This is a genomic window from Pseudomonas sp. UBA6323, from assembly GCF_002439135.1.
In the GTDB taxonomy this organism is placed as follows: Bacteria; Pseudomonadota; Gammaproteobacteria; order Pseudomonadales; family Pseudomonadaceae; genus Aquipseudomonas.
In genome coordinates this window covers 1-53,412 of the sequence record NZ_DJSX01000053.1, presented here as the reverse complement: position 1 = coordinate 53,412, position 53,412 = coordinate 1, and the positions used below count along the sequence as shown (strand labels likewise).

At 64.4% G+C, this 53,412-nt stretch carries 47 protein-coding genes and 1 pseudogene; 27 read left to right on the top strand and 21 right to left on the bottom strand.

What is annotated here, in order from left to right; all coding sequences use genetic code 11:
• Window positions 1–1,077: group II intron reverse transcriptase/maturase (gene ltrA, locus B3P22_RS12405; protein ID WP_296271166.1), on the bottom strand; the 1,077-nt coding region annotated here is incomplete at its 3' end.
• Window positions 1,078–2,212: 1,135 nt separating this feature from the next.
• Between ltrA and B3P22_RS12400 the strand changes: the two genes are divergently transcribed.
• From B3P22_RS12400 to B3P22_RS12380, 5 genes are all read left to right on the top strand, one after another.
• Window positions 2,213–3,580 (top strand): M16 family metallopeptidase, encoded by a 1,368-nt coding sequence (locus B3P22_RS12400; RefSeq protein WP_296271165.1) that lies wholly within the window; start codon window positions 2,213–2,215, stop codon window positions 3,578–3,580.
• The gene (locus B3P22_RS12395; RefSeq protein WP_296271164.1) at window positions 3,577–5,037 is read left to right on the top strand and encodes a M16 family metallopeptidase; all 1,461 of its coding nucleotides are present in this window, start codon (window positions 3,577–3,579) and stop codon (window positions 5,035–5,037) included. Before B3P22_RS12400 ends, B3P22_RS12395 begins: the two co-directional genes overlap by 4 nt.
• Entirely contained in the window at window positions 5,037–5,639 is a 603-nt protein-coding gene (rsmD, locus tag B3P22_RS12390) for a 16S rRNA (guanine(966)-N(2))-methyltransferase RsmD (RefSeq protein ID WP_296271163.1), read from the top strand. Before B3P22_RS12395 ends, rsmD begins: the two co-directional genes overlap by 1 nt.
• A complete protein-coding gene (locus B3P22_RS12385; RefSeq protein ID WP_041769597.1) occupies window positions 5,636–5,854 on the top strand; it encodes a hypothetical protein in 219 nt (72 codons plus the stop codon). The genes rsmD and B3P22_RS12385 overlap by 4 nt, the downstream gene beginning before the upstream one ends.
• An 84-nt stretch (window positions 5,855–5,938) precedes the next feature.
• Window positions 5,939–6,922, top strand: a complete 984-nt coding sequence (locus B3P22_RS12380) for a hydrolase (protein WP_296271162.1) — start codon at window positions 5,939–5,941, stop codon at window positions 6,920–6,922.
• Window positions 6,923–7,177: 255 nt separating this feature from the next.
• Here the strand turns inward: B3P22_RS12380 and B3P22_RS12375 are convergent, their stop codons facing one another.
• Complete coding sequence (locus B3P22_RS12375) at window positions 7,178–7,837, bottom strand: TetR/AcrR family transcriptional regulator (protein ID WP_296271161.1); 660 nt, start codon at window positions 7,835–7,837, stop codon at window positions 7,178–7,180.
• Between the two features lie 368 nt (window positions 7,838–8,205).
• Between B3P22_RS12375 and B3P22_RS12370 the strand changes: the two genes are divergently transcribed.
• From B3P22_RS12370 to ggt, 6 genes are all read left to right on the top strand, one after another.
• Window positions 8,206–9,636 carry a coniferyl aldehyde dehydrogenase gene (locus B3P22_RS12370; RefSeq protein WP_296271160.1) on the top strand — a complete coding sequence of 477 codons (1,431 nt, stop codon included), beginning with the start codon at window positions 8,206–8,208 and terminating at the stop codon, window positions 9,634–9,636.
• A gap of 42 nt (window positions 9,637–9,678) precedes the next feature.
• Window positions 9,679–10,224: a twin-arginine translocation pathway signal protein gene (locus B3P22_RS12365; protein ID WP_296271159.1), complete on the top strand. Its 546-nt coding sequence runs from the start codon at window positions 9,679–9,681 to the stop codon at window positions 10,222–10,224.
• A 158-nt stretch (window positions 10,225–10,382) separates the two neighbouring features.
• Window positions 10,383–11,975, top strand: a complete 1,593-nt coding sequence (locus B3P22_RS12360; RefSeq protein ID WP_296271158.1) for a GMC family oxidoreductase — start codon at window positions 10,383–10,385, stop codon at window positions 11,973–11,975.
• Window positions 11,976–12,169: 194 nt separating this feature from the next.
• The gene (coaD, locus tag B3P22_RS12355; RefSeq protein WP_197856792.1) at window positions 12,170–12,652 is read left to right on the top strand and encodes a pantetheine-phosphate adenylyltransferase; all 483 of its coding nucleotides are present in this window, start codon (window positions 12,170–12,172) and stop codon (window positions 12,650–12,652) included.
• A 223-nt stretch (window positions 12,653–12,875) separates the two neighbouring features.
• The gene (locus B3P22_RS12350; protein WP_003464019.1) at window positions 12,876–13,127 is read left to right on the top strand and encodes a YfhL family 4Fe-4S dicluster ferredoxin; all 252 of its coding nucleotides are present in this window, start codon (window positions 12,876–12,878) and stop codon (window positions 13,125–13,127) included.
• Window positions 13,128–13,236: 109 nt separating this feature from the next.
• Window positions 13,237–14,895, top strand: a complete 1,659-nt coding sequence (gene ggt, locus B3P22_RS12345) for a gamma-glutamyltransferase (protein WP_296271157.1) — start codon at window positions 13,237–13,239, stop codon at window positions 14,893–14,895.
• A gap of 86 nt (window positions 14,896–14,981) precedes the next feature.
• On the opposite strand, the gene B3P22_RS12340 is transcribed toward ggt, so the two are convergent.
• From B3P22_RS12340 to B3P22_RS12320, 5 genes are all read right to left on the bottom strand, one after another.
• Window positions 14,982–16,817 carry a Na/Pi cotransporter family protein gene (locus B3P22_RS12340; protein WP_296271156.1) on the bottom strand — a complete coding sequence of 612 codons (1,836 nt, stop codon included), beginning with the start codon at window positions 16,815–16,817 and terminating at the stop codon, window positions 14,982–14,984.
• Window positions 16,818–16,910: 93 nt separating this feature from the next.
• Window positions 16,911–17,249 (bottom strand): multidrug transporter, encoded by a 339-nt coding sequence (locus B3P22_RS12335; RefSeq protein ID WP_197856789.1) that lies wholly within the window; start codon window positions 17,247–17,249, stop codon window positions 16,911–16,913.
• A 76-nt stretch (window positions 17,250–17,325) separates the two neighbouring features.
• A complete protein-coding gene (locus B3P22_RS12330) occupies window positions 17,326–17,904 on the bottom strand; it encodes a lysophospholipid acyltransferase family protein (protein WP_197856788.1) in 579 nt (192 codons plus the stop codon).
• A gap of 109 nt (window positions 17,905–18,013) precedes the next feature.
• Window positions 18,014–18,826 carry a bifunctional DNA-formamidopyrimidine glycosylase/DNA-(apurinic or apyrimidinic site) lyase gene (mutM, locus tag B3P22_RS12325; protein ID WP_197856787.1) on the bottom strand — a complete coding sequence of 271 codons (813 nt, stop codon included), beginning with the start codon at window positions 18,824–18,826 and terminating at the stop codon, window positions 18,014–18,016.
• Between the two features lie 101 nt (window positions 18,827–18,927).
• Entirely contained in the window at window positions 18,928–19,794 is an 867-nt protein-coding gene (locus B3P22_RS12320) for an HDOD domain-containing protein (RefSeq protein ID WP_197856786.1), read from the bottom strand.
• Between the two features lie 137 nt (window positions 19,795–19,931).
• Between B3P22_RS12320 and B3P22_RS12315 the strand changes: the two genes are divergently transcribed.
• The 8 genes from B3P22_RS12315 (at window position 19,932) to gloA (ending at window position 29,784) form a co-directional block, all read left to right on the top strand.
• Window positions 19,932–21,131, top strand: a complete 1,200-nt coding sequence (locus B3P22_RS12315) for a class I SAM-dependent rRNA methyltransferase (protein WP_296271155.1) — start codon at window positions 19,932–19,934, stop codon at window positions 21,129–21,131.
• Between the two features lie 268 nt (window positions 21,132–21,399).
• Window positions 21,400–22,518, top strand: a complete 1,119-nt coding sequence (locus B3P22_RS12310) for an ABC transporter ATP-binding protein (protein ID WP_296271154.1) — start codon at window positions 21,400–21,402, stop codon at window positions 22,516–22,518.
• Between the two features lie 35 nt (window positions 22,519–22,553).
• Entirely contained in the window at window positions 22,554–23,627 is a 1,074-nt protein-coding gene (locus B3P22_RS12305; protein ID WP_296271153.1) for an ABC transporter substrate-binding protein, read from the top strand.
• A gap of 120 nt (window positions 23,628–23,747) precedes the next feature.
• Window positions 23,748–24,983 carry an ABC transporter permease gene (locus B3P22_RS12300; RefSeq protein ID WP_296271152.1) on the top strand — a complete coding sequence of 412 codons (1,236 nt, stop codon included), beginning with the start codon at window positions 23,748–23,750 and terminating at the stop codon, window positions 24,981–24,983.
• 133 nt (window positions 24,984–25,116) lie between these two features.
• Window positions 25,117–25,971 (top strand): ABC transporter permease, encoded by an 855-nt coding sequence (locus B3P22_RS12295; protein WP_296271151.1) that lies wholly within the window; start codon window positions 25,117–25,119, stop codon window positions 25,969–25,971.
• A gap of 219 nt (window positions 25,972–26,190) precedes the next feature.
• Entirely contained in the window at window positions 26,191–28,029 is a 1,839-nt protein-coding gene (ilvD, locus tag B3P22_RS12290) for a dihydroxy-acid dehydratase (RefSeq protein WP_296271150.1), read from the top strand.
• 529 nt (window positions 28,030–28,558) lie between these two features.
• A complete protein-coding gene (locus B3P22_RS12285; RefSeq protein ID WP_296271149.1) occupies window positions 28,559–29,017 on the top strand; it encodes a metallophosphoesterase family protein in 459 nt (152 codons plus the stop codon).
• A gap of 239 nt (window positions 29,018–29,256) precedes the next feature.
• Window positions 29,257–29,784 (top strand): lactoylglutathione lyase, encoded by a 528-nt coding sequence (gene gloA, locus B3P22_RS12280; RefSeq protein ID WP_296271148.1) that lies wholly within the window; start codon window positions 29,257–29,259, stop codon window positions 29,782–29,784.
• Between the two features lie 66 nt (window positions 29,785–29,850).
• Here gloA and B3P22_RS12275 read toward each other — a convergent pair whose 3' ends face one another.
• Window positions 29,851–30,498: a YitT family protein gene (locus B3P22_RS12275; RefSeq protein ID WP_296271147.1), complete on the bottom strand. Its 648-nt coding sequence runs from the start codon at window positions 30,496–30,498 to the stop codon at window positions 29,851–29,853.
• 107 nt (window positions 30,499–30,605) lie between these two features.
• Complete coding sequence (locus tag B3P22_RS12270; RefSeq protein WP_296271146.1) at window positions 30,606–31,136, bottom strand: dihydrofolate reductase; 531 nt, start codon at window positions 31,134–31,136, stop codon at window positions 30,606–30,608.
• Window positions 31,137–31,279: 143 nt separating this feature from the next.
• Here B3P22_RS12270 and B3P22_RS12265 point away from each other — a divergent pair, with 143 nt between their 5' ends.
• The 3 genes from B3P22_RS12265 to B3P22_RS12255 all read left to right on the top strand — a co-directional run bounded on the left by B3P22_RS12265 (window position 31,280) and on the right by B3P22_RS12255 (window position 35,398).
• Window positions 31,280–32,431, top strand: coding sequence for a glycerophosphodiester phosphodiesterase (locus B3P22_RS12265; protein WP_296271145.1), 1,152 nt, complete (start codon window positions 31,280–31,282; stop codon window positions 32,429–32,431).
• Window positions 32,432–32,491: 60 nt separating this feature from the next.
• The gene (locus B3P22_RS12260; protein ID WP_296271144.1) at window positions 32,492–33,883 is read left to right on the top strand and encodes a DUF2868 domain-containing protein; all 1,392 of its coding nucleotides are present in this window, start codon (window positions 32,492–32,494) and stop codon (window positions 33,881–33,883) included.
• Window positions 33,884–34,024: 141 nt separating this feature from the next.
• The gene (locus B3P22_RS12255; RefSeq protein ID WP_296271143.1) at window positions 34,025–35,398 is read left to right on the top strand and encodes a GTPase/DUF3482 domain-containing protein; all 1,374 of its coding nucleotides are present in this window, start codon (window positions 34,025–34,027) and stop codon (window positions 35,396–35,398) included.
• 58 nt (window positions 35,399–35,456) lie between these two features.
• Here the strand turns inward: B3P22_RS12255 and B3P22_RS12250 are convergent, their stop codons facing one another.
• The 4 genes from B3P22_RS12250 to B3P22_RS12235 all read right to left on the bottom strand — a co-directional run bounded on the left by B3P22_RS12250 (window position 35,457) and on the right by B3P22_RS12235 (window position 38,978).
• On the bottom strand, window positions 35,457–36,518 hold the full coding sequence (locus tag B3P22_RS12250; protein WP_296271142.1) for a transporter substrate-binding domain-containing protein: 1,062 nt from the start codon (window positions 36,516–36,518) through the stop codon (window positions 35,457–35,459).
• 72 nt (window positions 36,519–36,590) lie between these two features.
• Entirely contained in the window at window positions 36,591–37,385 is a 795-nt protein-coding gene (locus tag B3P22_RS12245; RefSeq protein ID WP_296271141.1) for a thymidylate synthase, read from the bottom strand.
• The gene (gene lgt, locus B3P22_RS12240) at window positions 37,385–38,185 is read right to left on the bottom strand and encodes a prolipoprotein diacylglyceryl transferase (RefSeq protein ID WP_296271140.1); all 801 of its coding nucleotides are present in this window, start codon (window positions 38,183–38,185) and stop codon (window positions 37,385–37,387) included. The genes B3P22_RS12245 and lgt overlap by 1 nt, the downstream gene beginning before the upstream one ends.
• A 10-nt stretch (window positions 38,186–38,195) precedes the next feature.
• Complete coding sequence (locus tag B3P22_RS12235; protein ID WP_296271139.1) at window positions 38,196–38,978, bottom strand: sulfite exporter TauE/SafE family protein; 783 nt, start codon at window positions 38,976–38,978, stop codon at window positions 38,196–38,198.
• Window positions 38,979–39,107: 129 nt separating this feature from the next.
• Here B3P22_RS12235 and B3P22_RS12230 point away from each other — a divergent pair, with 129 nt between their 5' ends.
• Window positions 39,108–39,851: an NRDE family protein gene (locus B3P22_RS12230; RefSeq protein ID WP_296271138.1), complete on the top strand. Its 744-nt coding sequence runs from the start codon at window positions 39,108–39,110 to the stop codon at window positions 39,849–39,851.
• 415 nt (window positions 39,852–40,266) lie between these two features.
• Here B3P22_RS12230 and ptsP read toward each other — a convergent pair whose 3' ends face one another.
• Window positions 40,267–42,546 (bottom strand): phosphoenolpyruvate--protein phosphotransferase, encoded by a 2,280-nt coding sequence (gene ptsP, locus B3P22_RS12225; RefSeq protein WP_197856763.1) that lies wholly within the window; start codon window positions 42,544–42,546, stop codon window positions 40,267–40,269.
• 18 nt (window positions 42,547–42,564) lie between these two features.
• Window positions 42,565–43,044, bottom strand: coding sequence for an RNA pyrophosphohydrolase (locus tag B3P22_RS12220; RefSeq protein ID WP_275546837.1), 480 nt, complete (start codon window positions 43,042–43,044; stop codon window positions 42,565–42,567).
• Window positions 43,045–43,188: 144 nt separating this feature from the next.
• Here B3P22_RS12220 and B3P22_RS12215 point away from each other — a divergent pair, with 144 nt between their 5' ends.
• On the top strand, window positions 43,189–43,842 hold the full coding sequence (locus B3P22_RS12215) for an HAD family hydrolase (RefSeq protein ID WP_275546836.1): 654 nt from the start codon (window positions 43,189–43,191) through the stop codon (window positions 43,840–43,842).
• 152 nt (window positions 43,843–43,994) lie between these two features.
• On the opposite strand, the gene B3P22_RS12210 is transcribed toward B3P22_RS12215, so the two are convergent.
• A complete protein-coding gene (locus tag B3P22_RS12210; protein WP_275546835.1) occupies window positions 43,995–44,435 on the bottom strand; it encodes a DUF2269 family protein in 441 nt (146 codons plus the stop codon).
• Window positions 44,436–44,519: 84 nt separating this feature from the next.
• Window positions 44,520–46,103, bottom strand: a complete 1,584-nt coding sequence (gene ilvA / locus B3P22_RS12205) for a threonine ammonia-lyase, biosynthetic (protein ID WP_275546834.1) — start codon at window positions 46,101–46,103, stop codon at window positions 44,520–44,522.
• Window positions 46,104–46,191: 88 nt separating this feature from the next.
• Here ilvA and rpiA point away from each other — a divergent pair, with 88 nt between their 5' ends.
• Together rpiA and B3P22_RS12195 are read left to right on the top strand one after the other, a co-directional pair.
• The gene (rpiA, locus tag B3P22_RS12200) at window positions 46,192–46,863 is read left to right on the top strand and encodes a ribose-5-phosphate isomerase RpiA (protein WP_296271137.1); all 672 of its coding nucleotides are present in this window, start codon (window positions 46,192–46,194) and stop codon (window positions 46,861–46,863) included.
• A gap of 233 nt (window positions 46,864–47,096) precedes the next feature.
• Window positions 47,097–49,049, top strand: coding sequence for an autotransporter outer membrane beta-barrel domain-containing protein (locus B3P22_RS12195; protein WP_296271136.1), 1,953 nt, complete (start codon window positions 47,097–47,099; stop codon window positions 49,047–49,049).
• A 24-nt stretch (window positions 49,050–49,073) separates the two neighbouring features.
• Here B3P22_RS12195 and B3P22_RS12190 read toward each other — a convergent pair whose 3' ends face one another.
• Window positions 49,074–49,433 (bottom strand): DUF3703 domain-containing protein, encoded by a 360-nt coding sequence (locus tag B3P22_RS12190; protein ID WP_296271135.1) that lies wholly within the window; start codon window positions 49,431–49,433, stop codon window positions 49,074–49,076.
• Window positions 49,434–49,443: 10 nt separating this feature from the next.
• Window positions 49,444–51,645, bottom strand: coding sequence for a heavy metal translocating P-type ATPase (locus B3P22_RS12185; RefSeq protein ID WP_296271134.1), 2,202 nt, complete (start codon window positions 51,643–51,645; stop codon window positions 49,444–49,446).
• An 80-nt stretch (window positions 51,646–51,725) separates the two neighbouring features.
• Here B3P22_RS12185 and cadR point away from each other — a divergent pair, with 80 nt between their 5' ends.
• Complete coding sequence (gene cadR, locus B3P22_RS12180; RefSeq protein WP_197856754.1) at window positions 51,726–52,178, top strand: Cd(II)/Pb(II)-responsive transcriptional regulator; 453 nt, start codon at window positions 51,726–51,728, stop codon at window positions 52,176–52,178.
• 6 nt (window positions 52,179–52,184) lie between these two features.
• On the opposite strand, the gene B3P22_RS12175 is transcribed toward cadR, so the two are convergent.
• Both B3P22_RS12175 and B3P22_RS12170 read right to left on the bottom strand, forming a co-directional pair.
• Window positions 52,185–53,096 carry an SdiA-regulated domain-containing protein gene (locus B3P22_RS12175; RefSeq protein ID WP_296271133.1) on the bottom strand — a complete coding sequence of 304 codons (912 nt, stop codon included), beginning with the start codon at window positions 53,094–53,096 and terminating at the stop codon, window positions 52,185–52,187.
• Between the two features lie 72 nt (window positions 53,097–53,168).
• A pseudogene (locus tag B3P22_RS12170) lies at window positions 53,169–53,351 on the bottom strand (NirD/YgiW/YdeI family stress tolerance protein); the annotation flags it as partial.
• Between the last annotated feature and the right edge of the window lie 61 nt (window positions 53,352–53,412).

Here is a 53,412-nt window from a genome sequence, read left to right as displayed (position 1 = left end):
CGAGGCGTTCTTCTTCGAGGGCTTGATCAGCAGCTTGGCCTTCCTGCGTGGTGACTTCGGCACGTACTTCCTGAAATTCCACCCCAAGAAATCGAATCCCTGGTGAATGTGCGTGATGCGCGTTTTCTCCCGAGATAACTCAACCCCTCGTACTGACAGGAATTGCTCTACCCAGGGCTTGACCTCTTCCTCCAGCAGCTCTTTCGAGGCTGCCAGGATCACGAAGTCGTCCGCATACCGTACACACTGCACCTTGGTCTTCTTGGCCTTCTTGATGCCTAGCTTCTTCGCCAGATGACGTTTCAGCTGAGTTTCCAGACCGTTCAGAGTGGCATTGGCCAGACAGGGCGAAATAATTCCACCCTGCGGCGTCCCGGCTTCCGTTGCCATGAGTTGTCGCCGGTCGATAACCCCGGCTTTTAACCACTTGCGCAGTACCTTCGTGTCCATCGGGACATTCCGACACAGCCATTCGTGGTTGATGTTGTCGAAGAAGCCCTTGATGTCGCCTTCCAGAATCCAGACCGGCGCCGTTTGCGGCGACAGCAGGTGGAAAAGCTCAACCATTGCGTCAGCAGTCGAACGATCCGGGCGAAATCCATAGGACTTCGGATCGCTGGTGCTTTCGATTACAGGCTCCAACGCTTGCAGATGCAGCGCCTGCATGGCCCGATCCAACATCGTCGGGATACCCAGCGGGCGCCTCTCATGCTTACCGGGTTTCGGTATCCAGACCCGCCGTAGCGGTTTGGGCCGATAACCCCGTTGTTTCGACAGACTTCCCACAGCACGGAGCTTGGCCTGGGGCGATCCCCAGGTTTCTCCATCGACGCCCGGAGTCTTACGACCCCGGTTCTCCGTGACTCGTCGTACAGCCAAACAGCGGCCGTAAAACGAATAGGTCAGCATCCGTTGCAGGCGTTTAACCCTGCGCCAGTTACCTTCCTGTGTTGCCTGCGCAATCTTTAGCTGCGTTTTCCGAACGGCTTGCTGAATGGTGGCCCAATCAAGATCGTGCCAATTCATCACTCCGCCGGAGGGCGCAGACGCGACCGGTGTTGCTGGTTGCGTTTTCATACAGTCCTCCTGAGATGAACGACATTCAGGACGGACTACTCCCCTATGGGCAGTAGTCGCCCATAGGGTCGTTTGGTTATCGCTGGAATCAGCGGCTCTTCTTGCGCTCGTAAACCAGATGCACGTCAGCCAGGGTTGCCCCTGCCGGTGATGTTTCAACCGGTATACCACCCATTACAGGCAGCCATTCGCTTCTTGCATCCTCCCATTCCCCACACCCATCAGCGCCCCTTGCGGTTTGCCTGCCTGACCATGTTATTGCTGGTCAGGCGAGTGGTCGGGATTGCCACGTTCCCCGAGTCGCATCTATTCCCCGTTTAGGCTTCGTCTTTCCCCCGGCAGCCGTATTGGTACCGCAGCGCATCATCCTACTGCGCTGCCCGACTACATGCCGATTTTGGCTGGGGCCAATAATTGCCGTAGGCCCGTCGATAATGACGAGGGTTCGGTCGACGATTCACATGCGTTAGCCATGCGGGTTAGGTCATTAGCCTCGTTACGTCCGTGCAATTCGGACGTAAAGCGTTCTCCGTCACCGGATAACACCCTCATAAGAGCGAGACATTGTTAATCGGGCTTCACACCCCAGGGTTGGCCCCTGACGCATGCCGATCTAATGAACTGGCAGGTACATGCCAGGCTCGGTACTTCCTATACAAGCGAAGTTGAGCAATGCGATTCGGAGCTTTTCGCTCCGTGCTTGGTTCAACACCCTACAACGTCTCACGACGGTGAGTTGGCTCACTGCCAGACGTTCGAGGGTGAGTTCTGCCCGGAGGGCAAATTCACCCTCGGGTCAGACATTTTTAGTAACAATTCGATGATAGCTGAACGTTACTATCCTGTTTCTGTAACCGCTCATTGACCCATTTTAGGGTTTGAACAGATACAGCTTTTGTTATCCATCCCCGCCAAAACGAAGCGTTTCCAGGGTGTGGATTAACCAGGCTGAGCCGGTTTGTTGAATGCTTTTTCGGGCTTCAAACCCCCTGATAGCAAGGGATTAAGGTGCCTAGGCGCATTAACCAAACCAAGCACGACACGATCATACGTGTCGCACAGGATGGGGTATCCTAGCACCTCTTCGCCCGCCGGCGGTACGACCGCCCAGGCTATCCGACAGGTCAGACTTTTAATGAATGCCATCGCCCGCCGTTCCCTCGGCCTGCTGTTCGGCGCCCTTTGCGTGCCACTTGCAGCCTCCGCGTCTCCCGCTCAACCCACCCACGAATTCGAACTGGACAACGGCCTCAAGGTCATCGTCCGCGAGGACCACCGCGCGCCGGTGGTGGTTTCGCAGATCTGGTACAAGGTCGGCTCCAGCTACGAGACGCCCGGTTCCACCGGCCTGTCCCACGCCCTGGAACACATGATGTTCAAGGGCAGCCGCAATTTCGGCCCCGGCGAAGCGTCACGCATCCTGCGTGAGCTGGGCGCCGAGGAAAATGCCTTCACCAGTGACGACTACACCGCCTACTACCAGGTGCTGGCCCGCGACCGCCTGGGCGTGGCGCTGGAGCTGGAAGCCGACCGTCTCGCCAGCCTGAAACTGCCGGCAGATGAGTTCGCCAAGGAAATCGAGGTGATCAAGGAGGAGCGCCGTCTGCGCACCGACGACCGTCCCTCGTCCCTAGCATTCGAGCGCTTCAAACCCATGGCCTACCCGGCCAGCGGCTACAGCATCCCGACCATCGGCTGGATGGCCGACCTCGAGCGCATGCACATCGACGAACTGCGCGCCTGGTACAAGAAGTGGTACGCGCCGAACAACGCCACCCTGGTGGTGGTCGGAGACGTCAGCGTTGACGAGGTCAAGACCCAGGCGCAACGTTACTTCGGTGACATTCCGCGTCGCGACGTTCCGAGCGCCAAGCTGCCGCTGGAACTGGCCGCGCCCGGCGAGCGGCGCACCACCCTGTATCTCAAGACCCAACTGCCCAATCTGGTCATGGGCTTCAACGTGCCGGGCCTGGCCACTGCGCAAACGCCGCGCCAGGTCTATGCCCTGCGCCTGGCCGCCGCACTGCTCGATGGCGGCTACAGCGCGCGTCTGCCGACCCGCCTGGAGCGCGGCGAGGAGCTCGTTTCCGGTGCCAGCGTCTGGTACAACGCCTTCACCCGCGGCGACAGCCTGTTCATCCTCTCGGCTATGCCCAACGTGCAGAAGGGCAAGACCCTGGAGCAGGCCGAAGCCGGCCTGTGGCGCGAGCTGGAAGAACTGAAGAAGGCCCCGCCGTCCGCTGCCGAACTGGCACGCGTACGCGCCCAGGTCATCGCCGGCCTGGTATTCGAGCGCGACTCGATCACCAGCCAGGCCACCGGTATCGGTCAACTGGAAACCGTGGGCCTGTCCTGGCAGTTGATCGACCAGGAACTGGCCGAGCTGGAAGCCGTCACCCCGGCGGACATCCAGCAGGCCGCCCGTACCTTCTTCGCTCGCGACCGCCTGAGTGTCGCCCACGTTCTGCCCGAAGAGTCCCGCAATAAGGAGTCCCGCCCATGAAGACTGAGCAACGCCGCCTGGGCCTGCTCGGCCTGGTCCTGTCCACCGCCCTGGCACTGGGCGCCTGCGCTAACCTGTCCGACAGCACGGCGACCGGCGATGCCGCCAAGCTGCAGTCGCTGGCTGCGCTCGACGGCAAGGCGCCGACCCGCCGTACGCTGGAAATCCAGAGCTGGCATACCTCACAGGGCGCCAGGGTGCTGTTCGTCGAAGCCCATGAGCTGCCGATGTTCGACCTGCGCCTGACCTTCGCCGCCGGCAGCAGTCAGGACGGCGGCGCGCCGGGCCTGGCTACCCTGACCAACGCGATGCTCAACGAAGGTGTGCCGGGCAAGGACGTCGGCGCCATCGCCGCCGGTTTCGAGGGTCTCGGCGCCGAGTTCGGCAACGGCGCCTACCGCGACATGGCCGTGGCCAGCCTGCGCAGCCTGAGCGCGCGGGAGCAACGCGAACCTGCGCTGGCGCTGTTCGCTGATGTACTGGGCAAGCCCACCTTCCCTGCCGATTCGTTGGCGCGGATCAAGAACCAGCTGCTCGCCGGTTTCGAGTACCAGAAGCAGAATCCGGGCAAGCTGGCCAGCCTGGAGTTGTTCGAGCGCCTGTACGGGCAGCATCCCTACGCGCACCCGAGCGATGGCACGGCGCAGTCGATCCCCGCCATCACCCGTCAGCAGCTGCAGGCCTTCCACGCTCGCGCCTACGCGGCCGGCAATGCGGTGATCGCCCTGGTCGGCGACCTGTCGCGCGCCGAGGCCGAGGCCATCGCCAATCAGCTCTCCGCCGCCCTGCCGCAAGGCCCGGCGCTGGCGAAGATCGCCCAGCCGCAAACGCCCAAACCGGGCGTCAGCCATATCGAATACCCATCCAACCAGACCCACCTGATGTTCGCCCAGCTCGGCATCGACCGCAGCGATCCGGATTATGCCGCGCTGTATCTGGGCAACCAGATCTTCGGCGGCGGCGGTTTCGGCACCCGTCTGATGAGCGAGGTGCGCGAGAAGCGCGGCCTGACCTACGGCGTCTACTCCAGTTTCAGGACCATGCAGGCGCGCGGCCCCTTCATGATCAATCTGCAGACCCGCGCCGAGCTCAGCCAGGGCACCCTGGCGCTGGTCAAGCAACTGCTGACCGACTACCTGCGTGACGGCCCGACCCAGCAGGAGCTGGACAACGCCAAGCGCGAGCTGGCCGGCAGCTTCCCGCTGTCCACGGCAAGCAATGCCGCCATCGTCGGCCAGTTGGCCTCGATGGGCTTCTACGATCTGCCGCTGAGCTACCTGGACGATTTCATGCGTGACGTGCAGGCGCTGACCACCGAGCAGGTGCAGGCGGCGATGGCCAAGCACCTCGACCCCGAAGCACTGGTGGTGGTCACAGCAGGCCCGACCGTGGCGCAGAAGGAGTTGCCACCACCGACCGATCGCCCGGCCCAGCAGCCCAGCACGGTGCCGCACTGATGCGCGGACGCGCCCCGCACAAACCCGCCGCGGGCAAAGCCCACGGCGGCCAGGGCCAATTGCGTATCATCGGTGGGCAATGGCGTTCGCGGCGCTTCGCCTTCCCTGACGGCCCGGGCCTGCGCCCGACCCCGGACCGGGTGCGCGAAACGCTGTTCAACTGGCTGGCGCCCTATGTCGAAGGCTCGCACGTGCTCGACCCCTTCGCCGGCAGCGGCGCGCTGCTGCTCGAAGCCCTGTCGCGCGGTGCCGCCAGCGGCCTGGCCTGCGACCTCAACCCGGCCTCGGTGAGCGCGCTGCGCGGGCATCTGGCGACGCTGCAATGCAGCGAGGGCGAGATTCAGCTCGGCGATGCTTTGCAGCTGCTAGCCCGCCCGGCGCCGCGGCGCTTCGATATCGTCCTGCTCGATCCGCCGTTCCACAAGGATCTGCTGCAAGGCGCCTGCGACCTGCTGGAAGCTCAGAACTGGCTGGCCGACGACGCCTGGGTCTACACCGAAAGCGAGACGGCGCCCTCGACGCTGGGCCTGCCCGGCAACTGGCGCCTGCATCGCGAGAAGCACACCGGCCAGGTGCATTACGCGCTGTGGCAGCGTGGATGAAGGACTTCATCTACGCCCACCTGCCCTACCTGCTGCTGATCGCACTGGCGCTGCCGGTGCTGCTCAGCCAGCAGGAAATTCCGCTGAATTTGAATCGCACGATACTGTTGGAGCATCAGCAAGGTATCGTCATCGGACTTACCAATCAGCGTATCGTCGCCCTGCTGGTATTGGCCTGGTGCGCTTGGCGCATACTGCGCAAGCGCCGACGCTGAAAGCTCCGTAGCCTGGATGAAATCCAGGGCCACCATTCCCGGATTGCATCCGGGCTACGTCTACTGCCGACGACCGACTTCACCATGAACACTGAATTTCGCCCCGCCTGGTGGCTCCCCGGCCCGCATCTGCAGACGCTGTGGAACCCCTTCTGCCGCAAGCCGCCGCAACTGCAGCGACCGCGCGAACGGCTGTGGCTGGACGATGGCGACTTCCTCGACCTCGACTGGTACGGCCCGCATGACGCTCATGCGCCGCTGGTGCTGGTGCTGCATGGCCTGACCGGTAGCTCCAGCTCGCTCTACGTGCTCGGCCTGCAGCAGGCGCTGGCCGCGCGCGGCTGGGCCAGCGTGGCGTTGAACTGGCGTGGCTGCTCTGGCGAGCCCAACCTGCTGCCGCGCGGCTATCACTCCGGCGCCAGCGAGGATCTGGCCTCGGCTGTCGCCCACCTGCGCGCGCAACGGCCGATGGCGCCGCTGTACGCCGTCGGCTATTCGCTGGGCGGCAACGTGCTGCTCAAGTATCTGGGCGAAAGCGGCGCGCAGAGCCAGCTGCAGGCAGCAGTGGCGGTGTCGGTGCCGTTTCGTCTGGATCAGTGCGCCGACCGCATCGGCCTGGGTTTCTCACGGGTGTATCAGGCGCACTTCATGCGCGAGATGGTCGCCTACGTGAGCGACAAGCAGCGTCTGTTCACCGAACAGGGTCAGAGCGAGCGCCTGTCGGTACTGGAGCGCCTGGGCCCGCTGGACGGCATGCGCACCTTCTGGGACTTCGACGGGCGCATCACCGCGCCGCTGCACGGTTTCGCCGATGCCCACGATTACTACCGCCGCGCTTCCAGCCGCTTCTACCTGGGTGAAATCCGCACACGCACGCTGATCATCCAGGCGGAGGACGACCCCTTCATCTTCCGCCACAGCCTGCCGGAGGCCAGCGAACTCGCCCGCGGCACCGAGTTCGAACTGCACGCCAAGGGCGGGCATGTCGGCTTCGTCGAAGGCAGCCCGCGCAAGCCGGTGTATTACCTGGAGCGGCGTATTCCGCAATGGCTGGCGAGCCACGCATAATCGCGGCTGAAGCCGCTCCTACGCGGGCGGTAAGCACTGTAACCCGGATGAAGTCCGGGAAGACGCGACAAAGGCCTTTGCGGATTGCAACCGGGCAAGGCAGTCGCTGCAGATTGTGGGAGGCGCTTCAGCGGCGAAAAGCTCGCGGCTAAAGCCCCTCCTACTGGCCCGCGAAGTCGTAGCCCGGATGCAATCCGGGAATGCTCCGGCACAGTTCCTCCGGATTACATCCGGACTACAGCGACACCGAACCGCTTACCCCAGTACCTGCTCCAGCGGCACATGCAGGCGATCATACAGCGCCTCGACCGCTGAACGCGCGGAGGGCGTGATATAGCCGCCTTCCAGAGCCAGCACCTGGTAGATGCCGCGGCGCAGCATGTCCTGGCTGAGGTCGTCCGGGCTGGCCCCGGCGGTGCAGAGGAAACGTACCCAGGAGGTCATGATGATCCAGGCGTTGAGGGTCAGCGCCTCGATCTGCGCCGGCGTCATGCTGAGGATCTCGGCATCGACGAAGCCCTGGTAGATGGCCCGCGCGTGCACCAGACAGCGCCGGGCGAAGGCCTGATAACGCTCAGCCAACTCGGCGTCGGATTCCAGCAGGTGCTCCAGATCGCGATGCAGGAAACGGTAGTGCCACATCGCCGCCAGCAGCGCCTCCAGGTAGAAGGTCTTGTCCTCTACCGTCAGCGCACGGCCTTCGGGCAGACGCAGGAAACTGTCGACCTGCGCTTCGTACTGGGCGAACAGCTCGGCGATGATCACCTGCTTGTTGCGGAAGTGGTAATACAGATTACCCGGCGAAATGCCCAGATGTGCGGCGATGTGGTTCGTGGTGACATTGCGTTCGCCCTGGCCGTTGAACAGGGCCAGGCTCTCGGCAACGATGCGGTCGCGGGTCTTGGGTGGCGCCATGACGCAGCTCGATCTCGACTTCAAAAGTGGCAAAGGTACAGGCGAAACAGCCGGAGTGTTACCCCTCGACGCATGCCAACGCCATCTGCTGACCTTTGGTTCGGGTGCAGCAAGGACGGGTGCGCGGCACCCTATTTGACACATTAGAGTAATTGCTCTAAAAATCCAGCTCAGCCTAATCGCGGCTTATAGCCGCCTCCAGCAGGCTGTTTAAAAACGTCGGCGAGGCAGTCAGCGCAAGGCAAAAACAGGCGAAAAAGCGGAGTTTACAAGTTGTAAATGAGCATTTTGAGCCTGTTTTTAACGCAGCGATGACAACGCAGATAGTTTTTCAACAGCCTGCCCGCTGTAACGTCGAGGAGAAACCAATGGTCGCCGACATCGCCTATTTGCAGCACAGCCAACAGCAGATCAGCCAGCTGGACGCCACCTTCGCCCTGCAGCGCTCCGCCTTTGCCGCCAACCCGATGCCGTCGGCCGAGCAACGCATTCAGTGGTTGAAGTCCCTCAAGGAGTTGCTGGTCGAACAGCAGAATGCGCTGATCGAGGCGATTTCTCAGGATTTCAGCAACCGCTCGGTGGACGAGACCCTGCTAGCCGAACTGATGCCCAGCCTGCATGGCATCCATTACGCGAGCAAACGCATCAGAAAGTGGATGAAGCCTTCACGGCGCAGCGTCGGCATGCAGTTCATGCCCGCTTCGGCCAAGGTCATCTACCAGCCGCTGGGCGTGGTCGGCATCATCGTGCCGTGGAACTACCCGCTGTTTCTCGCCATCGGTCCGCTGACCGGTGCGCTGGCCGCCGGCAACCGGGTGATGATCAAGATGAGCGAGTCCACCCCGGCCACCTCGCAACTGGTCAAGGACCTGCTGGCGCGCATCTTCCCCGAGGACCTGGTCAGCGTCGCCCTGGGCGAGGCGGAAGTCGGCATGGCCTTCTCCAAGCTGCCGTTCGACCATTTGCTGTTCACCGGCGCCACCAGCATCGGCAAGCACGTGATGCGCGCCGCCGCGGAGAACCTGACCCCGGTAACCCTGGAACTGGGCGGCAAGTCGCCAGCCATCGTCTCGGCCGACGTGCCGCTGGAGCACGCCGCCGAGCGCATCGCCTTCGGCAAGACCCTCAACGCCGGGCAGACCTGCGTGGCGCCGGACTACGTGCTTGTGCCGCGTGATCGCGTCGACGGCTTCGTCAGCGCCTATCGCGACGTCGTGCAGCGTTTCTATCCGCAGCTCAAGGACAACCCGGACTACACGGCGATCATCAACGAGCGCCAGCTGGCACGCCTCAACGGCTATCTGCAGGACGCGCAGACCAAGGGCGCGCGCATCGTTCCCTTGTATCCAGAGGCCCAGGGCCGGCGCCTGCCGCAGAGCCTGGTACTCGACGTCAACGACGACATGAAGCTGATGCAGGACGAGATCTTCGGCCCGCTGCTGCCGGTGGTCCCGTACGACCGCCTGGAAGATGCCTTCGCCTACGTCAACGCACGGCCACGCCCGCTGGCGCTGTACTACTTCGGTTATGACAAGGGCGAACAGCAGCGCGTGCTGCACGAAACCCACTCCGGCGGCGTGTGCCTGAACGATACCCTGCTGCACGTGGCGCAGGACGACATGCCGTTCGGCGGTGTCGGCCCGTCGGGCATGGGCCACTACCACGGTCACGAAGGTTTCCTGACCTTCAGCAAGGCCAAGGGCGTATTCATCAAGCAGCGTTTCAACGCCGCACGGCTGATCTACCCGCCTTATGGCAAGGCGATTCAGAAGCTGATCTACAAATTGTTCGTACGTTGATCGACGCGGTCAGCACCCGCTCTACGCCTGGTGATAACAACAATGAACGACACCACTCTCGACGCGCCGCAACTTTCGCGGCGCAGCCTGCTCAAGGTCGGCCTGCTGGGCACGGCACTGCTCGGCACTGCCGGGCTGACCGCGACGCTCAGCGGCTGCTCGGCCAGCACGCCGGCCAATGGTTATCTGATCCTGCGCAGCAGCGACCTGCCGTTTCTGCGCGCGCTGATCCCGGTGATGCTCGATGGCGCCGTCAGTGCCGAACAGATGCCGCAGGCGATCGATGGCACGCTGAAGAGTCTCGACAGCGGCCTCGCCCACCTGTCGCCGGAGATGCTGAAACTCACCGTACAACTGTTCGACGTACTGGCCCTGCCCATTACCCGCGGCCCGCTGACCGGCGTCTGGGGCAGTTGGGACAACGCCAGCGCCGATGACGTGCGCAACTTCCTCAGCCGCTGGCAGAACAGCAGCCTGAGCCTGCTGCGCATGGGCCACGCTTCGCTGCTGCAACTGGTGATGATGGCCTGGTACAGCCGCCAGGAAGCCTGGGCGCATTGCGGCTATCCGGGCCCGCCCACCGTATGACGGTCCACCCTAGCCATTGTAGAGAGCATCGCGGCTGAAGCCGCTCCCACGGAATACGGGCTGTTGGTGTAGGAGCGGATTTATCCGCGATCAGGGCATGCGCCCAGCTCGAGAGCTCGCCCCCTACAGACGGCCCGACGACAAGAAGAGAAGGTGAAATGCCTGTACCCGATTTGTTCAAGCAAGGCCTGGCCAAAGGCTGGAAGACATACGACGGTTCGCGCCTGGAAAACGACCTGACGCTGGAAGCCGATGTCGCCATCGTCGGTAGCGGCGCCGGTGGTGGCACCACGGCGGAGATTCTCAGCGCCGCTGGCTACAAGGTGCTGCTGATCGAGGAAGGCCCGCTGAAGACCAGCGACGACTTCAAGATGCAGGAGGCCGAGGCCTACCCGAACCTCTATCAGGAAGGTATCGGCCGCATGAGCAAGGATGGCGCCATCACCATACTGCAGGGCCGGGCCGTGGGCGGCACGACGCTGATCAACTGGACCAGCAGCTTCCGCACGCCGCCACAGACCCTGGCCCACTGGGCCGAAGTGCATGGCGTGAAAGGCCATGACGTCGAGTCCATGGCACCCTGGTTCGAGAAGATGGAGCAGCGCCTGGGCGTCGCGCCCTGGGCGGTGCCACCGAATGCCAACAACGAGGTGCTGCGCAGCGGCTGCGACAAGCTCGGCTATCACTGGGCGCCGATCCCGCGCAACGTGCGCGGCTGCTGGAACCTCGGCTACTGCGGCATGGGCTGCCCGACCAACGCCAAGCAGTCGATGCTGGTCACCACCATCCCCGCCACCCTCGACGCCGGCGGCGAGCTGCTCTACCTGGCGCGCGCCGACAAGCTGCTGATCGAAGGCGACAAGGTGGTCGGCATCGACTGCCTGGGCATGGACGAACGCTGCGTGGCGCCCAACGGCAAGCGCATCCGGGTCAAGGCGCGGCACTACGTGCTGGCCGGCGGTGGCATCAACACCCCCGGCATTCTGCTGCGCTCCAACGCGCCCGACCCGCACCAGCGCGTCGGACGGCGCACCTACCTTCACCTGGTGAACTTCTCCGCGGCGCAGTTCGAACAGGTCATCAACCCCTTCTACGGTGCGCCGCAGTCGGTCTACTCGGATCATTTTCAGTGGGACGATGGCACCGGCGGACGCCTTTCCTACAAGCTGGAAGTGCCGCCCCTACAGCCAGCGCTGACCGCCACCCTGCTCGGCGATTTTGGCCGCGAGAACGCCCTGCGCATGGCACAACTGCCGCATACCAACGTGATGCTTGCCCTGCTGCGCGACGGCTTCCACCCGGATTGCGCCGAGGGCCGTGTGGAACTGCGTGACGACGGCAGCCCGGTACTCGACTACCAGATGACCGACTACACCTGGGATGGCGTGCGCCGTGCCTTCCTGACCATGGCCGAAATCCAGTTCGCCGCAGGCGCCAGGGCGGTGATGCCGATGCACGCCGATGCCGGCTACGTGGCAACCTGGAAGCAAGCCCGGGACCTGATCGACAACCTCGACCTGGCGCTGTACCGCACCCGCCTGGGCAGCGCTCACGTAATGGGCGGCTGCGCCATGGGCGAAGACCCGCAGCAGGCAGTGGTCGACAGCCTCGGCCGGCATCACCAGCTGGAGAACCTGTCGGTCCACGACGGCTCGCTGTTCCCCACCAGCATCGGCGCCAACCCGCAACTTTCGATCTATGGGCTGACCGCGAAACTGGCCACCCTGCTGGCCGAACGATTGAAGGCCTGAGCAGCGCAGCTGCACGGCACTGCCTGGCGCAGGCTGTGCTCTGCTCGGTAATCGCCCACATCTGCATCCTCTACAGCCCATTGAATGCCAGGCACTCGGGCACACACGGCAACCGAGCCTTTCGCCGCGCTTGGCCGCAAGGGAAACGCTGCGCTACCATCCGCGACTCTTGCCGCCTCGAACAGGACGAAGCGATGAATCGAGTGTTGTACCCGGGTACCTTCGACCCCATCACCAAAGGCCATGGCGATCTGGTCGAACGCGCCGCGCGGCTCTTCGATCACGTCATCATCGCCGTTGCCGCCAGCCCCAAGAAAAACCCGCTGTTCCCGCTGGAACAACGCGTCGAGCTGGCCCGCGAGGTGACCAAGCACCTGCCCAATGTCGAAGTGGTGGGCTTTTCCTCGCTGCTGGCGCACTTCGTCAAGGAGCAGAACGCCAACGTGTTCCTGCGTGGCCTGCGCGCGGTATCGGACTTCGAGTACGAGTTTCAGCTGGCCAACATGAACCGCCAGCTTGCGCCGGACGTCGAGAGCCTGTTCCTCACGCCGTCGGAGAAGTATTCCTTCATTTCCTCGACCCTGGTGCGCGAAATCGCCGCGCTGGGTGGCGACATTTCCAAGTTCGTGCACCCGGCCGTCGCCGATGCGCTCCACGAGCGCTTGCGCAAGCATTAAAAGCCGGCCGTTCACGGTCGACTGATGACCCTCTCCCGCTCTTGGGAGAGGGCAAAAGCGGCGCCACGATTCCCTACCCTCTTCCCCGCCCCTCCCGAAAACGGGAGAGGGAAGCAAAGCGCCTAACCGACCGGGCTAATGGCACATGGCGCACCAATCCGGCACAATTGCCTCATTGTCGCCTGCCAATGTCGTGGCTCAGCTTCGACGGGAGTTGTTTTTCATGTCCCTGATCATTACCGACGATTGCATCAACTGCGACGTCTGCGAACCCGAGTGCCCCAACGGCGCCATTTCCCAGGGTGAGGAGATCTATGTGATCGATCCCAACCTGTGCACCGAATGCGTCGGCCACTACGATGAGCCGCAATGCCAGCAGGTTTGCCCGGTCGACTGCATCCCGCTCGACGAGAACAACGTCGAGAGCAAGGATGAACTGATGCACAAGTACCGCATCATCACCGGCAAGGCCTGACACTTCCGAGGGCTAGCGACCTCCCACTTTCTCCGCGCCCGTTGTGCCCCCTCGCCCGAGCGAGGCTGTTAAGCTTCAAGCTTCCTTCAGCCGCCCTCTGGTAGATCGCATGTTGCGCAAACTCCTGCTATCGACCCTGCTGCTCGGCGCCAGCCTGTTGGCTCAGGCCGCCCCGCAGCAACCCGCCATTGCCACTGCCCACTCTGCGGCCACTGCCGCCGCCCAGCAGATGCTCGACGCTGGCGGCAATGCCTTCGATGCCGCCATTGCCGCCAGTGCAGCACTGGCTGTGGTCGAGCCCTACGGCTCGGGCCTGGGTGGCGGTGGCTTCTTCCTCCTGCGCAGCGCTGGCGACGCCCCCGGCTACGACTTCCTCGACGCCCGTGAGCGCGCGCCACTGGAGGCCAAGCCGGATCTCTACGTCCGCGACGGCAAGGTGCAACGCGAGCTGTCGCTCAATGGCGCGCTGGCTGCTGCCATTCCCGGGCTGCCGGCAGCATTGGTCGAACTGGCCGAGCATCACGGTCGCCTACCGCTGAAAACCAGCCTGGCCCCGGCGATTCGCCTGGCCAACGAGGGCTTTGCGGTGGACCGCGTCTACCGCGAACGCGCGACCTGGCGCCTGGCGGCACTGCGCGACGATGCCGAGAGCGCCAGGCTGTTCCTCGACCAGGGCGAAATACCCGGCGAGGGCCATTCTCTGCGCCAGCCGGAGCTGGCCGCCACCCTGCAGTCACTGGCCGAGCATGGCCGTGCAGGCTTCTACACAGGGCCGGTGGCAGAGCGCCTGGTAACTGGCGTACGCCACGCCGGTGGCATCTGGACCCTGGATGACCTGCGCGAATACCGCATCGTCCGCCGCGAACCGCTGCGTTTTCGCCTCGAAGATGGCCGCGAGCTGATCAGCGCCCCGCCGCCCTCGGCCGGCGGCATCGCGCTGGCGCAGAGCCTGGCGATGCTCGAGCAGTTGCCCTGGCGCGACGCCGAACCGATGCAGCGCGTGCACTACGTGGTCGAGGCGCTGCGCCGCGCCTACCGAGATCGCGGCCTGCTGGGCGACCCGGACTTCGTCAAGAATCCCGTGGAGCAACTGCTCTCGCCCGGACACCTGGCCGTGCTCGCCGGCAGCATCGAGCCCGAGAAGGCCACGCCCAGCGCCAGCCTGCCGCCTGCCGGCACCTGGCATGAGGGCGACCACACCACGCACTTCGCCGTGCTCGATGCCGAGGGCAATGCAGTGGCTGCCACGCTGTCGATCAACCTGCCGTTCGGCGCCGCCTTCACCGTGCCCGGCACCGGTGTGCTGCTCAACGACGAGATGGATGACTTCGCCGCCGACGTGCAGGGCGCCAACGCTTATGGCCTGGCGGGCAGCCAGGCCAACGCCATTGCCGGGGGCAAACGCCCGCTGTCGTCGATGAGCCCGAGTTTCATCGAGAGCAGCGACGAATTCGCCGCCTTCGGTACGCCAGGCGGCAGCCGAATTCCGAGCATGGTGCTGCTGTCGATGCTCGAATACCTGGACGACCAGCCCATCGCGCGCTGGCCGGCGGTCGCACGCTACCACCACCAGTTCATGCCCGATGTGATCGAGCATGAGCCGGATACCTTCAGCGACAAGCAGGCCGCCGAACTGCAGCGACGTGGCTATGAACTCAAGCGCCTGGACCGGCAGTACGGTAATCAGCAGGTATTGTTCTGGGACAAGGTCAGCGGCGAGGTGCAGGCTGCCAGCGACCCCCGCGGGATCGGCGAGGCGATTCCTTGAGGTGCATCAACCGAATGTGGCCGTAGCCCGGATGAAATCCGGGAAAACCGAGCAAAGCCCGGATGTCATCCGGGCTACGTCTTGTGTCAGGAGAGCCTGATCAGGCTCTCCTGCTCCTCGCCGAACTTGCGCAACTCGCGGAACAGCGCCTGCTCGCTGCCCAGCATCAGTACGTTGCGCAGGCTCTGGAAGATGCGGCTGACATAGCCCAGGTCATTCATCAGCGAGCTGGTCTGCAGGCCATCGAGCCGCCCGCTGCGCACATCGGCGAACAGACGCTGGCGGAATTGCCCGTCGAAGCTCGCCGCCTGCTCGTCGAGCCAGCGCAGGCGCGATTGCCACATTTCCTCGGGCATCTCCGAGCGCGCCAGCTCACGCACTTCATGCAGCGTGACGAGCATATGACGACGCAGCTCCACATAGGCATCCCGCACGGCCGAAGGCGTCGCGTCGAGGTAGTGGCCGAGGTTCTTCTGCAGGTGCTTGGCATCCTTGACCGCATCCACCAGTTGCAGCGCCGCCAGCTGGCAACTGACCCAGAACTGCTGGTGCGCTTCGTCCATGGGCAACTCCATGCGTCCCATGAAACTCAGCAGGTCGCCATACACCCCCTTGATATGAAGCTGGTACAGGTGCTGCGCATCGAAGCCGCCGTGCGTAGGCTTGGCCTGCAGCAGTCGATCATCGGCCTGGGTACGCGCCAGCTGGTCCACCGGCAGATAGAGCGCGTGGCAGATCACCTCCAGGCTCAGGCGGCCAAGGTGCCCAAGCTCCTGCACCACCGCACCGGATGCGGCGTCCACCGAGTCCAGCGCGCGTTCGTTGAGGTAGCGCGCGCGGGTGCGCTCGGGCTCGGCGACCTGCTCGGGCGCCAGCTCGGTGATCAGCACCGGCGGCTCGACTCGCTCCGGTAGCCAGCGGATCAGGAATTGCGCCAGGCGCCCCTGCAGCGGCCAGAACAGCGCCACGCCCATGGCATTGAACAGGGTATGGAACATCGCCAGTTGGATCAGGCTGTTGTCGCCCAGCCCCAAGGGCTCGGCCAGCGCATGTACCAGCCAGGTCAGCGGGCCCAGCAGGCAGAAAGCGAGGGTGCCGGTGGTGATGTTGAACAGCACATGAGCCAGCGCCAGGCGCTGGCCGCTGCGATTGCCGCCGAGCGAGCCGACGAAGGCAGTGGTCACGCTGCTGCCGACATTCGAGCCAATGGCAATGGCCAGACTCTGCCCCAGCTCCAGTTGGCCGCTGGCCAGGGCGGCCAGGGTCAGCATCAGCGTGGCGTGACTCGATTGCAGCACCACGGTGATGGCCATGCCGATGGCGGTGAACAACAGCGCCCCGCGCAGTCCGCCTTCCTGCAGGCCGGTCATGTCCAGGCCATCGCCGAAACTGGCGAAGCCCTCCTTGATCTGGTCGATGCCGAGAAAGATGAAGGCGATGCCCAGCACGATGCGCCCGGCCGCCTTGCTCTTGGCGCCGAAGAAGCCGGCCAGCACACCGAACACCAGCAGTGGCAGCGCCAGCGGGCTCAGGCTGAGGTTCTGCCCGGCCATCGCCAGCAGCCAGATACCGCTGGTGGCACCGAGATTGGCGCCGAAGAGGATGGCGATACCGCCGGCCAGCTGGATCAGCCCGGTGCTGATGAAGGCGATGGTCAGCAGCGACACCAGCGTGCTCGATTGCAGCAGCAAGGTGCCGCCGACACCGAACAACAGGCTCTTGAACGGCGTCGCGGTGCTGCGCCCGAGCAACTGTTCCAGCTTGCTGCTCGCCAACTGGCGCAAGCCCTCTTCCAGGCACTGCATGCCGAACAGGAAGATCGCCAGGCCGGCGCAGAGTTGCAGCCAGCCCTGGCTGAACCAGAACGAGGCGATCAGCCCCGCTATCACCAGCGACAGCATCACCCAGCGCAAGGACTTCATTATCACCGTTCCTTCCTTTTCTCGGCGTTCAAACGTAAACGGCCCCTCGCCTCGATAAAGAGGCGAGAGGCCGCGACAGCGGGTTGCAGCGAATCAGTCTTGCTTGTAGCCGCTGCTGGTGCAGCCCAGGCAGCGCACGAAGGCTTCTTTGCCAGGCTCGACCACGAGCGACTGCGCCGCCTCGCCGACATTGCCGCCCAGGGCGGTGAACGGCAGGCTGACGATAAAGGCCGCAGCGCCGATGGCGGTGGCGCCGATCAGTAGCGGGCGAGCGATGACCAGGTCACCGATCATGGCATAGCCCTTGGGCGCTTCTACGGTATAGAGCGGATCGCCGCTGACGTTCTGCTGAACCACTTCCGCCTGCGCCGATAGCGCCAGCAGGCCAGAGGTCAGCGCCAGGACAGCAGCGGAGGTGCGGAACGCTTTCATGGATCGATCCTTCAGGTTATTCGGGAAAGTGCCAGTAACTATAACAGCGCATGGCCAATTGTCAGCGTGACGGACATCAATCGCCATGAAAGGCGTACTCCGGCTTTTTCGGCACATAAGGGCGAAAGAACGTCAGCATGGCAGCCAGATCGGCTTTTTCGTCACCCGTCGGCTGAAAGGTCGGGCCGATCACCACGCGCCGGTTCTGGTAGTCCAGCGCACCCAGCACGATGGGCACGCCCGCGCCCAGAGCGATATGGTAGAAGCCCATCTTCCAGCGCTCGACCTTCTTGCGCGTGCCCTCGGGCGACAGCACCAGGATGAACTGGTCGTGCTCGCGAAAGGCCTGCACCGCCTGCTCGACGGTGTTGAGCTTCAGGTCCCGGCGGATCGGGATGCCACCCCAGCTGCGCATCAGGCCGCCGAAGGGCCAGCGAAAGATGCTGTGCTTGCCGAACCAGCGGGCATTGAGGCGCAGCACGAACTTCAGCGCGATGAAGATCACGAAGTCCCAGTTGGAGGTGTGGTGAGCGCCGATGGCGACGAACTTGTCGAGCTTCGGCAGTTCGCCCTCGATCCGCCAGCCCATCAGCTTCAGTACGCTGCGCCCCAGCCATTGGGCCACAGGATTGCGCGGCAAGTAGTTACCGGACATCGATCAACCTCGGTATTTCTTGTTCTTGTATCCGTAGGGCGGGTGCAACCCGCCATCGGCATTGTGGCGGGTTACACCCGCCCTACGGCTTAATCAGACGTGGGTTCGCTCAGCGTTGGCACTTGGGACAGTAGACACTCGCCCGCTGCCCCAACTTGACCTCACGCAGCGTGCTGCCACAAACCTTGCAAAATTCGCCGCCGCGCCCGTAGGCGAACAGCTCCTGCTGAAAGTAGCCGGGCTGACCATCACCACCGACGAAGTCGCGCAGCGTAGTGCCGCCGCGCTCGATGGCATGGGCGAGGATGCGCTTGATCTCCTCGGCCAGGCGCAGGTAACGCGCCCGCGAGATCGAACCGGCTTCGCGACGCGGGTCGATACCGGCAGCGAACAACGCTTCGGTGGCGTAGATGTTGCCCACGCCCACCACCACGGCGTTGTCCATGATGAACGGCTTGACCGCCATGCTGCGCCCACGCGAAAGCTGGAACAGCCGCTCGCCGTCGAACAGCCCGCCCAGCGGCTCCGGGCCGAGCTTGCTGAGCAGCTCATGGCGCAGCGGGTCTTCGCTCCAGAGCAGCGCACCGAAGCGGCGCGGGTCGGTATAACGCAGCGCCAGGCCGGACTCCAGTTCGATATCCACATGCTCGTGCTTGGCCGCAACCAGGCCGCACTCGACCAGGCGCAGGCTGCCGGACATGCCCAGATGACCGATCAGACTGCCGACTTCGGCCTTGATCAGCAGGTACTTGGCGCGCCGCTCGACGCACTCGATACGCTGGCCGGACAGGCGAATGTCCAGGTCCTCGGGGATCGGCCAGCGCAGACGGCGTTCACGCACGATCACGCGGCTGACGCGCTGACCTTCGAGATAGGGGGCAATACCACGGCGGGTAGTTTCGACTTCAGGTAATTCGGGCATGGCGATACGGCAGGAAAACGGCGGTTCGCCACCTTAGCAGGAGCGATGCGCAAAGCGGTAGCACGCACCGAGGCCAACGTGCAGCAAGCACCCTGCCAGGTTCAAAGTACGGTCAGGTCGCGAATGCTTTCACGCAGGTTCTCGAAGTCGTACTCCGACAGCCCGACGTATTCGAGAATCGGCTGGGCGATGTACTGCCACTCCATGTCGACGGCCTGACCGCCCTGCACACGATGGGTCTCGCAAATGTGCTCGGCCATCTTCAGGATGCCCAGCAGCGTCTTGAGCTGCGCGTCCTGTCCGGAATCATCGCTGAAGATCGACAGGGCGTTGTGGTGGTTGGCGATGACCTCGCACAGGTGCTCAGGCAAGCGCCACGAGCGCGCGGTGAAATAGCCCACCACGGCGTGGTTGGTGGTCAGCAGACGGTTCTCGGTGTCGACCACGCGGCGCTCGTCGCTGGCGCTGGCATAGGCTTCCTCCAGCACCTGCATGTAGTTGGGGAAGCGCTTGAGCATCAGCGGGATGCCGCAGTCGTGGAACAGGCCGAGGCTGTAGGCTTCGTCCGGCGAGTGATAACCGAGGCGCTTGGCCAGGGTCAGGCAGGTCATCGCCACGTCTTGGGCGCTGTCCCAGAAGCGGTTGAGCACCAGAATCGCTTCGTCGGTCAGTTCGCCCTTGATCGACTGCGCATTGATCAGGTTGATCACCGTGTTGCAGCCCAGCAGATTGACCGCCTGCTGGATCGAAGCGATGCGGTTGGCCAGGCCGAAATGCGGCGAGTTGACGATCTTCAGCAGCGCACCGGACAGCCCCGGGTCCTGGCTGATCAGCTTGGCGATGCTGCGCAGATCGGGGTTGGGCATGATCTGTTCCATCTGCAGATCGACCATGATCTGCGGTTGCGGCGGTACGCTGATCCCCTGCAGGACTTGCTGGATCTGTTCGGCGGTGAGTTCGTAGGTCATGGAGGGGGATCGGGCAGGGTGAGAATTAGCGCACAGTCTAGCCAAAGCTCGGGCAAGCCCGCAGCCGACTTTTGTAACCGCCGGGCCTGCGTGCAAACCGCTATAATCCCGCTCTTTGCCCTGCGGAGCTCGAACTCATGTCTTCCCTGCCCAGTCTGCGCCTGAAAGCCAACGCCGACCGACGCCTGCGCGCCGGCCACCTGTGGGTGTACAGCAACGAGATCGACGTCGCCGCCACTCCGCTGCATGGCTTCAAAGCCGGCGACCAGGCTGTCCTCGAAGCGGCCGGCGGCAAGCCGCTGGGCATCGTCGCGATGAGCCCGAACAACCTGATCTGCGCCCGCCTGCTGTCGCGCGACGTCAAGCACGTGCTGGACAAATCCCTGCTGGTGCATCGTCTCAACGTCGCCCTGAGCCTGCGCGAGCGCCTGTTCGACAAGCCCTGCTATCGCCTGGTCTACGGCGACTCCGACCTGCTGCCGGGCCTGGTGGTCGACCGTTTCTTCGACATCCTCGTGGTGCAGCTGGCCTCGGCCACCATGGAAGCGCACAAGGACGACGTGCTCGCCGCGCTGATCCAGGTGTGCAAACCCAGTGGCATCCTGTTCAAGAACGACTCCAGCGCGCGCGACGCCGAAGGCCTTGAACGCTACGTGGAAACCGCCTACGGCGAGGTGCCGGAGTGGGTCGCCCTGGAAGAAAACGGCGTGAAGTTCGAGGCGCCGGTGATCGAAGGGCAGAAGACCGGCTGGTTCTACGATCACCGCATGAACCGCGCGCGCCTGGCGCCCTACGTCAAGGGCAAGCGCGTACTCGACCTGTTCAGCTACATCGGCGGCTGGGGCGTGCAGGCGGCCGCCTTCGGTGCCAGCGAAGTGTTCTGCGTGGACGCCTCCGGCTTCGCCCTCGATGGCGTTGAGCGCAACGCCACACTCAACGGCTTCGCCGAGAAGGTCACCTGCGTGGAAGGCGACGTGTTCGCCGCGCTGCGCGAACTGAAGGCAGCCGAAGAACGCTTCGACGTAGTGATCGCCGACCCGCCCGCCTTTATCAAGCGCAAGAAGGACATCAAGAACGGCGAGGCCGCCTACCGCCGCCTCAACGAAACCGCCATGCGTCTGCTCAACAAGGACGGCATCTTGGTCAGTGCCAGTTGCTCCATGCACCTGGACGAGGACAACCTGCAGAACATCCTGCTGACCAGCGCCCGCCATCTGGATCGCAACATCCAGCTGCTCGAGCGCGGCGCCCAGGGCCCGGACCATCCAGTGCACCCGGCGATCAACGAAACCCGCTATATCAAGAGCCTGACCGTACGCCTGCTGCCCAACAGCTGAGCGGCTGCACCTGCCGAGTGCGTGTCGGCAGGTGCCTCTTCCCCCATTCGTTGTTACCTCCTCCCACACCCCGCCTCGCATCTCGCCCAGCATCGACTAGGCTTGAGCCTGCATAGCAGAGCGCTATCAGGCAGCCAGCCGTAATCTGGCTTGCTTATTGCTTTTGCCTATCGCCATAACGATCGCCGCCCACGAAGGAGGCGAATCGACTCAGAAGTTGGAGCCTTGGCCACGAGCTGACTCCACATTGCGGACAGCGGGGAGGACTATGACTGCGCAGGCTGGGAACGACGCGTTCCTGCGATTCACCAACGTCAAGAAGACCTACGATCACAAGACCCTGGTGGTCAAGGACTTCAACCTCAACGTGGCCAAGGGCGAATTCATCACCCTGCTCGGCCCTTCCGGTTCCGGCAAGACCACCTGCCTGATGATGCTCGCCGGTTTCGAGGACGTGACCAGCGGCGAGATTCTGATCAACGGCCGCAACGTCACCAGCATCGCGCCGTACGACCGCAACATCGGCATGGTCTTCCAGCAGTACGCGTTGTTCCCGCACATGACCATCCGCGAGAACCTCGCCTACCCGCTGAAGATCCGCAAGCTGCCCAAGGACGAGATTCGCGCCAAGGTCGACCAGTACCTCGCCCTGGTCGAACTGCAGGCCTTCGGTGGGCGCTATCCCGGTCAGCTCTCCGGCGGCCAGCGCCAGCGCGTGGCCCTGGCCCGCGCGCTGATCTTCGCCCCGGACATCGTGCTGATGGACGAGCCACTCGGCGCGCTGGACAAGAAGCTGCGCGAGCAGATGCAGTTCGAGATCAAGCGTCTGCACGAGCAGCTCGGCTTCACCGTGATCTACGTGACCCATGACCAGACCGAAGCGCTGACCATGAGCGACCGCATCGCCGTGTTCAACAACGGCGTGGTGCAGCAGTGCGCCGCGCCACACGTGCTCTACGAACGACCGGCCAACCTGTTCGTCGCCGACTTCATCGGCGAGAGCAACAAGCTCGAAGGGGTGATCGAGACGGTCGAAACGGACCGCGTGCAGGTACGTCTCGACGATGGCGGCCTGGTCAGCACGCTGAAGGCCAACTGCTGCGAAGTCGGCCAGGCCACCACGGTGTCGGTGCGTCCGGAAAAGCTCAATTTCACCACCCGCCTCGGCGACAGCGGCAACCAGGTCAAGGCCCGCTTCGTCACCCGCCACTACGTCGGCGAATACATCCGCTACCACTTCGAGACTGCCAGCGGCAGTGAACTGGTGGTGAAGAATCTGAACGACAGTTCAGCCCCGCAACTCAGCGCTCAGGAAGAGATCGCCCTCACCTGGCTGCCGGAAGACAGCCAGGCCCTGGACCGATCGGAAGTGCCGACGACGCTCTGACCACCACAACTAGTAGAAGCAAATGGAGCACAGCAATGGCTAGATCACTGACTACCAGCGTTTCCACCTTCGCCCTGTTGGCGGCATTGGGTTTCACCGCAGGCAACGCCACGGCCCAGGACAGTCTCACGGTGGTGTCCTGGGGCGGCTCCTACGGCGCCGCGCAGAAGAAGCACGTCATCGACCCCTACCAGAAGGAAACCGGCGTCAAGGTGCTGTTCGAGGACTATTCGGGTGGCGTTGCCGAGATCAAGGCACAGGTCGAGTCGGGCAACATCCAGTGGGACGTGGTCGACTTCGAAGTGATCGACCTCGAGCGCGCCTGCTCCGAAGGCCTGCTGGAAACCCTCGATCACAGCGTGTTGCCGGCCGGCATCGACGGCACTGCGGCGGCTCAGGACTTCATTCCCGAAGCGCTGGCCAGCGAGTGCGCGGTGGGCAATATCGTCTGGTCCGTGGTGTTCGCCTTCAACGACAACACCATCGGCGGCACCAAGGCCACCAGCATCGGCGACTTCTTCGACACCGCCAAGATCCCCGGCAAGCGCGCCATGCGCAAGCGCCCGCAGGTGAACATGGAGTGGGCACTGATGGCCGACGGCGTGGCACCGGAGGAAGTCTACGAAGTGCTGGCCACGCCGGAAGGCCAGCAACGCGCCTTCGACAAGCTGGACAGCATCAAGAAGGACATCGTCTGGTTCGACTCCTGGTCGCAGGCGCCACAACTGCTCAACGACGGCGGTGCAGTGCTGGTGCAGTCGGCCAATGGCCGCTTCTACGACGCCATCGTGCAGGAGAAGAAGCCCTTCGAAATCGTCTGGGACGGCCATGTCTACGACCTCGACGCCTGGGCCATCGTCAAGGGCTCGAAGAAGAAGGAACTGGCCATGGAGTTCATCAAGTACGCCACCGGTTCCAAACCGCTGGCCGGCATGCCGGACGTGGCCTACGGACCGACTCGCAAGTCGTCCATGCCGCTGGCTGACCAGAACGCCACTCCGCACCTGCCGACCGCTCATCTGGACAAGGGCATCCAGGCTGGCTCCGAGTTCTGGGCCGACTACGGCGAGTCGCTGGGCGAGAAGTTCAACGAGTGGCTGTTGAAGTAAAAGCACCGGCACCCTGTTTCCTCCGACCTGTGGGAGGGGCTTTAGCCGCGACCGTCGCCGCTGAAGCGCCTGCCACGGGAGCCGGGGGAACAGTTGGGCTGGATCCATCGGAGTAACGCCTTGTCATCCCTGACCACCCACGAAGCCGGCCAAGCCGCCAGCGCCCGTCGCAAGAAGCGCCTCGCCGCCTTCCTGTTCGTGGTGCCGCTGCTGCTGTTCATCCTCGTCACCTTCGTCGCCCCGATCGGCACCATGCTGTGGCGCAGCGTGTATCACCCGACCGTGGCCGAGCTGATTCCCCTGACTCTGGCCGAACTCGAACGCTGGGACGATCACCGGCAGATACCGGACGAGGCGACCTTGCAGGTCTTCGTCACGGAACTGCATGGGCTCAACGAACAGCGCCTGTCCGGCAAGCTGTCCGAGGAGTTCAACCGCGCCTACACGGGCATGTCCAGCGTGGTCAAATCCACTGCACGGCGCATCGGCCGTCTGGATGCACAAGCGCTGCAGACCCAGGGCGTACAAACCCTGCTCGACGCCCATCGCAACTGGAGCAAGCCCGAGCTGTGGTACGCCATCGAACGTGCCGGCAAGGTCTACACCTACGACTACTACCTGACCGCACTGGACCTCGAGCTGCACCCCGACGACGGCATTCAGGTGCGCCAGGACACACAGATCTACCTGCAGCTTTATTCCAAGACGCTGAACATGGCGCTGGTCATCACCCTGCTCTGCGCCCTGCTCGGCTACCCGCTGGCCTACTACCTCGCCGGCCTGCCATCAAACCGCGCCAACCTGCTGCTGGTACTGGTGCTGCTGCCGTTCTGGACCTCGCTGCTGGTGCGCACCACCTCGTGGATCGCCCTGCTGCAGACCAACGGCGTGATCAACTCCTTCCTCATGGGCATCGGCATCATCAGCCAACCCTTCGAGATGCTCTACACCTCATTCGCCACCGTGGTGGCGATGACCCACATCCTGCTGCCGTTCATGATCCTGCCGCTGTACAGCGTGATGCGCGGCATCGACCCCAGCTACATGCGCGCCGCGCTCAGCCTGGGCGACAAACCGATACCGGCGTTCGCCCGCATCTACTTCCCGATGACCTTGCCAGGCCTCAGCGCCGGGGCGCTGCTGGTGTTCATCATCTCGGTGGGCTACTACATCACCCCGGCGCTGGTCGGCGGCACCGACGGGCAGATGATCAGCAACATCATCGCCTTCCACATGCAGCGTTCGAACAACTGGGAGCTGGCCGCCGCGCTGGGCTCGCTGCTGCTCGGGCTGATCCTGCTGCTGTACTGGGTGTACGACCGTTTCGTCGGCGCCAGCAATATCAAGTTGGGATGAACATGGCCTTATCAGCATCGCAGCAACAAGGCGTAGTCCGGATGCAATCCGGGAAACCCGTCTCCTCCTCGCCCCCGGACTGCGTCCGGGCTACAGGCGGCAGCAGCCGTCACCTCATCCCGGGCACGGCGCCATGAAGATCCCCGCCTACTATGGTTTCTGGCACCACCTCGGCCACTGGCTGCTCAAGGCCAGCTCCTGGCTGGTGTTGCTGTTCCTGATTCTGCCGATCCTGGTGATCGTGCCACTGTCGTTCAACACCGAGCCGTTCTTCAGTTTCACCGAAGGCATGCTCACGCTGGACCCGGACGCCTACTCGCTGCGCTGGTACCGGGAAATCCTCGACGACCCGAAGTGGATTCTGGCGATCAAGAACAGCTTCTTCATCGGAATCCTCTCCACCATCCTCGCCACGATTCTGGGCACCTGCGCCGCCGTAGGCCTGGCGCGCGACGAGATGCCGTTTCGCCGCTTCATCACCGCCCTGCTGCTGTCGCCGATGATCGTGCCGCTGATCATCACCGCCGCCGGCATGTTCTTCTTCTACTCCAACCTGGGCCTGGCCGGTGGCTACCTCGGGGTGATCCTGGCGCACGCCGCGCTGGGTACGCCCTTCGTCATCATCACGGTGACGGCCACGCTCACCGGCTTCGACTACAGCCTGGCGCGCGCCGCGCTGAACCTCGGCGCCACGCCGATCCGGGTGTTCTTCGACGTGATCATGCCGCTGATCCGACCCGGGGTGATTTCCGGCGCACTGTTCGCCTTCATCACCTCGTTCGATGAAGTGGTGGTGATCCTGTTCATGGCCGGCCCTCAGCAGCGCACCATCCCGCGGCAGATGTTCTCGGGCCTGCGCGAGCAGATCAATCCGAGCATCCTGGCCATCGCCACCCTGCTGATCCTGGTATCCATCGCCCTGCTGGTGACCCTCGAACTGCTGCGCCGCCGCGCCGAACGCATGCGCGGGATCGAGTTACCGCACTGAGCGACAGCGACTGGCGCAAGCGACCATCAGCCTTCCCCCGCCCGCCTTGGCGGGCGTAGAATCCCAGCATTCCTCGCCAGAAATCCTCCGGCGGGCCCGTGAGCCCCGGCCGTACGAACGGTGATCCCGTTTCGTCATGCAGCCTCCTGACACCGCGGCGATCTGCCGCTCGACGACGCTCACCGCACACACAACCGAATTAGCCGCAGGATCATCGTCATGCCCGATTACCGCTCGAAGACCTCTACCCACGGCCGCAACATGGCCGGCGCCCGTGCCCTGTGGCGCGCCACCGGGATGAAGGACGAAGACTTCAAGAAACCGATCATCGCCATCGCCAACTCCTTCACCCAGTTCGTGCCCGGCCACGTGCACCTGAAGGACCTGGGCCAGCTGGTCGCCCGCGAGATCGAGAAGCACGGCGGCGTGGCCAAGGAATTCAACACCATCGCCGTCGACGACGGCATCGCCATGGGCCACGACGGCATGCTCTATTCGCTGCCGAGCCGCGAGATCATCGCCGACTCCGTCGAGTACATGGTCAACGCTCACTGCGCCGACGCCATCGTCTGCATCTCCAACTGCGACAAGATCACCCCCGGTATGCTGATGGCTGCGCTGCGCCTGAACATCCCGGTGGTCTTCGTCTCCGGCGGCCCGATGGAAGCCGGCAAGACCAAGCTGGCCAACCACGGCCTGGACCTGGTCGACGCCATGGTCATCGCCGCCGACTCGACCGCGTCGGATGAAAAAGTCGCCGAATACGAGCGCAGCGCCTGCCCCACCTGCGGCAGCTGCTCCGGCATGTTCACCGCCAACTCGATGAACTGCCTGACCGAAGCCCTGGGCCTGTCCCTGCCGGGCAACGGTTCGACCCTGGCCACCCACAGCGACCGCGAGCAGCTGTTCCTGCGCGCCGGTCGCCTGGCTGTCGAGCTGTGCCAGCGCTACTACGGCGAAGGCGACGAGTCTGTGCTGCCGCGCAACATCGCCAACTTCAAGGCGTTCGAGAACGCCATGATGCTCGACATCGCCATGGGCGGCTCGACCAACACCATCCTCCACCTGCTGGCCGCGGCCCAGGAAGGCGAGGTCGCCTTCGACCTGCGCGACATCGATCGCCTGTCGCGCAAGGTGCCGCAGCTGTGCAAGGTGGCGCCGAACATCCAGAAGTACCACATGGAAGACGTACACCGCGCCGGTGGCATCTTCTCCATCCTCGGCGAGCTGGCCCGTGGCGGCCTGCTGCACACCGACGTGCACACCGTACACAGCCCCAACATGGCCGAAGCCATCGCCCAGTGGGACATCACCCAGACTCAGGACGAAGCGGTACACCACTTCTTCAAGGCTGGCCCTGCCGGCATCCCGACCCAGACCGCGTTCAGCCAGAGCACCCGCTGGCCGAGCCTGGACGACGACCGCGCCGAAGGCTGCATCCGCAGCGTCGAGCATGCCTATTCGCAGGAAGGCGGCCTGGCGGTGCTGTACGGCAACATCGCCCTCGATGGCTGCGTGGTGAAGACCGCCGGCGTCGACGAGTCCATCCACGTGTTCGAAGGCACCGCCAAGGTATTCGAGAGCCAGGACAGCGCCGTAAAAGGCATCCTCGCCGACGAAGTGAAGGAAGGTGACATCGTCATCATCCGTTACGAAGGCCCGAAAGGTGGCCCGGGCATGCAGGAAATGCTCTATCCGACCAGCTACCTGAAGTCCAAGGGCCTGGGCAAGGCCTGCGCCCTGCTCACCGATGGCCGTTTCTCCGGCGGCACCAGCGGCCTGTCCATCGGCCACGCCTCGCCGGAAGCCGCCTCGGGCGGCGCCATCGGCCTGGTCAATGACGGCGACAAGATCCTCATCGACATCCCCAACCGCAGCATCAACCTGCTGGTCGGCGATGAAGAGCTGGCTGCACGCCGCGCCGAACAGGACAAGAAGGGCTGGAAGCCGGCAGCGCCGCGCACCCGCAAGGTGACCACGGCGCTCAAGGCCTACGCCCTGCTTGCCACCAGCGCCGACAAGGGCGCGGTGCGTGACAAGGCGATGCTCGACGGCTAAGCCTGCCGGCCTGCAACCTGGGGCCAGTCTGCCAAGAAAACCGCCGCGACTGCTTTGCAGGTTCGCGGCGTTTTTTTTGACCGAACAGTAGCAAGCGCTGCTTGTTTTTTCGCGGACAAGTCCGCTCCCACAGGATCTCAGTGGCACTCGTGGGAGCGTAATGCTGTTCACACCAGAAGTGGTCGGAGGCGATTAGTCCCCTCGCCCCTTTGGGGAGAGGGTTAGGGCGGGCCGTGTTCGGCGAGGGGGAAACTGGCAGTCTTGCGGAATTTTCAGCCCTCTCCCCCAGCCCCTCTCCCATAAATGGGAGAGGGGAGCCAAGCGCGTCCAACCTTAAGTGAACAGCATTGCTCGTGGGAGCGGACTTGTCCGCGAAGCTTTTCCGCTCCAAATGCCTAATGACTGGTGGCGCACCAGAAATAGTTGCTGACTGACAACAGCCCCACTACCGGGCTTATCCTGCGCAGGCTTTGCATCCGACCGTGATCGCCCGCAAGCTGGCGCCTACGTTAAAGCACTGGAGACGAACATGCAGATCGGCCTGATCGCCGACACCCACGGCCTGTTGCGTCCCGAGGCGCTGGCCGCGCTGCGGGGCGTGGATCATCTGATCCATGCCGGGGATATCGGTGGGCCGCATATCCTCGCCGAACTGGAGCGCATCGCGCCGCTTTCGGTGGTGCGCGGCAACAACGACCAGGACGACTGGGCCGATGGCATTGCCGAGCACCTGACCCTGAGTTTCGGCGCCATCAGGCTGTATGTGCTGCACGATCTCAAGCAACTGGCCATCGATCCCAGGGCAGAAGGCATCGACGTGGTGATCGCCGGGCATTCGCACAAGCCGCTGCAGGAAGAGCGCGACGGCGTGCTCTTCCTCAACCCCGGTAGCGCCGGACCGCGGCGCTTCAAGTTGCCCATCGGCGTGGGCATCCTGCATATCGAAGGCGACCAATTTAGGGCCGAGCTGATCACGCTGAACGTCTGAGCCTGCGTCCCTTACCTCTGGAACGCAGCCCCTTGTAGGAGCGAATTTATTCGCGATCCATCCGATGCTCCGCGCGCGCTAATCGCGAATAAATTCGCTCCCACAGCTACCCAGATACCATTCGAGGGCAGCCCATCCAGGCGGCCTGCAGCGCCAGCCTTGAAAAACGCCTGCCTCGCAGCCATCTATGTCGATTCAACTTGCCGACTCGCCCAATCACCGCCTGATGGAGCCCCCCCATGACCCTCGACGAGCTCAACGCCATTGCCGGCGTGACCGCCAAGCCCGACGTCGCCACCGCAGACTTCGTCTACAACCACACCATGATCCGCGTGAAGGATCTGCAGAAGTCGCTGGACTTCTACACCCGCGTGCTGGGCTTCACCCTGCTGGAGAACAAGGATTTCCCGGAGGCCGAATTCAGCCTGTACTTCCTCGCACTGATCAATGACAAGTCGCAGATCCCGGCTGACCCGGCCGCCCGCCACCAGTGGCGCAAATCCATCCCCGGTGTGCTGGAGCTGACCTACAACTACGGCACCGAGAAGGACCCGGAATTTTCCTACCACAGCGGCAACAGCGACCCGCGCGGTTTCGGCCACCTGTGCGTGTCGGTGCCGGACATCAAGGCCGCCTGCCAGCGCTTCGAAGACCTCGGTGTGGACTTCCAGAAGCGTCTGACCGACGGTCGCATGCGCGACATCGCCTTCATCAAGGACCCAGACGGCTACTGGGTCGAGATCATCCAGTTCACCGAAGTGATCTGATTTTCGCCTCCGCGAAAACCGACGAGGGGCTGCTCCAGCGAGGCAGCCCCTCGTTCGTTGCAGGGATCAACTGACACCGACGTAGCGGTCCGCCCGGTGATTGATCGCCAGCACCAGATTGAGCATCACCGCCCCCAGCACCGAGAGCAGCACCTTGTCTGGCGACACCACGAAGATAGCCGCCAGCACGATGCTCGCGTCGATGGCCATCTGCACGGCGCCCGCGCGCAGACCGAAGCGTTCCTGCATGTACAGGGCGAGAATGTTCACCCCGCCCAGGCTGGCGCGGTGGCGGAACAGCATGAGCAACCCCAGGCCCATCGCAGCCCCACCGAACAGAGCGGCATAAAGCGCGCTGAGATGGGCGAAGGCGACCCAATGCGGCGTCAGTTCGGCCAGCAGCGAAACCAGCAGCACCGCGCAGCCGGTACGCAAGGTGAAGCCCCAGCCCATGCGCCAGATGCCGAGCAGGTAGAACGGCAGGTTGACCAGGCAGAACACCAGCCCGAACGGCCAGCCGGCCTGGTAGTTGGCCAGAAACGCGATGCCGACGGTACCGCCCGTAAGCAAGCCAGCGTGGGCGTAGAAGGCGATGCCCAAGGCCACCAGGGCGGTGCCGAACAGCAAGGCCAACGCATCCTCCCACAATGGGTGGCGCACGAAGAGTGCGGCGACGGCGCTCGGGCGCTCGTCGATGGACGATTGATCTGTCATCGAAATACCTGCATCAGAAGCGAAAAGAAGTAACCGCAGGCAAGGCAATGGCCGTCACGCCGCGCAGGAGAAGCTGGAGACAGCGACGGCCGGAAGGATCGTTATCGTTATGCGCCGCGCCGTTCCCACACCTCGAAGGCGTAGAACGGCGTCTCGGCAGAAGCCGGATGCTCGACGCTGGACGTCATGCGCCAGGCAGACTCGTCGATTTCCGGGAAGAAAGCGTCACCATCGGGATCGAGCCCCACACGCGTCAGGTACAGGCGATCGGCCTGGGCCAGGCCCAACTCGTAGAGCTGCGCGCCGCCGATCAGCATCAGCTCCTCAGCATCTTCTGCACGCGCCCAGGCATCGGCACGCTCGATGGCCGCCTCCAGCGTGGCGAACACCTCGGCGCCTTCCAGGATCAGCCCAGGCTGACGGCTGACCACGATATTGAGCCGCCCTGGCAACGGGCGCCCGAGCGAGTCCCAGGTCTTGCGCCCCATGATGATGGGCTTGCCCAGCGTCATGGCCTTGAAGTGCTTGAGGTCCGCCGGCAGATGCCAGGGCAGTTGATTGTCGCGACCGATCACGCGGTTGTGCGCAAGCGCAGCGATGAGGCAAAGGGGCAGTGTCGTTTTCATGGCCGCGAGCATATCAGAGGGGCCGGCGCACCCGCAGCCCACCTTTGCCTTTGCCCAATGGCGCACAGAACCGTCTAGGCTTGGACCTCTGTCGCACAATCGTCACCCTTACCGGTGCAGGCTTGGGCTCCCACCCCGTGCAAGGAGGTACCCCCATGTTGAAGAAACCGCTTCGCAGCTGGCTGCTCTACGCTGGCCTGCTGCTGCCAACCCTCGGCCTTGCCGCACCCGCCGAGTCCGATAGCGTACAAGCCGCCATCGACTGGGCACAGCAGCAGCCGCTGGCGCACAAGGGCAAACCTCGTGGCGACGCCAAACCGCTGGTGATCGCCCACCGCGGCGCCAGCGGTTACGTCCCCGAACACACTCTGGCAGCCTATGCCCTGGCTGTGCTGCAGGGCGCCGATTATGTCGAGCCGGACCTGGTGATGACCCGCGACGGCCAACTGGTGGCCCGTCACGACAACGAGCTGGGGCTGACCACCGACGTGGCGCAGCGTGCGGAGTTCGCCAGCCGCAAGCGCACCCAGACGGTGGACGGCGTCAGCCTGGAGGGCTGGTTCAGCGAGGACTTCACCCTGGCCGAACTCAAGACCCTGCGCGCCATCGAGCGTATTCCCCAGCAGCGCCCGGCCAACCAACGCTTCGATGGCCAGTTCGAGATTCCCACCCTGCAGGAGATCATCGACCTGGTGAAGAGCCTGCAGCTCAGCCAGCAGCGGATCATCGGCCTGTATCCGGAAACCAAGCACCCCACGCACTTCCAGCAGTTGGGCCTGGCCATGGAGACGCCGCTGGTCAAGGTGCTCAAGCACAACGGCTATAACAGCGCCAAGGCGCCGGTATACATCCAGTCCTTCGAGGTGGAGAACCTCAAGACCCTCAGCCGCCTGACCCAGGTACGCCTGGTGCAATTGCTGTGGACCGAGGGCCAGCCCTATGACCAGCAGGTACTCGGCACCGGCCTCGGCTACGCGCAGATGATCACGCCAGAGGGTCTGAAGGCCATCGCCCGCTACGCCAGCGGCATTGGTCCGGAGAAAGGCATGGTCATCCCGCGCGACGCCGCCGGCAACCTGACCACGCCGACCCGCCTGGTACGTGACGCCCATGCTGCCGGACTCAAGGTTCATCCTTATACCTTCCGCGCCGAGAACGCCTTCCTGCCGACCAGCCTGCGCAATGGCAGCGAGCCGAGCGAGCGCGGCGACATCGAGGCGGAACTGCGCGCCTTTATCGCCACCGGCATCGACGGCCTGTTCATCGACCAGCCGGATATCGCCGTGCGTCTGCGCGAGCAGCACTGAGTCGCGCCGGGGCGGATCAGGGGTTATTCTCAACCCCTGATCCGAACGACGAGACGCCGCGTGACAGACGCCTCCTCCTCCACGCCCTTCCAACGCCTCTGGCTCAGCGAGACCATTCGCCTGCGCGAGGAACACGCCGGCCCGCTCGACGACGCCGAGGCCAACCGCCTGGTGCGCGCACAGGGCGGCGAACTCGCCGAGCGCATCCAGCAGCGTGCGCTGCTGCTGAGTCGCCGCGACGGCCAGTGGCAGGCCCTGCAGCACTGGCTCCAGGGTGCTCGCCTGGCGCTGCTGGCTCTGGCCGTGCTGGCCGCGTTCAGTGGCCTCGGCCTGGCGCTGACCGCCCTCGGTGACGGCAGCCGCCCGGTCAACGTGTTCTGGGCGTTGGGCAGCCTGCTGGGCCTCAATCTGCTCATGCTGATCGGCTGGCTGCTTGGCCTGTCGCTGAGCCGCGACAGCGCCGGCGCTCTCGGCCGTGTATGGCTGTGGCTCAGCGCGAAGCTGGCACGCGACGCCAGCGCTGCGCAGCTGATGCCCGCCCTGCTGGTGATGCTGCAGCGCCAACGCCTGACTCGCTGGGGCCTGGGTTTGCTGGTGCACGGCCTATGGGCACTGGCCATGTTCAGCGCCCTGGCCACCTTGCTGCTGATGCTCGCTACGCGGCGCTACGGTTTCGTCTGGGAGACCACCATCCTTGGCGGCGACACCTTCATCGCCCTGACCCAGGCCATCGGCGCCCTGCCCGCCCTGCTCGGTTTCAACCTGCCGAACGTGGAACTGATCCGCGCCAGCGGCGATGCCGCGATTGCCAGCGAAGCGGCGCGACAAAGCTGGGCCGCCTGGCTGGTCGGCGTGCTGTTGGTCTATGGCCTGCTGCCACGCGTGCTGCTGATGCTGCTGTGCCTGTGGCGCTGGCAATCGGGTAAGGACGCGCTGCGCCTGGATCTTGAATTGCCCGGTTACGGCCTGCTGCGCCAGCGCCTGCAGCCGGACAGCGAACGCCTCGGTGTCTGCGATCTGGCCCCCACCGAGTTGCACCAGCCGCAGGGCGGCGCCAATCCCCAGACGGGCAGCGGCGCCCTGCTGCTGGGCCTGGAGCTGGACGACCGCCGCACCTGGCCACCCGGCCCCTTACCCAAGGGGGTGGCCGATGCCGGGGTGATCGACAGCCGCGAACAGCGCCGGCAATTATTGGAGCAACTGACCCGCTTCCCGCCCGAACGCCTGGCCATCGCCTGCGACCCGCGGCGTTCGCCGGACCGCGGCACGCTGGCGCTGCTCGGCGAGCTGGCCCGCTCGGCCTCTGCCACGCGCATCTGGCTGCTGCCACCTGCCCCCGGCGAAAGCCTGGACAGCGCACGTTTGGCGGACTGGCATCAGGCCCTCGCCAACCTGGGGCTGAGCCACGGTGATACGGCGCCGCTGAACTGGCTGGAGACAGGGTATGACTAGAGAGCCGCAGGCACACGGCCTTCATTTAGGAGCGAGCTCTGCTCGCGAAACTTTTGCCGTTTGCCATGGTTCGCGAGCAGAGCTCGCTCCTACCCCAATGCCCGCTCTCTTGCCTCCGAGCTACCCGGCCGAGGCCACACCATGAGCCCGCCGCTGAAACTCGCCCTGGTCGGCCATACCAACGTCGGCAAGACCTCGCTGCTGCGCACCCTGACCCGCGACGTGGAGTTCGGCGAGGTCTCACCGCGCGCCAGCACCACGCGCCATGTCGAGGGTGCGCGCCTGTCGGTGAACGGCCAGGCGCTGTTGGAGCTGTACGACACCCCCGGCCTGGAAGACGCCATCGCCCTGTTCGATTATCTGGAGCGCCTCGACCGCCCCGGTGAGCGGCTGGATGGCCCGGCGCGCCTGGCGCGTTTTCTTGAAGGCAGCGAGGCGCGCCAGCGCTACGAGCAGGAGGCCAAGGTGCTGCGCCAGCTCATGGCTTCCGATGCCGGGCTGTACGTGATTGACGTGCGCGAGCCGGTGCTGGCCAAGTACCGTGACGAACTGGCGGTGCTCACCATGTGTGGCCGCCCGTTGCTGCCGGTGCTCAACTTCGTTGCCAGCGCCCACCACCGCGAAGGCGAGTGGCGCGAGGCCCTGGCCCGCCTCGGCCTGCACGCCCTGGTGGCATTCGACAGCGTGGCACCGCCGGAGGATGGCGAGCGGCGCCTCTATGAAAGCCTGGCCCTGCTGCTGGAACGTTCGCGTCCGCAACTGCAGCGCCTGATCGAGGATCACGAAGCGCAGCGCCAAGCCCGGCGCCAGGCCGGCAACCGGCTGATCGCCGAACTGCTGATCGACTGCGCAGCCTGTCGCCGCAGCGTCGCCGCTCAGCCACTGCTGGAGCAGGCCGCGGTGAGCGAGCTGCGCGAAGCCATTCGTCAGCGCGAGCAGCGCTGCGTCGAGGCGCTGTTGCGCCTGTATGCCTTCCGCAGCAGCGACGCCAAAGCGGCCGACTTGCCGCTGCTCGACGGTCGCTGGGGTGACGACCTGTTCAATCCGGAAACCATCAAGCAGCTGGGGATCAAGGTCGGCGGCGGCATGGCCGCGGGTGCGGCCACCGGCGTCGGCGTCGACCTGCTGGTCGGCGGCCTGACCATGGGTGCAGCTGCCGCATTGGGCGCAGTGATCGGCGGGAGCGCACAGACCCTGCGCAACTATGGGGAAAGGCTGAAAGGCAAACTGAAGGGCCAGCGCGAGCTGACCGTCGACGACGCCGTGCTGCGTCTGCTCGCCCTGCGCCAGCAGCAACTGCTGGCTGCACTGGACGTGCGCGGCCACGCGGCGATGGACGCCATCAGCCTCGGTGCCCCGCAGGAAACCCTGTGGCGCCAGGGCAAGCTGCCCACGCCACTGAACGTGGCGCGGGCGCACCCCGAGTGGTCGTCGCTCAATCCCGGCGCACGCCTCGAAGACGCCGAGCGACATGAACAGGTGCAGCGCGTGGCGGCAGAGCTGGGACAGGCGTAACAGGCACGCCCCTGATGCGTTGCGTCGGTGGCTGGCTATCACCACGCCCCGACGGAGCTCAAAGCGCCTCGCCCAGATAATCGCTCACCGTTCGCGGCCACTGCGGCTCACTCAAGGTGCTGAGGATGGCCCGGCCGATCGGCTCACGCAGCGGGCTGCCGTTACGCACCAGGAAGCCGTAACTCTGGTTCTCGAAGGTGCCCGGGAGGACCTGCAGGCGCGCGCCAAGCAACTCGCGATTGCGGTATTGCAGAATGGGTTTGTCATAGACGATGGCATCGGCCTTGCCCTGCTGCACAGCCAGCAACGCCTCGGTCAGGTTCGGGTAGCTGCTCTGGCGAATGCGCTGCTCCTCCAGCCAGCGCGCGCTGACAGTGCGCTGCACGCTGGCGACATTCACGCCTCGCAGATCGCCGGGCCCCTGGATGCTGCCTTGCAGGTTGCTCACCGTTAGCGCCGTGGTCATCGCCGCGGTGAAGGTCGAAACCATGATCAGCGCAGCGAACATCCACACCACGGCCACCAGCCGCCCGCCCAGGGTCACCGGCGACTTGTCGCCATAGCCGACGGTGGTCATGGTCACTGCTGCCCACCAGAACCCATCGCCCAGGCCGCGCACGGGCGCCTCGGGAAACTGCGCCTGGTTACGCCGCCGCTCGAACAGCCAGATCACCGTGCCCACCAGCATCAACACCGCAACCAGGCCCAGCACTACGCTGATGAAGCCCCAGGAGAACAGCCGCGTGAAAGTCCTCCAGCCACCAGCCGACGATGTCGCCGGCACGCCGATGCTTAGGCCGGTGTAGTAGAACGGATGGGTGAAGTCGAAGCGTACCTCGCGCTCGGGCGTCATGGTCAGCGCTCCGACCACCACGTCGACCTCGCCCTGCTCCAGGCTGTCGAACAGCTGGCCGAAGGGCATCGGCCGGTACTCGAACGTATAGCCGTTCTTCTCGGCTATGGCATTCCACAGATCGATGCTGATGCCACTCCAGCTGTCATCCTCGCCCTGGATCACGAACGGCGGCACTTCGGTGATGCCGACCCGCAGCGGTTGGGGGTCGGCATGACTTGTCAGGCAACTCAGTACCAGCAGCAGGGCCAGTGCAATTCGGCTCACCAGAGACTCCCTCTTCACGTGTTCGGTGAAAGGGTAGCAAACCGCGCCCGACTAACTGCCCAGACGCAAGTCTCAGACCGCCACTGGCGCCTTGATATGCGGGTGCGCTTCGTAGCCAACCAGTTCGAAGTCCTCGAATTTGAAAGCCAGCAGGTCCTTCACCTCGGGGTTGAGCTTCATGGTCGGCAGCGGCAGCGGCTGGCGGGTCAGTTGCAGGTCGGTCTGCTCGATATGGTTGGCGTACAGGTGGCAATCACCGCCGGTCCAGATGAACTCGCCCGGCTGCAGGTCGCAGACCTGCGCCACCATCAACGTCAGCAGCGCGTAGCTGGCGATGTTGAAGGGCACGCCGAGGAAGATGTCCGCCGAGCGCTGATACAGCTGGCAGGAAAGCTTGCCGTCAGCCACGTAGAACTGGAACAGCGCATGGCACGGCGGCAGGGCCATTTGCTCGACCAGCGCCGGGTTCCAGGCCGAGACGATCAGGCGGCGGGAGTCCGGGTTCGTCCTGATCATCTCGATCAGCTTGGCGATCTGGTCGATGGATTCGCCATTCGGCGCCGGCCAGCTGCGCCACTGGTAGCCGTAAACCGGGCCGAGGTTGCCATTCTCGTCGGCCCACTCGTCCCAGATGCTGACGCCGTTGTCCTTGAGGTACTTGATGTTGGTGTCGCCCTGCAGGAACCACAGGAGCTCATGGATGATCGAGCGCAAGTGGCACTTCTTGGTGGTGACGATGGGGAAACCACCAGCCAGGTCGAAGCGCATCTGGTAGCCGAACACGCTGTAGGTGCCGGTGCCGGTGCGGTCTTCCTTGAAGGTGCCGTGCTCGCGCACGTGGCGCATCAGGTCGAGGTACTGTTTCATCAGGCGACTCCTTGAACGGGCTGGCGCTTGTAGGCGTACGCGATCAGACCAATGCCACCGAGAATCATCGGCAGGCAGAGAATCTGCCCCATGGTCAGCCAGCCCCAGGCTAGGTAGCCCAGCTGGGCATCCGGCACACGGACGAATTCGACGATGAAGCGGAACACGCCATAGCAGGCGGCGAACATGCCGGACACGGCCATGGTTGGGCGCGGTTTGCGCGAATAGAACCAGAGGATGGTGAACAGCGCCACGCCTTCCAAGGCGAACTGGTACAGCTGCGAAGGATGGCGCGCCAGTTGCTGCGGATCGGTGGGGAAGATCATCGCCCAAGGCACGTCGCTGGCCTTGCCCCACAGCTCGGCGTTGATGAAGTTGCCGATGCGCCCGGCACCCAGGCCGATCGGCACCAGCGGCGCGATGAAGTCCATCAGCTCGAAGAAGCTCTTGCCGTTGCGCTTGCCGAACCACCAGGTCGCCAGCATCACCCCGATCAGGCCGCCATGGAAGGACATGCCGCCTTCCCAGACCCGCAGGATCTTCGCCGGATCGGCGACATAGGCCGCCAGGTCGTAAAACAACACGTAGCCCAGGCGCCCACCGAGAATCACCCCCATGGCCACCCAGAACACCAGGTCGGACAGCTTGTCCTTGTTCCAGCGCGCGTCGAAACGCTCCAGCCGGCGCGAGGCCAGCAGCCAGGCGCCACCGATTCCGATCAGGTACATCAGGCCGTACCAGTGGATTTTCAGGGGGCCGAGGGCGATGGCCACCGGGTCGATCTGCGGATAAGGCAGCATCCAGGACTCCTTAAATGAAAAAACTCACGCCCACGCTGAACAGCAGCAGGGCGAACAGGCGCTTGAGCAACTGCGGCGACAGGCGATGAGCCAGGCGCGCACCAAAACGGGCAAAGAACATGCTGGTCACGGCGATGCCCAGCAAGGCCGGGAGGTACACGTAACCGACGCTCCAAGGCGGCAGATTGGCATTCCCCCAGCCAGTAAACATGAAGCTCAGCGCACCGGCGATGGCGATCGGCAAACCACAGGCTGCCGAGGTCGCCACCGCCTGCTGGATCGGCACGCTGCGCCAGACCAGAAAGGGCACGGTCAGCGAACCACCGCCGATGCCGAAGATTGCCGAGGCCCAGCCGATCACACCTCCGGCCACCGTCAGCGTCGGCTTGCCTGGGACACCGCGGCTGGCCTTGGGTTTCAGGTCAAGCGCCATCTGCGCGGCCACGACGATGGCGAAGGTGCCGATGATCTTCTGCAGCATCGGCCCCTGGATCAGCGCAGCGGTCACAGCCCCCAGCGCTGCACCGAGCACAATGCCCAGGGTCAGCCAGCGGAACAGCGGCCAGCGCACAGCGCCCTTGCGATGATGTTCGAGCAGCGAATTGATCGAGGTGAAGACGATGGTCGCCAGGGATGTGCCCACTGCCAGATGGGTGAGAATTTCCGTCGCAATGCCCTGCGAGGTGAAGCTCAGCACCAGCACCGGCACGATGATCAGACCGCCACCCACGCCGAACAGGCCAGCCAGCACACCGGCAGCCGAGCCCAGCACCAGGTAGAGCAGCAGTTCCATCGACACCCCCAAAAAACAAAGCGGCATGGTAGCGGAAATGCCCTCGCAACGGCACACGGATCGACGGAACGGTTGCCGCTCGCGCCTCAGCTCGCTAGCCTGCCAGACTCCGTCATTGGAGGAATGCGCATGTGCCTGATCGTCTTCGCCTGGCAGCCGGAAAGCCCGACGGTGCTGCGCCTGGCATCCAATCGCGACGAGTTCTATGCGCGCCCCAGCACAGCGCTGGGCGAGTGGCAGGATGCACCCGGCGTATTCGCCGGCCGCGACCTGCAAGCCGGCGGCACCTGGCTTGGCGTCACCACGCAAGGCCGCTTCGCCGCACTGACCAACATCCGAGACTTGGAGCAGAAGGCCGGCCCACGCTCACGCGGCGCGCTGACGGCCGACTACCTGCAGGGCCAGGAATCGCCGCCCGCCTACCTCGACAGGATCATGCGCGACGCGGCCGAATATGCCGGTTTCAACCTGCTGGTCGGTGATCGCCATCAGCTCTGGCATTTCAATTCCCAGGGAGGACGGCCTCGGCAACTGGAGCGCGGGTTCTATGGCCTGTCCAACGCCAATCTCGATACGCCCTGGCCAAAGCTGCTGCGTGCCAGAAACGCCCTCGGCGAGCGCATCGATGCCGAAGATGAAGCGCTGCTGGCGCTGCTCGCCGACAACAGCCCGCCGGCCGATCATCTGTTGCCGGACACTGGCGTAGGGCTGGCGACGGAACGCCTGCTGTCGACTGCCTTCATCATTGGCGAGGCCTACGGCACCCGCGCCAGTACGGCTTTGAATCTTTACGGAGATGGGCGCTGGAGCATCACCGAGCGCAGCTTCGGGCCGCAGGGCGCAGTGTTGGGCGAGGTGGCATTCAGCGGGTAGCACGGATGTAATCCGGGGAACAGTTCTGCGCGGTACAGCCGTTGTAGGAGGGGCTTTAGCCGCGAGCTTTTCGCCGCTGAAGCGCCTCCCACTGGTGAGCTCTGCTCGCGAAGCTTTTCTGCGTAGCCAGGGTTCGCGAGCAAAGCTCGCTCCTACCTATCAGGCTGTTGAAAAACGTAGGCGACGACTGCACGGATGCAGGAGGCAGAGCGAAGCAGGAAGCCCGAGCCGAGGCAGCCAGTGCATACCGATGGTGGCCCCACAAAAACAGCCGAAAAACGCTCGGAGTCGCGCTCGACTTTACGTGTTGTAAATGAGCATTTTTGACGGGGGCGCCTAGCCTGGGTCGCACGCGAGGCTGTTTTTAACGCAGCAATGGCAACGCAGGTAGTTTTTCAACGGCCTGCTATGCGAATCAGGCCTGAATATTCGAAGCCGGGTTGATCACCCGACCCAGGCCCAGATTGCGCAGCGCCAGGTGCAAGGTGCTGTAGATCAAGTGCGGGTTGTCCATGGTCATTACCTGACCGAGCAACTCCTTGGCCTTGCTCTGGGTGACCTGGCGCAGCAGCCATTTCACCTTGGGCAGGTTGGTGGCGTTCATCGACAGCGAATCGAAGCCCATGGCCAGTAGCAGCACGGCCGCAGCCGGGTCGCCGGCCATCTCGCCGCAGATGCTCACCGGCTTGCCCTCGAGATGCGCGTCGTTGACAACCTTTTGCAGCGCCTGCAGCACCGCAGGATGGAGGAAGTCGTAGAGATCGGCCACGCGCGGATTGTTGCGGTCCACCGCGAGCAGGTACTGGGTCAGGTCGTTGGAGCCGACCGAGAGGAAGTCCACCTGCCGCGCCAGCTCGCGGGTCTGGTAGACCGCCGCGGGAATCTCGATCATCAGGCCGATGGGCGGCAGCGGCACGTCAGTGCCTTCGTCACGCACTTCGCCCCAGGCACGGTGAATCAGGTGCAACGCCTCTTCCAGTTCCTGGGTGCCGGAGATCATCGGCAGCAGGATGCGCAGGTTGTCCAGCCCCTCGCTGGCCTTGAGCATGGCGCGGGTCTGCACCAGGAAGATTTCCGGGTGGTCGAGGGTGACGCGGATGCCACGCCAGCCGAGGAAGGGGTTCTCTTCCTTGATCGGGAAGTAGGACAGCGCCTTGTCGCCGCCGATATCCAGGGTGCGCATGGTCACCGGCAGCGGGTGGAAGGCCTGCAGCTGCTCGCGATAGGTGGCGAGCTGCTCCTTCTCGCTGGGGAAGCGCTCGTTGATCATGAACGGCACTTCGGTGCGGTACAGGCCGACACCCTCGGCACCGCGCTGCTGGGCACGGGCTACGTCAGCGAGCAGGCCGGTGTTGACCCACAGCGGCATGCGGTGGCCGTCGAGCGTCTCGCAGGGCAGCGCACGCAGGGCGTCGAGGCCCTCGGTGAGCTGGCGCTCCTCCTCGACCACATCGGCGTACTGCTTGCTCAGCAGCTCGCTGGGGTTGGTGAAGACTTCGCCGTGGTAGCCGTCGACGATCAGCTTGATGCCGTCGATCTTCGAGTACGGCAGGTCGACCACACCCATCACCGTGGGAATGCCCATGGCGCGGGCGAAGATCGCCACGTGGGAGTTGCCCGAGCCGGTCACCGAGATCAGGCCGACCAGCTTGCCTTCTGGCACCTCGCCGAGCATTGCCGGCGACAGTTCCTCGCTGACCAGGATGGTGTTGTCGGGATAGACCAGGGAAATCTTGCGCTCTTCCTGCAGGTAGGCGAGCAGGCGGCGGCCGAGGTCGCGCACATCGCTGGCGCGCTCGCGCAGGTAGGCATCGTCCATCAGTTCGAAGCGTTTGACGTGGTCGAGCACCACCTGACGCAAGGCGCCCTGCGCCCATTGGCCGGTGCGGATGACCTTGCGCACCTCATTACCCAGCGCGGCGTCCTCAAGCATCATCAGGTAGACGTCGAACAGCGCGCGCTCTTCCTTGCGTAGTTGCGTGGCGAGCTTCTCGGACAGCTCCTGCATGTCCTCGCGCACCCAACCCAGCGCCTTGTCGAACAGTTCCAGTTCGGCGGCGATGTCATCGACGCTACGGTCGGGAACTACATTGAGATCGGCCGGGGGCAGCACCACGACAGCGGTACCGACCGCTGCCCCCGGCGCACCCGGCACGCCGACGAACTTGGCCTCCTGCACGCCTTTGCCCTGGCGCCCCAGACCACGGATCGAACCGGTCGCCTCGGCATGGGCGATGACCCCGGCGAGCTGCGCGCTCATGGTCACCAGGAAGGCTTCTTCGCCCTCGTCGAACTGGCGGCGCTCCTTCTGCTGCACCACCAGAACGCCCATCACACGGCGGTGGTGGATGATCGGCGCACCGAGGAAGGAGGCATAGCGCTCCTCGCCGGTCTCGGCGAAGTAGCGATAGCGCGGGTGGCCTGCGGCATCCTCGAGGTTCAGGGGTTCCTCGCGGCTACCGACGAGGCCGACCAGACCCTCGCTCGGCGCCATGCTGACCTTGCCGATGGAGCGCTTGTTGAGGCCGTCGGTGGCCATCAGCACGAAGCGGTTGCTTTCCGGATCGAGCAGGTAGACCGAGCAGACCTGACTGCCCATCGCTTCCTTCACCCGTTGCACAATGATCGTCAATGCCGCCTTGAGATCCTTGGCGGCATTCACTTCCTGGACGATCTTGCGCAGCGTATTGAGCATGCTCGATTGGGGTCCGTATCAGTCGCGCACTATCAGGCGCGGGGCGAGTTCCTTGAGCGCACGGCGATACACCTCGCGCTTGAATGTGACCACCTGCCCCAGCGGGTACCAGTAGCTGACCCAGCGCCAGCCGTCGAACTCCGGCTTGCCGGTCAGGTCCATGCGTACGCGGTCTTCACCGCCGGTCAGGCGCAACAGGAACCATTTCTGCTTCTGCCCGATGCACAGCGGCTGGCTGTGCGTGCGCACCAGGCGCTGCGGCAGACGATAACGCAACCAGCCGCGGGTGCAGGCGAGGATCTTCACGTCCTGCTCTTCGAGCCCGACCTCTTCATTCAGTTCACGGTAAAGCGCATCGGTCGGCGATTCACGATCATTGATGCCGCCCTGCGGAAACTGCCAGGCGTCCTGATTGATACGCCTGGCCCAAAGCACCTGGCCGACATCATTAGTCAGGATGATGCCGACATTCGGGCGGAAACCATCGGAGTCGATCACGGCAAGCAACCTCGTACACGCAAGTTCCGGCATTGTTCCACAAAGCCGAGTCCAGCAGCAACGCGGGTTTGGCGGCAGTGGGAAAGCCCGGTCAAAGCGGCTATTCTGGCGCGCCCCAAACATGTGAAGAACAGGTACAGAACCGTGCGCTTGGCCCTTTTCGATCTCGACAATACCCTGCTGGCTGGCGACAGCGACCACAGCTGGGGCGAATTCGTCTGTCAGCGCGGCCTGGTCGACGCAGCCGAGTACCTGGCGCGCAACGATGCCTTCTATGCCGACTACTGCGCCGGAAAGCTGGACATCGTGGCCTACCAGAATTTCAGCCAGGCCATCCTTGGGCGTAGCGAAATGGCGCAACTGGCGCAGTGGCATGGCGAGTTCATGGCCGAGGTGATCGAGCCGATCATCCTGGCCAAGGGTGAGGCGCTGCTGGCGAAGCACCGCGCCGCGGGCGACAAGCTGGTGATCATCACCGCCACCAACCGCTTCATCACCACGCCGATCGCCGAGCGCCTGGGTGTGGAGACGCTGATCGCCTCCGAATGCGGCATGCAGGACGGCCGTTATACCGGGCAGATCACCGGCACGCCGTGCTACCAGGGCGGCAAGGTGACGCGCTTGAAGGAATGGCTGGCCGAATCGGGTTACAACCTGGACGACGCCTACTTCTACAGCGACTCGCGCAATGACCTGCCTCTGCTGGAGGCGGTAGCCAACCCGGTGGCGGTCGACCCGGACGACGTGCTGCGCGCCACCGCCATCGAGCGCGGCTGGCCGGTGATCTCGCTGCGCTGAGGCAAGCCCTGATCGCACATTGACGCGAGCACGCCTGCGATACTGTAGGAGCGGATTTATCCGCGAAGAGCTTTGTCTTCGTACTCGCGAGGATCGCGAATAAATTCGCTCCTACAAAAAAGCGCAGCCCGGATGCTGTCCGGCTCCCCGGCTCAGGCGGGCTTGGCGCCCATCAGCGCCATGATGACGATCAGCAACACCAGGATCAGCCCGGCATAGATCAGGCACAGGCGCTTCAACCCTGTCGGCGCCGGCGTATCGCCCAGCGCGCGCCAGGCTGCCAGACGACCAGCCAACAGCAGGCCGAGCAGCATCATCACGCCATATAGAATGCTGCCCAGCAGCAGCCAGGTCTGCCCCAGCGGCCAGCCGGCAGTATCGACCATCCAGTAGCCGGTAACCGGCAGGCTCAGCGCCAGCACGGCGAACGCCGGGAAGCTGAACAGCAGGGTCACGCGCAGCTTACGCGCCAGCACGACCGCATCACCGCCGCGCTGCGCCTTGAACAGCATGACGCCGTGGGCGATCAGGCCGAGCAGCAGCAATATGCCCGGGGCGCTGTGGAGAATGCGAACCAGCAGATAGTGTTCCATTGAGGCTTCCATTGTTATCAGGCGATTACGTAGGGCGGGTGCAACCCGCCAGCGCGCTGCGGCGGGTTACGTCGAAGGCAGTGTTCAGCCCAGAAACAGGCGATAGGCCGGGTTGTCGCTTTCATCCCAGTAGGGATAACCGATGGCGTCCAGCGCCGCCGGCACCAGGTGGCGTTCGTCTTCCGGCACCTGCAGCGCGGCCAGCACCCGGCCATCGGCGGCACCATGGTTGCGGTAGTGGAACATCGAGATGTTCCAGCGCCCGCCCAGTTTCTGCAGGAAGTTGAACAGCGCACCGGGACGCTCGGGGAACTCGAAGCGCAGCACCACCTCGTCACCGACACCGGCAGCATGGCCACCAACCATATGGCGGATATGTAGCTTGGCCAGCTCGTTATCGGTCAGATCCAGCACCGGGAAGCCCTGCTCGCGCAGCCCCTCGACCAGCGCCTGACGCGGGTCGTTCTCCGGGTGGGTCTGCACGCCGACGAAGATGTGCGCCTCGCCTTCGCTGTGATAGCGGTAGTTGAATTCGGTGATCTGGCGTTTGCCCACCGCCTCGCAGAAGGCCTTGAAACTGCCCGGTTGCTCGGGGATGGTCACGGCGATGATCGCCTCGCGCTTCTCGCCCAGCTCGGCGCGCTCGGCAACGTGGCGCAGGCGGTCGAAGTTGACGTTGGCGCCGGAATCGATGCCCACCAGCACTTCGCCCCTGATGCCCTCACGCTCGACGTACTTCTTGATCCCGGCGACGGCCAGTGCGCCGGCCGGCTCGGTGATCGAGCGGGTATCGTCGTAGATGTCCTTGATCGCCGCGCAGATCTCGTCGGTGCTGACGGTGATCACCTCATCGACGTGATGCTTGCAGATATCGAAGGTGTGCTGGCCGATCTGCGCCACCGCCACGCCATCGGCGAACAAGCCGACCGTCGGCAACACCACGCGCTCGCCTGCAGCTATGGCCTGCTGCAGACAGTTGGAATCGTCCGGCTCGACGCCGATCACCTTGATCTCCGGACGCAGGTATTTCACGTACGCAGCGATGCCGGCGATCAGGCCGCCGCCACCGACCGGCACGAAGATGGCGTCGATGTGGCCCTGGTGCTGGCGCAGCACCTCCATGGCCACGGTGCCCTGGCCGGCGATCACCAGCGGATCATCGTACGGGTGAATGTAGGTGTAGCCCTTCTCCTCCACCAGCTTCAGCGAATGCGCCAGCGCCTCGGGGAAGGCATCGCCGTGCAGCACCACCTTGCCGCCACGCGAGCGCACGCCCTGCACCTTCAGCTCCGGCGTGGTACGCGGCATGACGATGGTCGCCTTCACCCCCAGATGCTTGGCCGCCAGGGCCAGGCCCTGCGCATGGTTGCCGGCCGAAGCAGTGACCACGCCACGCGCCAGCTCTTCGGCGGACAGTTGTGCCAGCTTGTTGTAGGCGCCACGAATCTTGAACGAGTACACCGGCTGCAGATCCTCGCGCTTGAGCAGAATCTGGCTGCCCAGCCGCTCACTGAGCTGACGGGCGGGTTGCAGCGGGGTTTCCACCGCGACGTCGTAGACGCGCGAGGTGAGGGTCTTCTTCACGTACTGTTCGAGCATGGCGATTTCGCAGGCGTTCGGGCTTTGAGGGACTGCCGAGTCTACCCCAGCGCCGCGCCGGGCGACCATACGAACGCGCGGGTTCTGCCCCGTCAGCACGCCACTTGCGGCTATAATTCGCGCCACATCTCCTTACCTTTCCAGGCATTCCCCCGCAATGAACCAGGATCAGCTGAAACAGGCCGTGGCCCAGGCCGCCGTCGACCACATTCTTCCCCGCCTCGACGCCAAGAGCATCGTCGGAGTCGGCACCGGCTCCACCGCCAACTTCTTCATCGATGCACTGGCCAAGCACAAGATGGACTTCGACGGCGCCGTGGCCAGCTCCGAAGCCACCGCCGCGCGCCTGAAAGGCCATGGCATCCCGGTCTATGACCTCAACAGCACCGCCGAGCTGGAGTTCTATGTCGACGGCGCCGACGAGAGCGACGAGCGCCTGCACCTGATCAAGGGCGGCGGCGCCGCGCTGACCCGCGAGAAGATCGTCGCCGCCGTGGCCAAGACCTTCATCTGCATCGCCGACGCCAGCAAGTTGGTACCGGTTCTCGGCGCCTTCCCGCTGCCGGTGGAAGTCATCCCCATGGCCCGTAGCCACGTGGCCCGCGAGCTGGTGAGGCTCGGCGGCGACCCGGTATATCGCGAGGGCGTGCTGACTGACAATGGCAACGTCATTCTCGACGTGCACAACCTGTCGATCACCGATCCGGTGAAGCTGGAAGCGGACATCAACGCCATCGTCGGCGTGGTCACCAACGGCCTGTTCGCCGCCCGCCCGGCCGACCTGCTGCTGCTCGGCACCGCCGAAGGCGTGAAAACGCTCAAGCGCTGAACCCTCCGGGCGGGGCATCCCCCCGCCCAACCCGTCGCTTGCTTGCACCAAATAAGCGCCCGGCCTGCCAGTTATTCGCGCATACGCAATCGGCGCCATCGCGGCACCTGCCCGTTTTTTACGATGACGCGACACCTGCCACCATTTTCTGCGTCATTTCCCTGCACGTTTCGCTTTCAGGCCCACATACTGCTCTGCGCTGAATGCCACAAAAACACCATAAGGAGCATGATGTGATCAAACCCCTCATCCTGGGACTGGGCCTGGCCGGCACGCTGTTATCCCCCTTGGCCATGGCCTACCAGTACGGCGAGTATGCCGGCGTGACCGTCGACACGCTGATCAACGACTACCCGGGCCGCTACCGCGATACCGCCAGTTTTGCCGGTGCGACCGCCTGGATGGAACAACGCCTGTCGGCGTCCGGTTACGACAACTATCGCCAGGATTTCACCTGGGCAGGTAACCGCAACTCGCAGAACGTGATCGCCGAGACGCGCGGTATTACCGGCAACAACCTGGTGATCGGCGCCCACTTCGATACCTACTTTGGCCGCCCCACCCTGCAGGGCCTGGACGACAACGCCTCGGGCGCCGGCGTGCTGACGGAGATCGCCCGCAACCTGGCGGGGCTTTCCTTCGAGGACGGCGTGACCTTCATCGGCTTCGGCGCAGAAGAAGAAGGGCTCAGGGGCTCGCGCGCCTACGTCGCCTCCCTGGACACCGAGGCACGTGCCCGCCTGACCGGCATGATCAACATCGACAGCCTGATCACCGGCGACATGATGTACGCCCACGCCGGCTCCGACAGCGTTGCCGCGCCAGAGCTGGCGTCGCTGCGCGAACACACCTTCCGCATCGCCGAGGAGCTGGGCATCGACCTGCACACCAACCCAGGCCTCAACGCCGGCTACCCGGCAGGCACCGGCTGCTGCAGCGACGCCGAAAGCTTCGAGGGGCTGGGTATTCCGGTGCTGTTCCTGGAAGCCACCAACTGGGAAATCGGCGCCCTCGATGGTTATGACCAGACCACCAACCCGGCCATCCCGGGTGGCGCGACCTGGCACAACCCGGCCCTCGACAACGAGACCGTGCTGGTCGGCGCTTTCGGCGAGGAGCGCATCGCACAACGCCTACGTGACTATTCCCGGCTGCTGACCCGCCTGGTGCTGGAAGCCACCAACACCGACCTGCGCTACGCGGCACAATCCGGCGGCGCCATGCTGGGCACCCTGGAAGACACCCTGGCACGCCAGCAGCAGACCCACCAGCAACTGCTCGAACGCCGCTGGCAGACCCTGCGGGCCACACCGCGCGAAGTCGGCAGTGTCGACGGCAGCGTTGGCGTGGAAGGCCAGTTCTCGCCCAGCGGCGGCTTCGATAGCCCGCTGGACCAGCGCTCGCGCCAGGCTACCGCTTATATGTTCGGCGACACCCAGCTCAGCGAATGGCTGAACCTTGGCGCCGGCCTGAGCTTCACCCGCGGCAAGGATGACCTGCAGCACGGCGGCAAGGTCGAGAGCGATACCTGGCAGGCGGGCCTCTATGCGCTGCTGAGCAATGCCGGACCGCTGTGGCTGAATGCCGACATCAGCGCGGGCCGTACCCGCTTCGACCTGGACCGTTCGGTGTTCATCCAGGGCAACGCTGGCGGGCCCGTATTGCTCAACCAGCGGCTCTCCGGCGAGACCGACGCGACCTTCTGGGGGGCGCGCCTGCTCGGTGGCTATGACCTGCTCTTCGGCGACTGGCGTACCGGCCCGCAAGTGGGCATCGACTATCGCCACTACAAGCTCGACGGTTTCAGTGAAAAGTCCACGCAACGCACTGCCCTGCGCTTCGATGACGAACGTTTCGACTCCATGGAGCTGAGCCTCGGCTGGCAGGTACGCGGCCACTTCGCCCTGGATGGGGCGATACGCCTGCAGCCCTACGCAAGCCTGGCCTGGATCGAGGAACTGGGCGATGGCATGAGCGAGGACTTCGTGGTGACCAGTCTCGCCGATGGCTCGGCGCGGCGCGTGGCCAATGGCCTGGAGAACGACAAACACTTCGCCCGCGCGCGCCTGGGCGCACAATTGGCGGTCAGCGAAGCCTTTGCCGTCTACGCCGAGGCCAATGCACGTCTACAGCACGACAATGGTGACCAGGCCGGTTACACCCTGGGCCTGCATTACCTGTTCTGATATGACGAGGCGAGTGCCGGATGCCTAGGCTTCCGGCACTCGCTGCTGACGTTCAGATGCCAGCAATGCCTGTAAATCCTCAGTGACCGGCATCGGTTGAAAGGCACTGACCCGCGCCCGTCCGGTGTTGCCGACGGGTACCCAGATGCGCGAGAACAACAGCGCCGCCAGGATGCGCGGCACTTGCCCCAGCACCTCACGCATATCGCCTTGTTGCCAGCCGGCGCGCAGCATCAGCCAATGTGAACGTGCATGCAGCCATGGGCGACGCTGGGTGAGGATGTGTGCCCGCTCCAGCCAGACCAGCGCTGCGGCGCTACGGCGGGCAGCCAGTTCGTGCAGCGCCTGGTTGAAGGCTTCGTCGATGGCTTCTTGCAACTTCATGGCAGCTTCCTTATTTGCGCAACAGGCGCAGGCCGTTGAACACCACCATCAGGCTGACGCCCATGTCGGCGAACACCGCCATCCACATGGTCGCCGCGCCCGCCAGGGTCATGCCCAGGAAGATCGCCTTGATGCCCAGCGCCAGGACGATGTTCTGCAGCAGGATCGCGTGGGTCTGCCGGGAAAGACGGACGAAAGCCGGAATCTTGCGCAGATCGTCGTCCATCAGTGCGACGTCGGCCGTCTCGATCGCCGTATCGGTGCCAGCGGCGCCCATGGCGAAGCCGATCTCGGCCCTGGCCAGCGCCGGCGCATCGTTGATGCCATCGCCCACCATGCCGACCACCTTGCCGCGCGCCTGGCTCGTCTCGATCCAGGCCAGCTTGTCCGCCGGCAGCAGGTCGCCGCGCGCCTCATCGACGCCGACCTGCTCGGCGATGGCCGCCGCAGTGTGGGCGTTGTCACCGGTGAGCATGCAGGTACGCACGCCCAGCCCATGCAGCTCGGCAATCGCCTCGCGGCTGGTCTGGCGCACCGTATCGGCCACGGCGAAGAGCATCAGCGCGCGCTGCTCGTCACACAGCACTACTACGCTCTTGCCCTGACGCTCCAGTGCTTCGAGGCGCTGCTCCAACTGCGCCGAGCAGAGCCGGAGATCTTCGACCAGACGGTGATTGCCCATATACAGCAGCCTGCCATCGATACGGCCTTTGCTGCCGCGCCCCGGCAGCGCTTCGAAGTCCTCGACGTCGAGCAGTGCCTGCCCCTTTTCTTCAGCCCGCCGGGCCAGCGCCCTGGAAACCGGGTGGTCGGAGCGCGCGGCCAGGCTCGCCGCCCAAACCGCATGCACGGACTCTTCCACCTCCAGCAGGTGGAGACTGTCGGTCTGCACCGGCTTGCCGTGGGTCAGGGTGCCGGTCTTGTCCAGCGCCAGCAAGGCCAGGTGGCGGCCATTCTCCAGATACACGCCGCCCTTGATCAGGATGCCCTTGCGCGCCGCCGCCGCCAGGCCGCTGACGATGGTCACCGGAGTGGAAATCACCAGCGCGCAGGGGCAGGCCACCACCAGCAACACCAGGGCGCGGTAGACCCAGTCGAACCAGGCGCCGCCGCTAAGCAGCGGCGGCAATACGGCCACCGCCAGGGCGAAGGCGAAAACCACAGGGGTATAGATGCGCGAGAATTGGTCGACGAAGCGCTGGGTCGGTGCACGCGAGCCCTGCGCCTCCTCTACCGCATGGATGATGCGCGCCAGCGTGGTGTCGCGCGCCGCGGCAGTCACGCGGAACTCCAGCGAACCTGCCTCGTTGATGGTGCCGGCGAAGACGGGATCGCCCGCACGTTTTTCCAGCGGCAGGCTCTCCCCGGTGATGGGCGCCTGGTTGACGGTCGAACTGCCGCCCACCACCTCGCCATCGAGGCTGATACGCTCGCCCGGACGAACGCGCACCACGGCGCCGAGGGCGATGGCCTGCACGTCGACTTCCTGCCAGCTGCCGTCGGTCTGCCTGACCGTGGCGCGCGGCGGCGCCAGGTCCATCAGGTCGCGGATGGCGTTGCGTGCCCGATCCAGCGAACGCGCCTCGATCAACTCGGCCAGGGTGAACAGCACCATCACCATCGCCGCCTCCGGCCACTGGCCGATCAGCACCGCGCCGGACACGGCGATGCTCATCAGGGCGTTGATGTTGAGGTTGCGGTTCTTCAGGGCGATCCAGCCCTTCTTGTAGGTATTCAGCCCACACAGACCGATGGCAGCAAGGGCTAGCATTGCCACCAACCAGTCCGGCCCGAGCGCGGCGAAATGCACTACCTCCGAAGCGGTGGCCACCACTGCGGCCAGCGCAAGCGGCCACCAGGGCTTCTTCGCCGGCGCGGCGGCCGGCTGTTGAGCAGCGCCTTGATCCTCCACTTGCGGGGTAAAGCCCAGCGCCTGAATCGCTGGCACTACCTGAGCCAGCGCCCCTTCGTCATGGCTGACGACAAGCACGCGCTGCAGCAGATTGAATTGCAGGCCCGCCACGCCAGGCAGCCGGCCCAGCGCATCGCGGATCAGGCGTTCCTCCGTCGGACAGTCCATCTGCTCGATGCGGATGCGGGTGGTCACCGCCCCGTCCAGCGGCTCGACGACGGACGCCTGAAGCGCCGGCTCATGGTCATGCTCGTGGCGGGTGGGTGGCTGTTGGTGCGAGTGATCGCAGCAGCGGCTCATGGCAAGTCTCCGTCAGGTCTCTGTTGCGCAGTACACACCCTGTAGTCACTATAGGGTCAAGCACCCACGGAGGCGATCGCATGAAAATCGGTGAATTGGCGAAGAAGGCCGGCTGCCAGGTGGAAACCGTGCGCTATTACGAGCGCGAGGGGCTGCTGCCGGCGCCCGCGCGAAGCGAAGGCAATTACCGCCTGTACGGCGACGAGCACCTGGAGCGCCTGGTGTTCATCCGCAATTGCCGGACGCTGGACATGACTCTGGAAGAAATCCAGCGGCTGTTGGCCCTGCGCGACCTGCCCCATGAGAGCTGCGCCGGCATCAACAGCCTGGTGGACGAACATATCGAGCACGTGGAGGCGCGCATCACCAGTCTGCTGGCGCTGCGCGACCAGCTAAGCGAACTGCGCGACCGCTGCAATGGCCCGCAGGAGGCGGAGGACTGCGGCATCCTGCGCCAGCTCAATGTCAGCGGCGGCGTGCAGCCCTTGCCCGATGACGGCCATACCCACGTCGGCAAGAGCCACTCGCACTGAGGGCAGTCACTGCGGCTTGCGAAAGACGTAGAACAGATTCGGTTCGCTGATCAGGTAGAGATTGCCCGCGTCATCGGTCGCCACCCCCTCGGCCTGCGGCACGCTGTGTTGCAGGCCATGCTGCCCGCGCAGCAGTGACAGGGTGCTGACCGGCTTGCCTGCGGCATTCAGCTCGATCACCAGGCGCGATTCGTCCGACAGGGCCAGCAGATGACCGGTCGCCGTATCGAAGTCGAGGCTGGAGAGGTCGCGCACGAACAGCCGGGCATCGCGCTTGGGATCGGTATTGACCTGCAGCGCCAACGGCTTGCTGTCATCGACATGCGGGAAGCCGAGCACTTCGAAGATGCGCACCGGGTCGCGCTCCTTGGCCACCAGCAGGCGCTGGTTCTGCGCGTCGTAGGCAAGGCCTTCGAAACCCTTGTTGCCGTTACGACCGATACCCAGCGAAAGCTGTTGGAAGTCGGCGGCATCGATCACCCGCGTGGCGCCATCGATACGCACCTTGACCAGGCGCTGCTCGCGCTCATCGGCAATCACATAGATGCCAGGCGCCACATATTCGATGGCCTCGGGATCACCAAAACCTTCGAGGTCGATGGTGCGCAGCAGGTCGCCCTGCAGGCTCAACTCGATCACCTTGGCCGGCTTGTTGGTGACGCTGAACAGGCTGCGCCGGTTCGGGTCGTAGGTCAGCGCCGAGACGTCGCTGATATCGGCGATGGGCTTGGCCTCGATTACCACGCGGTAGTCGCCCAGCCACAACGACTGCCCGCGCCATTGCGCGCCATGCTGCCATTCCTGCACGGAGAACCAGGCTCTTTCGAACAGCCGGTACTGCTGGCCCAGGACAGCGGTGAGCACCAGCACGAAAAGCAGCAGATACAGCCAGGGATTGATGGAGAGCAGACGACGCATGGTGGATTACTCTGACTAACACGAAAAAGCCCGCCACGAACTGACGTGGCGGGCGGGCTGGGGGCATCGCGATCAGTTGATCAGCTCGACGCGATCCACATCGATCTCGCGGCTGTTGAAGTCCTTGTCGACTTCACCGGTCAGACGCACCTTGGCGGTTTCCGAAACTTGCTGACCCGGCCAGTCTTCATCGTCGATCTCGACCTGGATGGTGCCGGTGGCGTCCTTGAACTCGTAGAGCTCGTCCTGCCGACGATACTCACGTGGTACTGGAAGGCCAGATCGTCAAGCGCCTGCAGGACGAGCTCTACGAGTT

What these genes read in the sequence shown, in the direction of transcription:
- gloA (WP_296271148.1), top strand. Translation starts at nt 29,257, where the DNA reads ATGACCCTCGACGAGCTCAACGCCATTGCCGGCGTGACCGCCAAGCCC.
- B3P22_RS12265 (WP_296271145.1), top strand. Translation starts at nt 31,280, where the DNA reads ATGTTGAAGAAACCGCTTCGCAGCTGGCTGCTCTACGCTGGCCTGCTG.
- B3P22_RS12210 (WP_275546835.1), bottom strand. Translation starts at nt 44,435, where the DNA reads ATGGAACACTATCTGCTGGTTCGCATTCTCCACAGCGCCCCGGGCATA.
- B3P22_RS12275 (WP_296271147.1), bottom strand. Translation starts at nt 30,498, where the DNA reads ATGACAGATCAATCGTCCATCGACGAGCGCCCGAGCGCCGTCGCCGCA.
- B3P22_RS12340 (WP_296271156.1), bottom strand. Translation starts at nt 16,817, where the DNA reads ATGAAGTCCTTGCGCTGGGTGATGCTGTCGCTGGTGATAGCGGGGCTG.
- ilvD (WP_296271150.1), top strand. Translation starts at nt 26,191, where the DNA reads ATGCCCGATTACCGCTCGAAGACCTCTACCCACGGCCGCAACATGGCC.
- B3P22_RS12335 (WP_197856789.1), bottom strand. Translation starts at nt 17,249, where the DNA reads ATGAAAGCGTTCCGCACCTCCGCTGCTGTCCTGGCGCTGACCTCTGGC.
- B3P22_RS12315 (WP_296271155.1), top strand. Translation starts at nt 19,932, where the DNA reads ATGTCTTCCCTGCCCAGTCTGCGCCTGAAAGCCAACGCCGACCGACGC.
- B3P22_RS12320 (WP_197856786.1), bottom strand. Translation starts at nt 19,794, where the DNA reads ATGACCTACGAACTCACCGCCGAACAGATCCAGCAAGTCCTGCAGGGG.
- ilvA (WP_275546834.1), bottom strand. Translation starts at nt 46,103, where the DNA reads ATGGTCGCCCGGCGCGGCGCTGGGGTAGACTCGGCAGTCCCTCAAAGC.
- B3P22_RS12310 (WP_296271154.1), top strand. Translation starts at nt 21,400, where the DNA reads ATGACTGCGCAGGCTGGGAACGACGCGTTCCTGCGATTCACCAACGTC.
- B3P22_RS12375 (WP_296271161.1), bottom strand. Translation starts at nt 7,837, where the DNA reads ATGGCGCCACCCAAGACCCGCGACCGCATCGTTGCCGAGAGCCTGGCC.
- rsmD (WP_296271163.1), top strand. Translation starts at nt 5,037, where the DNA reads ATGCGCGGACGCGCCCCGCACAAACCCGCCGCGGGCAAAGCCCACGGC.
- B3P22_RS12350 (WP_003464019.1), top strand. Translation starts at nt 12,876, where the DNA reads ATGTCCCTGATCATTACCGACGATTGCATCAACTGCGACGTCTGCGAA.
- B3P22_RS12235 (WP_296271139.1), bottom strand. Translation starts at nt 38,978, where the DNA reads ATGGAACTGCTGCTCTACCTGGTGCTGGGCTCGGCTGCCGGTGTGCTG.
- B3P22_RS12330 (WP_197856788.1), bottom strand. Translation starts at nt 17,904, where the DNA reads ATGTCCGGTAACTACTTGCCGCGCAATCCTGTGGCCCAATGGCTGGGG.
- B3P22_RS12360 (WP_296271158.1), top strand. Translation starts at nt 10,383, where the DNA reads ATGCCTGTACCCGATTTGTTCAAGCAAGGCCTGGCCAAAGGCTGGAAG.
- B3P22_RS12185 (WP_296271134.1), bottom strand. Translation starts at nt 51,645, where the DNA reads ATGAGCCGCTGCTGCGATCACTCGCACCAACAGCCACCCACCCGCCAC.
- B3P22_RS12255 (WP_296271143.1), top strand. Translation starts at nt 34,025, where the DNA reads ATGAGCCCGCCGCTGAAACTCGCCCTGGTCGGCCATACCAACGTCGGC.
- B3P22_RS12400 (WP_296271165.1), top strand. Translation starts at nt 2,213, where the DNA reads ATGAATGCCATCGCCCGCCGTTCCCTCGGCCTGCTGTTCGGCGCCCTT.
- B3P22_RS12175 (WP_296271133.1), bottom strand. Translation starts at nt 53,096, where the DNA reads ATGCGTCGTCTGCTCTCCATCAATCCCTGGCTGTATCTGCTGCTTTTC.
- coaD (WP_197856792.1), top strand. Translation starts at nt 12,170, where the DNA reads ATGAATCGAGTGTTGTACCCGGGTACCTTCGACCCCATCACCAAAGGC.
- B3P22_RS12395 (WP_296271164.1), top strand. Translation starts at nt 3,577, where the DNA reads ATGAAGACTGAGCAACGCCGCCTGGGCCTGCTCGGCCTGGTCCTGTCC.
- B3P22_RS12270 (WP_296271146.1), bottom strand. Translation starts at nt 31,136, where the DNA reads ATGCTCGCGGCCATGAAAACGACACTGCCCCTTTGCCTCATCGCTGCG.
- B3P22_RS12305 (WP_296271153.1), top strand. Translation starts at nt 22,554, where the DNA reads ATGGCTAGATCACTGACTACCAGCGTTTCCACCTTCGCCCTGTTGGCG.
- cadR (WP_197856754.1), top strand. Translation starts at nt 51,726, where the DNA reads ATGAAAATCGGTGAATTGGCGAAGAAGGCCGGCTGCCAGGTGGAAACC.
- B3P22_RS12370 (WP_296271160.1), top strand. Translation starts at nt 8,206, where the DNA reads ATGGTCGCCGACATCGCCTATTTGCAGCACAGCCAACAGCAGATCAGC.
- ggt (WP_296271157.1), top strand. Translation starts at nt 13,237, where the DNA reads ATGTTGCGCAAACTCCTGCTATCGACCCTGCTGCTCGGCGCCAGCCTG.
- mutM (WP_197856787.1), bottom strand. Translation starts at nt 18,826, where the DNA reads ATGCCCGAATTACCTGAAGTCGAAACTACCCGCCGTGGTATTGCCCCC.
- B3P22_RS12380 (WP_296271162.1), top strand. Translation starts at nt 5,939, where the DNA reads ATGAACACTGAATTTCGCCCCGCCTGGTGGCTCCCCGGCCCGCATCTG.
- B3P22_RS12190 (WP_296271135.1), bottom strand. Translation starts at nt 49,433, where the DNA reads ATGAAGTTGCAAGAAGCCATCGACGAAGCCTTCAACCAGGCGCTGCAC.
- B3P22_RS12245 (WP_296271141.1), bottom strand. Translation starts at nt 37,385, where the DNA reads ATGAAACAGTACCTCGACCTGATGCGCCACGTGCGCGAGCACGGCACC.
- B3P22_RS12285 (WP_296271149.1), top strand. Translation starts at nt 28,559, where the DNA reads ATGCAGATCGGCCTGATCGCCGACACCCACGGCCTGTTGCGTCCCGAG.
- ptsP (WP_197856763.1), bottom strand. Translation starts at nt 42,546, where the DNA reads ATGCTCAATACGCTGCGCAAGATCGTCCAGGAAGTGAATGCCGCCAAG.
- B3P22_RS12230 (WP_296271138.1), top strand. Translation starts at nt 39,108, where the DNA reads ATGTGCCTGATCGTCTTCGCCTGGCAGCCGGAAAGCCCGACGGTGCTG.
- B3P22_RS12385 (WP_041769597.1), top strand. Translation starts at nt 5,636, where the DNA reads ATGAAGGACTTCATCTACGCCCACCTGCCCTACCTGCTGCTGATCGCA.
- B3P22_RS12295 (WP_296271151.1), top strand. Translation starts at nt 25,117, where the DNA reads ATGAAGATCCCCGCCTACTATGGTTTCTGGCACCACCTCGGCCACTGG.
- rpiA (WP_296271137.1), top strand. Translation starts at nt 46,192, where the DNA reads ATGAACCAGGATCAGCTGAAACAGGCCGTGGCCCAGGCCGCCGTCGAC.
- B3P22_RS12365 (WP_296271159.1), top strand. Translation starts at nt 9,679, where the DNA reads ATGAACGACACCACTCTCGACGCGCCGCAACTTTCGCGGCGCAGCCTG.
- lgt (WP_296271140.1), bottom strand. Translation starts at nt 38,185, where the DNA reads ATGCTGCCTTATCCGCAGATCGACCCGGTGGCCATCGCCCTCGGCCCC.